Below are 43,976 nucleotides of genomic sequence, written 5' to 3' on the forward strand. Positions count from 1 at the left end.
GCCGGCGCCGAGGTCTTCGACTACGGCAACTCGATCCGCGCCGAGGCGAGGCTGGGCGGGTACGACGACGCGTTCGCGTTCCCCGGGTTCGTGCCCGCCTACATCCGCTCCCTGTTCTGCGAGGGCAAGGGCCCGTTCCGCTGGGCGGCGCTGTCGGGCGACCCCGAGGACATCCGCCGCACCGACGAGGCGATCCTCGAGCTCTTCCCGGAGGATGCGCACCTGGCGCGCTGGATCCGCATGGCGCAGGAGCGCGTGCAGTTCCAGGGCCTGCCGGCGCGCATCTGCTGGCTGGGCGCGGGCGAGCGGCACCGCGCGGGGCTGCGCTTCAACGAGATGGTGGCCGACGGCACCCTCAGCGCCCCGATCGTGATCGGCCGCGACCACCTCGACTCGGGCTCGGTCGCGAGCCCCTACCGCGAGACCGAGGCCATGAAGGACGGCTCCGACGCCATCGCCGACTGGCCGCTGCTCAACGCGCTCGTCAACACCGCCTCGGGCGCCACCTGGGTGTCGATCCACCACGGCGGCGGCGTCGGCATCGGCCGCTCGATCCACGCCGGCCAGGTGTCGGTCGCCGACGGCACGGCGATGGCCGCCGAGAAGCTCGCGCGGGTGCTCTCGAACGACCCCGAGATGGGCGTGATCCGCCACGTCGACGCCGGCTACGACGAGGCCATCGCGTTCGCCGAGGCGCAGGGCGTGCCGATCCCGATGCGGCGCGGTGCCTGATGTCGACGCTCATCACCGGCATCGGCGAGCTCACCACCAACGATGACGAGCGGGGGCGGATGCGTGACGCCGCCCTCGTCGTCGAGGGCGGGCTGGTCGCGTGGCTGGGCGAGGCGGCGGCGGCGCCCGCCTGCGACGAGCGCATCGACGTCGCCGGCCGCGCCGTGCTGCCCGGCTGGGTCGACAGCCACACCCACCTGGTGTTCGCCGGCGACCGCACCGCCGAGTTCGAGGCGCGGATGGCCGGGCAGGACTACGCGGCCGGCGGCATCGGCGTGACCGTCGCGGCGACCCGCGCGGCGAGCGACGCGGCGCTCGCGGCGAACCTCGATCGGCTGGCCGACGAGATGCTGCGCGGCGGCACGACCGCGTTCGAGACGAAGACCGGCTACGGGCTCACCGTCGACGACGAGCTGCGCAGCGCCCGCATCGCCTCGGCCCGCGCCGACTCGGTCACCTTCCTCGGCGCGCACCTGGTGCCGGCGGGCAGTGACCCCGACGCCTACGTCGACCTGGTGGCCGGCGCGATGCTCGACGCCGTCGCCCCGCACGTCGACGCCGTCGACGTCTTCTGCGAGCGCGGCGCCTTCGACGAGGCGCAGTCGCGCCGGGTGCTCGAAGCCGCGCGGGCGAAGGGGCTCGCGCTGCGGGTGCACGGCAACCAGCTGGGCCCGGGCCCTGGTGTGCGGCTCGCGGTCGAACTGGGCGCGGCGAGCGTCGACCACGTCGCGTTCCTCGACGACGACGAGGTGCGGATGCTCGCCGACGGCTGGCAGCGCGGCGCGCGCGGCACGGTCGCCACGGTGCTGCCCGCCTGCGACCTGTCGACCCGCATGCCGCTCGCGCCCGCACGGCGGCTGCTCGACGCGGGCGCAGTGCTCGCGATCGCCACCAACTGCAACCCCGGCACGAGCTACACGACGTCGATGGCCTTCTGCGTCGCCACCGCCGTGCTGCAGATGGGGCTCACGATCGAGGAGGCGGTGCGCGCGGCGACCCTCGGCGGCGCGATCGCGCTAGGGCTCGATGAAGGAGGTCTCGATGGAGAAGGCCTCGATGGAGAAGGCCTCGATGGAGGAGGCCTCGATGAGGAAGGCCGCGATGACGAGGGCTCCGCTGCCGCGACCACCCACCGGGCCGCACGCGCGCGCGGCCCCCTCGGACGCATCCGCCCCGGTGCCCGCGCCGACCTGCAGGTGCTCGACGCCCCCTCGATCACCCACCTCGCCTACCGGCCGGGCGTGCCGCTCGTGCACGCGGTCTGGCGGGCGGGCGAGCGCGTCGTCGCACCGGCGGCCCTGCGAACCTCGTGACCGGGGCTCCTAGCGTCCGCACGGGCGCGACCCCTACGCTCCGACCATGACAGTGCGACTTCGAGGCCTGTCGACGGCAGTGCCGCCGACCCAGCTCGTGCAGACCGAGGTGGCCGAGGTGTTCGGTGCGCAGCCGGGCCTCACCCGGCTCGCGCAGCGCATCGTCTCGACCTCGTTCGGGCTCTCGGGCATCGACACCCGCTACACGGTGCTCGACGAGCTCACCACCGGCGGGCCCGCGCTCGAGGATGCCGCCTTCTACGACCGGGCAGCGGGGCGGATCCTCGACCCGGGCACGCGCCTGCGCAATGACCGCTATGCGGAGCACGCGTCGCGGCTCTACGTCGAGGCCGGGCGGGCGGCGCTCGCGGCGGTGCCGGCGATCGCCGCCGACGACGTCACCCACGTCATCACGGTCTCGTGCACCGGCTTCTATGCGCCTGGCCCCGACTTCGTGCTGGCCCGCGATCTGGGGCTGCCCGCGGGCGTGCAGCGCTACCACCTGGGCTTCATGGGCTGCTACGCGTCGCTGCCGGCGCTGCGGCTCGCGGCGCAGCTGTGCGAGGCCGATGCGGATGCGGTGGTGCTGGTCGTGAGCGTCGAGCTCTGCACGCTCCACCTGCGCACGTCGAACGACCCCGACACGATCGTCGCCACCTCGCTGTTCGGCGACGGCGCCGGCGCTGGCCTCGTCACCGCGCGGCCGCTCGAGCAGGGGGAGCGCGCGCTCGAGCTCGACGGCTTCGCGACTCGCACGACTCCGCAGGGCGAGGGCGACATGGCGTGGCGCATCGGCGACCACGGCTTCGAGATGGTGCTCTCGAACGCGGTGCCCTCGCTCATCGGCGAGCACATCACCGGCGCCATCGCGCCGCTGCTGGCCGCCGAGGAGCCGCTCGCGGCGGCGCTGCGCGACGGCGCGGTGGCGGGCGCGATCGAGCACTGGGCGGTGCATCCGGGCGGTCGCAGCATCGTCGACCACGTCGAGAAGGCGCTCGCGCTCGACGAGGCGCAGCTCGTGCCCGCCCGGGAGACGCTGCGCGACTACGGCAACATGTCGAGCGCCACGGTGCTGTTCGTGCTCGAGCGCATCCTGCGCGACCCGGCGGCGGCAGACGGCGAGCGGGTCGCGGCGATGGCCTTCGGGCCGGGCCTCACGGTCGAGTCGGCGCTGCTCACCGTGCGGGGCTGACCGGGCCGCCGTGCTGCTGCCCTGGCTGCGCGAGCGCGACCCGGGCGCGCTCGAGCTGATGGACGACCCCGACGCCGACCCCGTCGCGCTGGCGCGCACGTTCGCGCGCTTCGCGCCGGTGAACGCGGTCGTGTCGGGACGCGGCGCCGTGTACCGGCGGTGGATCCGGCCGCGGCTGCGGGCCAGGGCGCGCGGGAGCGCCCCGCTGCGGGTGCTCGACGTCGGCACCGGCGGCGGCGACCTGCCGCGCAGCCTCCTGCGGCTGGCCGCCCGCGACGGGTTCGCGCTCGCGGTGCTGGCGATCGACCCCGACCCGCGCGCGATCGCCGCGGCCCGGGCCCGGGCGCCGATGGCGGGCCTCGAGCTGGCGCAGACGACGACCGGTGCGCTCGCCGAGGCGGGGGAGCGCTTCGACGTCGTGCTCTCCAACCACGTGCTGCACCACCTGGCGCCGCGCGAGCTGGGTGCGATCCTGGCCGAGTCCGAGCGGCTGCTCGCCCCCGGCGGCGTGGTCGTGCACGGCGACATCGAGCGGTCCCCGCTCGCCTACGCGGCCTTCGCGCTCGGCACGCTGCCGTTCGAGCCCACGCTGCTGCGCAACACGTTCATCCGCGCCGACGGGCTGGCGTCGATCCGCCGCAGCCACACCGCCGCCGAGCTCGCGGCGGCCGCACCGCCGGGGTGGGGCGTGCGGCGGGCGATCCCGTGGCGGCTCGAGCTGGTGCGGCGCGCGCCATGAGCGACGCCGCCGAGCAGCACGACGTCGCGATCGTCGGGGCCGGCGCCGTGGGGCTGCTGCTTGCCTGCCTGCTGGCGCAGCGCGGCGTCGACACGGTGGTGCTCGAGCGCCGGTCCGCGCCGGGCGCTGCGGCCCGGGCCTTCGGCATCCATCCGCCGGGTCTCGCGGCCCTCGACGCCGCGGGCGTGGGCGCGGCCGTGCGCGGCGAGGCGACGGTCATCAGGGCCGGGGCCGCGCTCAGCGGCGGGCGGCGGCTCGTGCAGCTCGACCTGGGCCGCCGGCCTATCCTGGCGCTGCCGCAGCAGCGCACCGAGGCGATCCTGCGCGAGCGGCTCGCCGCGCTCGCGCCGGGGGCCGTGCGCTGGGGTGCAGAGGTGGTCGGGCTCGCGCAGGATCGCCGCGGTGTCGCGCTGACGCTCGTCGATGGCGGATGCGTCCGCGCGCGCCGCGTCGTCGGCGCCGACGGGGTGCACGGCCGGGTGCGGTCGCTGCTCGGCATCGGCCTGCAGCAGCGGCGCGGCACCGCGGGCTACGCGATGGCCGACGTCGACGAGGGGGCAGCGGCGAGCCGCGGGACGACCGCCGGCGACGCGGCGCTGCTGCACCTGGAGCCCGGCGGCATCGTGGAGTCCTTCCCGCTGCCGGGCGGGCGGCGGCGCTGGGTGGTGCGCCTCGCGGAGCCCGCCGCCACGATCGGCCGCGAGCGGTTCGCGCGGCTGCTCGACGAGCGGCTGACGCCGGCGCCGCGGCTGCCCGCCGATGCTGCGCCCAGCGCGTTCCTGGCGCGGCAGCGGCTGGCGGTGCGCTTCGCGGCGGGCAGCGTCGCGCTCGCGGGCGATGCCGCGCACGAGGTGAGCCCGATCGGCGGGCAGGGCATGAGCCTCGGCTGGCTCGACGCGCTCGCGCTCGAGCGGGCGATCGTGCGCCCGTCGCCGGGGCGGGAGCCGTTCGCCGCCTACGACCGGGAGCGGCGCCCCGCGGCAGCGCGCGCGATGCGCCGCGCCGCCTTCAACATGGCGATGGGCGCCCCCGCCAGCCGCCCGGTGCTGGCGCTGCGGCTCGCGCTCGCGCGGGCCCTGGCGCTGCCGCCGGCGCGCGACGCACTGCTGGCCGCCTTCACGATGCGGGGCCTCGGGCCGCGCGCCCGGCGAGGGCGCTGAGTGCCTCGAGCACGCCCAGCGCGACCAGCCGCACGGTGCGGCCGTCCGCGGCGTCGGCGGCGGCGTCGACCTCGGTGAAGTCGACCGACGCGACGCGCGGGTCGGCGACGACGGCGCGCACGAGCGCGCGCAGCTGCCAGGCGCTCAGCCCGCCCGGCGTCGCGGCCGGGCAGCCGGGCGCGACCGACCGGTCGCACGCGTCGACGTCGACGTCGAGGTGGATCGGTCCGCCGGCGGCGCCCGCGATCTCGAGCGCCTCGGCGGCGACCGCCTGCACGCCGCGCAGCTCGACCGCGTCGCGGTGCACGACCCGGATCCCCGCCGCCGCCGCCCGCTCGGCGTAGGCGCGCGAGTTCGCGAAGTCCTGGATCCCGACCTGCACCACCCGGCTGCCGTCGAGCCCCGCCTCGAGCAGCCGTCGCACCGGTGAGCCGTTCGACCGGCCATCGCGCAGGTCGTGGTGCGCGTCGATGGTGATGAGCCCGGCGCTGCCGATCCGGTCGCCCCAGGTGCCCAGCGCCGCGGGCACGGTGGCCGCGTTGTCGCCGCCCAGCGCGATGACCAGCCGTGCGCGGCCGGCCGCGCGCGCGACGAGCGCGATGGCGCCCTCCTCGTCGGCATCGGGGGCGGATGCGTCGCCCGCGTCGCCGACGCGCAGTGCGTCGAGCGCGCCCCCGCTCCCCGTGGCGGCGCGGCCACCCCCGGCAGCGCCGTCAGCCGGATACGCGTACGGCGAGTACCGCCGCAGCGCCTCGCGCACCGCGGACGGCGTCGTGTGGGCGCTCGTGGGGCTCAGGCTGGTCGCGTGCGTGCCGAGCCCGACCAGCACCGCGTCGAGGTCGCCCTCGCTCCCGTCGAGCGCGGGCCAGTCCCCGGCGCGCGGCCAGCTGCGGTCGTGGGGGAGCGAGGTGGACGAGGAGGCCATGCCGCGACCGTAGCAACGCAGCGCCAGCGCCGCACGGCGCTCGACGGTGGTGCTCCCAGGCGTCGTGTGCCACCGTGTTGCGCATCGGCCGCGACCAGCGCGGCGGCAAGGAAGGAGCACCGCATGGGCTTCGAGGATCTCGTCAACCAGGGCAAGGAAGCGCTGCACAGCGAGCAGGGCGAGCAGAAGAGCGATCAGGCCATCACGGGCGCGGGCGACGCGTTCGACAAGCTCACCGGCGGCAGGTTCGCCGAGCACACCGACGGCCTGCAGGAGCGCGCCGACGGCTTCATCGGCCGCGACGACCAGCAGGCGCAGCAGGAGCAGGCGCAAGAGGAGGAGGAGCAGCAGCAGCAGTAGGAGCAGGCACGCGCATCAGGGGGACGGGCGGAAGCCGGTCCCCCTGATGCGTGCCCGGCCCTGGCATGTCGCCCGCGCACCCGCATACGGTGAGGTGCCCGCACGGGCGACCGGAGGCATCCGCAACCCCGTGCTCACGGGGGAGTCGGCGCGACACGCCCGGGTTGCACGAACATCCGCATCCGTGCGAGAATCGACAGGTTGCAAACGCGGCGCTCTCGCCGCTCACTGTCCAGCAGTGCACAGGACGATCACGATCCTGGGCCGCGGTCAGCCCAACAGAAACTTCGCCGAAGCAGAGCACGGTCCTCCGTGCTGTGCGGCGGCGCGCGCCCCTCGGGGCATTGACAGAAGAACAGCGGTGCACTGACAGGTGCGTTGCGAGCTGCCCTCCGGGGCCGCGTCGACAGGAAGAGAGTCAGCAATGGCGGGACAGAAGATCCGCATCCGACTGAAGTCGTACGACCACGAGGTCATCGACTCGTCGGCGCGCAAGATCGTCGACACCGTGACCCGTGCGGGCGCGACGGTGGTGGGCCCTGTGCCGCTGCCGACCGAGAAGAACGTGGTCGTGGTGATCCGATCGCCTCACAAGTACAAGGACAGCCGCGAGCACTTCGAGAAGCGCACGCACAAGCGACTCATCGACATCATCGACCCGACGCCGAAGGCTGTCGACTCGCTCATGCGCCTCGACCTGCCCGCTGACGTCAACATCGAGATCAAGCTCTAAGGAACGCCATGTCGAAGATCATGACGACTCGCGGCCTGCTCGGCAAGAAGCTCGGGATGACCCAGGTGTGGGATGAGCAGAACAAGCTCGTCCCCGTCACGGTGCTCGAGATCACGCCGAACGTGGTCACGCAGATCCGCACGCCCGAGAAGGACGGCTACGCAGCCATCCAGATCGCCGCCGGCCAGATCGACCCGCGCAAGGTCAACCAGCCCGCAGCGGGCCACTTCGACGCCGCCGGCGTCACGCCCCGCCGCCACCTCACCGAGGTCCGCACCGACAACGCAGGCTCCTACGAGCTCGGCCAGGAGCTGGCGGTCGACCTGTTCGCCGCCGGTCAGAAGGTCGACGTCGTCGGCACCTCCAAGGGCAAGGGCTTCGCCGGTGTCATGAAGCGCCACAACTTCGCTGGCGTCTCCGCATCGCACGGTGCGCACCGCAACCACCGCAAGCCGGGCTCCATCGGTGCCTCGTCCACGCCCAGCCGCGTCTTCCGCGGCATGCGCATGGCCGGCCGCATGGGTGGCGAGCGCGTCTCGGTGCTGAACCTCACGGTCCACTCGATCGACGTCGAGCAGGGCCTCATGCTCGTCAAGGGCGCCGTCCCCGGTGCCCGCGGTCGACTCGTGTTCGTCCGCAACGCTGTGAAGGGAGCCTGAGCATGACTGCACAGGTCGCCATCGTCGACGCCAAGGGCAAGCAGGCGGGCTCGGTCGAGCTCCCCGCGAGCATCTTCGACGTCCAGACGAACGTTCCGCTGATCCACCAGGTCGTCGTCGCGCAGCTCGCTGCCGCACGCCAGGGCACGCACTCGACCAAGGGTCGCGGCGAGGTCTCCGGCGCCGGCCGCAAGCCGTTCAAGCAGAAGGGCACCGGCCGCGCACGCCAGGGCTCGATCCGCGCACCCCAGATGACCGGTGGTGGCATCGTCCACGGGCCGACGCCGCGCGACTACTCGCAGCGCACCCCCAAGAAGATGATCGCCGCCGCGCTCCTCGGCTCGCTGTCGGACCGCGCTCGCGGTGGCCGACTGCACATCGTCGAGTCCATCGGTGCCGCTGACGCTCCCAGGACCCGCTTCGTCGTCGAGATGCTCGCGACGCTGGGCCTCACGAAGAACGTGCTCATCGTGCTCGAGCGCTCCGAGGAGAACGCGTTCCTGTCGGTGCGCAACCTCCCCGAGGTGCACGTGCTCACGTGGGACCAGCTCAACGCCTACGACGTGCTCGTCAGCGACGACATCGTCTTCTCGAAGACCGCCTACGAGGCGTTCGTCGCCGCGAAGTCGAAGGGCGAGGCCGTCGTGACGGTCGCTCCCGTCGACGAGCCGACGGCTCCCGAGGCCGAGAAGCCCGCCAAGGCGACGAAGGTCGCTGAGACGGTCGAGGCCACCGAGGCTGCCGATGGCGGCTTCGGCGCAGACTCCGCCGCACCCACCGCCGACGGCTCCGCTCCCGAGGGCTTCCCCATCAAGGGCAACAAGAACTCGATGAAGTTCCACGCGCCCGAGGGCCGCTGGTACGAGCAGACCGAGGCCGAGGTGTGGTTCCGTGACGCCGCGGCCGCTGAGGCCGCCGGCTTCGTCGAGGCCGGCAAGGCTTCGAAGGCAGACAAGGACGAGAACTGATGAGCGGCTACAACAAGGACCCTCGCGACATCATCATCCGGCCGATCGTGTCGGAGAAGAGCTACGCGCTCATCGACATGGGCAGCTACACCTTCGAGGTCGACCCGCGCGCCTCCAAGACCGAGATCAAGCTCGCGATCGAGAAGATCTTCAGCGTCAAGGTGGAGCGCGTCAACACCCTCAACCGCGTCGGCAAGACGCGCCGCACCCGCTTCGGCACCGGCAAGCGCAAGGACACCAAGCGCGCCATCGTGAAGCTCAAGTCCGGCTCGATCGACATCTTCACGGCTGTCGGCTGAGAGCGGAAGGAACACAACCATGGCAATTCGCAAGTACAAGCCGACGACCCCCGGTCGTCGCGGCTCATCCGTCGCCGACTTCGCTGAGATCACCCGGTCGACGCCCGAGAAGTCGCTGCTGCGCCCGCTGCCCAAGACGGGTGGCCGCAACAACGCCGGTCGCATCACGACGCGTCACATCGGTGGCGGTCACAAGCGCCAGTACCGCGTCATCGACTTCCGTCGCAACGACAAGGACGGCGTCAACGCCCGCGTCGCGCACATCGAGTACGACCCCAACCGCACGGCGCGCATCGCGCTGCTGCACTTCGAGGACGGCACGAAGCGCTACATCATCGCGCCGAGCAAGCTGAACCAGGGCGACATCGTCGAGTCGGGTGCCGGCGCTGACATCAAGCCCGGCAACAACCTGCCGCTCCGCAACATCCCCACGGGTACGGTCATCCACGCGATCGAGCTCCGTCCGGGCGGCGGCGCCAAGCTGGCCCGCTCGGCCGGCGCCTCGGTGCGCCTCGTCGCCAAGGACGGCCCCTACGCGCAGCTCCGCCTGCCGTCGGGCGAGATCCGCAACGTCGACGCACGCTGCCGCGCCACCATCGGCGAGGTCGGCAACGCCGAGCAGTCCAACATCAACTGGGGCAAGGCCGGCCGCAAGCGCTGGCTCGGTGTCCGTCCCACGGTCCGTGGTGTCGCGATGAACCCGGTCGACCACCCGCACGGTGGTGGCGAGGGCAAGACGAGCGGTGGCCGCCACCCCGTCAGCCCCTGGGGTCAGTCGGAGGGCCGCACCCGTCGGCCCAACAAGCCGAGTGACAAGCTCATCGTCCGTCGCCGTTCGACCGGCAAGAAGAAGCGCTAGTAGGAGAGTCCGATGCCCCGCAGCCTCAAGAAGGGTCCGTTCGTCGACGACCACCTCCTCACCAAGGTGGTTCGCCAGAACGAGGCCGGCAGCAAGAACGTCATCAAGACCTGGTCACGTCGCTCGATGATCGTCCCGGCCATGCTCGGCCACACGATCGCCGTGCACGACGGCCGCAAGCACATCCCGGTCTTCGTCACCGAGACGATGGTCGGTCACAAGCTGGGCGAGTTCGCCCCCACCCGCACCTTCCGTGGTCACGTGAAGGACGACAAGAAGGGCCGTCGCCGCTAAGCGCGGCGACGGAAGAAGGAGAAGGCAATGGTTGAGTCGATCGCTCGCGTTCGTCACATCCGCGTGACCCCTCAGAAGGCCCGCCGTGTCGTCGACATGATCCGCGGCAAGCAGGCCGAAGAGGCCCTCGCGATCCTGAAGTTCGCCCCGCAGGGCGCCTCGGAGCCGGTGTTCAAGCTCGTCGCAGCGGCGATGGCGAACGCCCGCGTCAAGGCCGATGCGTCGAACGAGTTCCTCGACGAGCAGGACCTGTACGTGGCCCGCGCATTCGTCGACGAGGGCACCACGCTCAAGCGGTTCCGCCCGCGTGCACAGGGTCGCGCGTTCCGCATCAACAAGCGGACGAGCCACATCACCGTCGTGCTCGCGACGCCGACCACGGAGGACGAGAAGTAATGGGACAGAAGGTCAACCCGTACGGCTTCCGCCTCGGCATCACCACCGACCACGTGTCGCGCTGGTTCGCCGAGTCGACGAAGCCGGGACAGCGCTACGCCGACTACGTGGCTGAGGACATCCGCATCCGCAAGATGCTGTCCACCAGCCTCGACCGCGCCGGCGTGGCACGCATCGAGATCGAGCGCACCCGTGACCGGGTCCGCGTCGACATCCACACCGCCCGCCCGGGCATCGTGATCGGCCGCCGCGGCGCCGAGGCCGAGCGCATCCGCGCCGACCTCGAGAAGCTCACCGGCAAGCAGATCCAGCTGAACATCCTCGAGGTCAAGAACCCCGAGGCCTCGGCGCAGCTCGTCGCACAGGGCATCGCGGAGCAGCTCAGCGCTCGCGTCGCGTTCCGTCGTGCGATGCGCAAGGGCCTGCAGTCGGCGCAGCGCGCCGGCGCCAAGGGCGTGAAGATCAAGGTCTCCGGCCGCCTCGGCGGCGCCGAGATGAGCCGCAGCGAGCAGTACCGCGAGGGCCGCGTGCCCCTGCACACGCTCCGGTCGAACATCGACTACGGCTTCTACGAGGCACGCACCACCTTCGGCCGCATCGGCGTGAAGGTCTGGATCTACAACGGTGAGCTGACGAACCGCGAGCTCGCTCGCGAGCAGGCGAACCAGAAGCCGCAGCGCGAGCGTCGGGGACCCCGTCGCGAGCAGGCAGCAGGAGTTGAGGCGTAACCATGCTCATTCCCCGTCGAGTCAAGCACCGCAAGCAGCACCACCCGCGGCGCACCGGTCAGGCGACCGGTGGCACCAAGGTCAGCTTCGGCGAGTTCGGCATCCAGGCGCTCACGCCTGCCTATGTCACGAACCGTCAGATCGAGGCCGCACGTATCGCCATGACGCGCCACATCAAGCGCGGTGGCAAGGTGTGGATCAACATCTACCCCGACCGTCCGCTCACCAAGAAGCCCGCTGAGACCCGCATGGGCTCCGGCAAGGGCTCGCCCGAGTGGTGGATCGCGAACGTCAAGCCAGGCCGCGTCCTCTTCGAGGTCGCCGGCGTCGAGGAGGAGCTCGCCCGCGAGGCGATGATGCGAGCCATCCACAAGCTGCCGCTCAAGGCACGCATCATCAAGCGCGAGGAGGCTGACGCATAATGGCGATCGGTTCCAAGGAGCTCCTGCCCGCCGAGCTCGCAAGCATGGATGACGAGCGTCTCGTCGTCGAGCTGAAGCGGGCCAAGGAAGAGCTGTTCAACCTGCGATTCCAGTCGGCCACCGGCCAGCTGGACTCCCACGGCCGCCTGCGCGCTGTCAAGCGCGACATCGCGCGCCTGTACACCGTGATCCGCGAGCGCGAGCTCGGCATCAGCGCCTCGCCGGCGCCGGTCGAGAAGGCTGCGGACAAGAAGAAGTCGAAGAAGGCCGACGAGGCCGAGAAGGCCCCTGAGGCCCAGGCTTCTGAGGACCAGAAGGCTGAGGACAACTGATGGCTACCACTGAGCAGCCCAAGGACGAGACCGTCCAGCGCGGCTACCGCAAGTCGCGCATCGGCTACGTCGTCTCCGACAAGATGGAGAAGACCGTCGTCGTCGAGGTCGAGGACCGCGTCAAGCACCCCCTCTACGGCAAGGTCCTGCGCAAGACCTCCAAGGTCAAGGCGCACGATGAGCAGAACGCCGCCGGCATCGGCGACCGCGTCCTGATCGCAGAGACCCGTCCGACGAGCGCGACCAAGCGCTGGCGCATCGTCGAGATCCTCGAGAAGGCCAAGTAGGCCTCGGCCTCGAAGGAGATCCAGACATGATCCAGCAGGAATCCCGCGTCAAGGTCGCCGACAACACCGGCGCCAAGCAACTCCTGACCATCCGCGTGCTCGGCGGCTCCGGCCGTCGCTACGCCGGCCTCGGTGACACCATCGTGGCCACGGTCAAGGACGCCATCCCCGGCGGAGCGGTCAAGAAGGGCGATGTGGTCAAGGCCGTCATCGTCCGCACCGTGAAGTCCACCCGCCGTCCCGACGGCTCCTACATCAAGTTCGACGAGAACGCAGCAGTCATCCTGAAGAACGACGGCGACCCGCGCGGCACGCGCATCTTCGGTCCGGTCGGTCGCGAGCTCCGCGACAAGCGCTTCATGAAGATCGTCTCGCTCGCACCGGAGGTGATCTGACCCATGGCCAGCATCAAGAAGGGCGACCTCGTCGTCGTCATCGCCGGCGCCCGTGAGGCGCGCGGCGGCGACCGCGGCAAGACCGGTCGCGTCATCGAGGTCCTCACGGAGCAGAACCGTGTGATCGTCGAGGGCGTCAACCTCGTCACCAAGCACATCAAGGTCGGCCAGACCAACCGCGGCACCCGCACGGGTGGCATCGAGACCCACGAGGCCCCGATCCACGTGTCGAACGTCGCGCTCGTCGACCCCGAGACCAAGAAGCCCACGCGCGTCCGCCGCGAGGTCAAGACCGTCGAGAAGAACGGCGTCACGACCACGACGAAGGTCCGCGTCGCGACGAAGTCGGGCAAGGAGATCAAGAGCAATGACTGACACCGCTGTGCGCCTTCCGCGGCTCAAGCAGCAGTACCGCGAGACGATCGTGCCCGCGCTCCGCGAGGAGTTCGGGTTCGGCAACGTCATGCAGGTGCCCGGGCTGACCAAGATCGTCGTCAACACCGGCGTCGGTGAGGCTGCGCGCGACTCGAAGGTGATCGAGGGTGCCATCAAGGACCTCACCGCCATCACCGGCCAGAAGCCGATGGTCACGAGCGCTCGCAAGTCGATCGCCCAGTTCAAGCTGCGCGAGGGCATGCCGATCGGCGCCCACGTCACGCTGCGCGGCGACCGCATGTGGGAGTTCCTCGACCGTCTGCTGACGCTCGCCCTCCCGCGCATCCGCGACTTCCGCGGCCTGAGCCCGAAGCAGTTCGACGGCAACGGCAACTACACGTTCGGCCTCCAGGAGCAGTCGGTGTTCCACGAGATCGATCAGGACAAGATCGACCGCGTCCGCGGCTTCGACATCACCGTCGTCACGACGGCGAAGTCGGATGACGAGGGTCGCGCGCTGCTCAAGGCGCTCGGCTTCCCCTTCCAGTCCTGACCCCCATCGGCGCCGCCGGCGCCGAGCAGCTTCAAGGTCGCTGTCCGCGGAACGGGCAGCGAAACCAGAACGGAGAACATCCATGACGATGACCGACCCGGTCGCCGACATGCTGACGCGTCTGCGCAACGCCAACACGGCGATGCACGACGAGGTCACGCTGCCGTCGTCGATCCTGAAGACACACCTCGCCGAGATCCTCGAGCGCGAGGGCTACATCACGAGCTGGAAGGTCGAGGACGCCCGCGTCGGCAAGACGCTGACGCTCGCCCTCAAGTACGGCCCGAACCGCGAGCGCGCGATCGTCGGCCTCAAGCGGGTCTCGAAGCCCGGCCTCCGCGTCTACGCACGCTCGACCGAGATCCCCGTGGTCCACGGCGGGCTCGGCGTGGCGATCCTCTCGACGAGCTCGGGCCTCCTCACTGACCGTGAGGCCGAGCAGAAGGGCGTCGGCGGGGAAGTCCTCGCCTACGTGTGGTGAGCTGACATGTCACGAATCGGACGACTTCCCATCGACATCCCCGCGGGTGTCGAGGTCACGGTGAACGACGACGTCGTCACCGTCAAGGGCCCCAAGGGCGAGCTCCAGATCACGATCGCACAGCCGATCGAGGTCGAGGTGGCCGACGGCCAGGTCCAGGTCACGCGCCCGGACGACGAGCGCGAGTCGCGCTCGCTGCACGGCCTGACCCGCACGCTGATCGCCAACGACATCGTCGGCGTCACCGAGGGCTACTCGAAGGGCCTCGAGATCGTCGGCACCGGCTACCGCGTGCAGGCGAAGGGCACGGGCCTCGAGTTCGCGCTCGGCTACTCGCACCCGATCAACGTCGAGCCGCCCGCCGGCATCACGTTCACGGTCGAGGGCAACACCAAGGTCACCGTCAGCGGCATCTCCAAGCAGGCCGTCGGCGAGGTGGCTGCGAACCTCCGCAAGCTGCGCAAGCCCGAGCCCTACAAGGGCAAGGGCGTCCGCTACGCGGGCGAGCAGATCCGCCGCAAGGCTGGAAAGGCTGGTAAGTGATGGGCATCGGTACCCGAGGCAAGAGCAAGTCGGCTGCCCGCGGTCGTCGTCACGCACGCCTCCGCAAGAAGATCGTCGGCTCCGCTCTGGTGCCGCGCCTGGTCGTCACCCGCTCGGCACGCCACGTGTTCGTGCAGGTCGTCGACGACTCGCAGGGCATCACCGTCGCATCGGCGTCGACCATGGAGGCTGACCTCCGCGGATTCGACGGCGACAAGACGGCCAAGGCCAAGCGCGTCGGCGAGCTCGTCGCAGAGCGGGCCAAGGCTGCCGGCATCGAGTCGGTCGTGTTCGACCGCGGCGGCAACCGCTACGCCGGTCGCGTCGCAGCGATCGCGGACGGCGCACGAGAGGCAGGGCTGGGACTGTGAGCGAAGAGACGAAGGACACGCAGGTGACGGACACCACGCAGCAGGCTCCTGCTGAGGCCGGCCAGACGGCCGACCACCGCGACGAGCCCCGCGAGCAGCGCCGCGGCAGCCGCGACCGCGGCACGCGCGGCGAGCGCGGTCGTCGTGACGACCGCGGCACGGAGAACCAGTTCCTCGAGCGCGTCGTGACGATCAACCGCGTCTCGAAGGTCGTCAAGGGCGGTCGCCGCTTCAGCTTCACGGCGCTGGTCGTCGTGGGCGACGGCGACGGCATGGTCGGCGTCGGCTACGGCAAGGCCCGTGAGGTCCCGACGGCCATCTCGAAGGGCGTCGAGGAGGCGAAGAAGAACTTCTTCCGCGTCCCCCGCAACGCCACGACGATCCCGCACCCGGTGCAGGGCGAGGCCGCTGCAGGCGTCGTGCTGCTCCGTCCCGCTGCCGCCGGTACCGGTGTCATCGCGGGCGGCCCCGTGCGCGCCGTCCTCGAGTGCGCCGGCATCCACGACGTCCTGAGCAAGTCGCTCGGCTCGTCGAACTCCATCAACATCGTCCACGCGACGGTCGCGGCACTGCGTCAGCTCGAAGAGCCCCGCGCAGTCGCAGCCCGGCGAGGCCTCGACGTCGACCGCGTCGTGCCTGCTCGCCTGCTCCGTGCAGAGGCAGAGCACACGAAGCACGAGGCTGAGATCGCGAAGGCGGCATCCAAGTGAGCAAGCTGAAGATCACGCAGATCAAGTCTGTGATCAGCGAGAAGCAGTACCAGCGCGAGACGCTCCGCTCGCTGGGCCTCAAGCGCATCGGCCAGTCGGTCGAGCGCGAGGACAACCAGCAGAACCGTGGCTACGTCAACACGGTGCGGCACCTCGTCAAGGTCGAGGAGATCGAGAATGACTGACAAGAACGAGTCGGCCGAGCTGCCGTCGCTCAAGGTCCACCACCTCCGTCCCGCACCCGGTGCGAAGAAGGCGCGCACGCGCGTCGGCCGCGGTGAGGCGTCCAAGGGCAAGACCGCAGGCCGCGGCACCAAGGGCACCAAGGCCCGCTACTCCGTGCGTCCCGGCTTCCAGGGCGGCCAGCTGACGAGCGTCATGCGCGCTCCGAAGCTGCGCGGCTTCAAGAACCCGTTCCGCACCGAGTACCAGGTCGTCAACGTGGGCCAGCTCTCCGAGCTGTACCCGAACGGCGGCGACGTGACGGTCTCCGACCTCGTCGCCAAGGGCGCGGTCCGCAAGAACGAGCTCGTCAAGGTGCTCGCCGGTGGCGAGCTCACGGTCGCCCTCACGGTCGCCGTCGACAAGGTGTCGGCTGCCGCTGAGCAGAAGATCGTGGCCGCTGGCGGTTCCGTCAAGTAAGTAGGCTGAGGGGCGGTCCGTTCGCGGGCCGCCCCGATCGTCTCTCCCGGAAGGCTGCACGTGTTCAGTGCCATCGCACGCATCTTCAAGACGCGCGACCTGCGTCGGAAGATCCTCTTCACGCTCGCCATCGTGGCGATCTTCCGGCTCGGGTCCTTCATCCCCGCGCCGTTCGTCGACTACGGCAACGTGCAGGAGTGCATCGCAGCCAACTCGCAGGCGACCGGCCTGTACCAGCTGGTCAACCTCTTCTCCGGCGGCGCGCTGCTGCAGCTGAGCATCTTCGCGCTGGGCATCATGCCCTACATCACCGCGTCGATCATCGTGCAGCTGCTACGCGTCGTCATCCCCCACTTCGAGACCCTCTACAAGGAGGGCCAGCAGGGCCAGGCGAAGCTGACGCAGTACACGCGCTACCTGACCATCGCGCTGGGCGTCCTGCAGTCGACCACCCTCATCACCGTCGCCCGCTCCGGCGCGCTGTTCTCCTCCACCGGCGGCCCGGCGCTGCCGCAGTGCCAGAACCTGCTGACGAACGACTCCTGGTGGTCGATCGCGCTGATGATCATCACGATGACCGCCGGCACCGGCCTCATCATGTGGCTGGGCGAGCTCATCACCGAGCGCGGCGTCGGCAACGGCATGTCGCTGCTCATCTTCACCTCGATCGCCGCGACCTTCCCGGGCGCGCTCGGCGTGATCCTCGAGACGCAGGGCGCCGGCACGTTCATCATGGTGCTGATCATGGGCGTCGTGACGATGGGCCTGGTGGTGTTCGTCGAGCAGTCGCAGCGCCGCATCCCGGTGCAGTACGCGAAGCGCATGGTCGGCAGGCGCATGTACGGCGGCCAGTCCACCTACATCCCGATCAAGGTCAACATGGCCGGCGTCGTGCCCGTCATCTTCGCCTCGTCGCTCCTCTACCTGCCCGCGCTCGTGGCGCAGTTCAACCTGCCCGCCGACGGCTCGGCTCCCGCCGACTGGGTGCTCTGGGTGCAGGCCAACTTCACGACCGGCGACCACCCGCTCTACATGCTGGTGTTCTTCCTGCTGATCGTCGGCTTCACCTACTTCTACGTCGCGATCACCTTCAACCCTGAGGACGTCGCCGACAACATGAAGAAGTACGGCGGCTTCATCCCCGGCATCCGTGCGGGCCGCCCGACTGCCGAGTACCTCGACTACGTGCTCACCCGCATCACGTTCCCCGGATCCCTCTACCTCGGCCTGGTCGCGCTCATCCCGCTGGTCGCGCTCGCCACGGTCGGCGCCAACCAGAACTTCCCGTTCGGCGGCGCATCCATCCTGATCATCGTCGGCGTCGGCCTCGAGACCGTCCGCCAGATCGACGCGCAGCTGCAGCAGCGGCACTACGAAGGGCTCATCCGCTAGATGGCGAACCTCCTCATCGTCGGCCCTCCCGGAGCGGGCAAGGGCACCCAGGCAGCACGCATCGCCGAGGCGCTCGGCGTCCCGGCGGTCTCGACGGGCGACATCTTCCGCCAGAACATCAAGGATCAGACCGAGCTCGGCCAGCGGGTCACGGCGATCCTCGATGCGGGCGAGTACGTGCCCGACGAGCTCACGAACGAGCTGGTCGACGACCGCCTCGCGCAGGACGACGCGGCTGAGGGCTACCTGCTCGACGGCTACCCGCGCACCGCGGGCCAGGTCGAGTACCTCGACGGCGTCAACCTCCGCCGCGGCGAGCAGGTCGACGCGGTCATCCGCCTCGTGGCCGACACCGAGGAGGTCGTCCGCCGCCTGGCGTCCCGCGCCTCCGAGCAGGGCCGCAGCGACGACACCGAGGAGGTCATGCGCCACCGCCTCGACGTGTACGAGCGCGAGACCGCGCCCCTCATCGCCATCTTCGAGGAGCGCGGCCTGGTCGTCGAGATCGACGGCATCGGCGCGGTCGAGCAGGTGACCGAGCGCATCCTGGCCGGTCTGGCCGAGCGGGGCATCACCGCCTGATGCGCCGCGGTCCCTACAAGTCGCGCAGCGAGCTCGCCGCCATGCGCGAGCCCGGCCGCATCACGGCGCTCGCGCTGCAGGCCGTCGAGGCCGCGGTCGCCCCGGGCGTCACGACCCTCGAGCTCGACGCGATCGCCGAGCGGGTGATCCGCGGCGAGGGCGCGGTGCCGAACTTCCAGCTCGAGCCCGACTACGACCACACGCTCTGCGTGAACGTCAACGACGTGGTCGTGCACGGCGTCCCCGACGGCTACGCCCTGCAGCCCGGCGACCTCGTCACCATCGACTGCGGCGCGATGGTCGGCGGCTTCAACGGCGACGCGGCGATCTCGGTGGTCGTGCCCGGGGGAGACCCTGCGGTGGCGGATGCGCGGGCTCGCCTCAGCGAGGTGACGCACGACGCGCTCTGGGCCGGCATCGCGGCCCTCGCGTCGGCGAAGCAGCTGGGCGAGGTGGGCGCCGCGATCGAGGACCACATCGAGGCGCACAGCGACTACGGCATCTCCGAGGACTACATCGGCCACGGCATCGGCAAGCGCATGCACGAGGAGCCGCCGGTCTTCAACTACCGCACGCGCGTCGTCGGTCCGGCCGTGAAGCCGGGCCTGTGCGTCGCGATCGAGCCGATCATCCACGCGCGCGGCACCGAGACGACCGTCGACGACGACGGCTGGACGGTGCGCAACGCCGACGGCGCCGACGCCTGCCAGTGGGAGCACTCCGTCGCCGTGCACTCGGGCGGCATCTGGGTGCTGACGGCGCTCGACGGGGGAGCGGAGCGCCTGCGCGCGCTCGGCGTCGAGCCGACGCCGATCCCCGATCGCTGACCCTGGCGAAGATTCCTCCGAAGACCTGAACGCGGCGGGCACGCCGGTGGTAGCGTGACTGCGATCCCGGCCCCCGGCCGGCGAACGCGAAGGAGCAGCATGGCCGAGCGCACCGTCACCGTCGAGTCAGCACACGGGCTGCACGCACGCCCCGCCTCCCTGTTCGCGCAGGCCGCGGCCCGTGCGTCCGCTCCGGTCACCGTGGCCAAGGGCGAGAAGCAGGTCAACGCGGCCAGCATCCTCTCGGTCATCTCGCTCGGCGTGAGCAAGGGCGACACGGTGACCATCGCCTCCGACGACGAGGCGATCCTCGACGAGCTCGAGCAGCTGCTCGCCACCGATCACGACGCCTGATCCCCTTCACAGCACGGAGTCGACGATGACCACCACCGCACCCGCCGGGCAGAGGGGCGGTGCGCGAGTCGCCGTCCAGCGCTTCGGCACGTTCCTCTCCGGCATGATCATGCCGAACATCCCCGCGCTCATCGCCTGGGGCATCCTCACCGCCCTCTTCATCCCGGTCGGGCCGTTCCCCAACGAGAGCCTCGCGACCATCGTGGGCCCGACGATCCACTACCTGCTGCCGATCCTCATCGCCGGCACCGGTGGCCGCATGGTCTACGACACGCGCGGCGCCGTCGTCGGCGCGTTCGCCGTCATGGGCGCGATCGCCGGCTCCGACTGGCTCATCGACCAGTTCAACGCCGCGCAGCCCGAGGGCAGCGGCGACCTCGGCGACGTGCACATGTTCATCGGCGCGATGATCCTCGGACCGCTCTCGGCCTGGGTCATGAAGCAGCTCGACAAGCTGTGGGACGGCAAGGTCAAGGCCGGCTTCGAGATGCTCGTCAACATGTTCTCGGCGGGGATCGTCGCCTTCCTCATGGGCCTGGTCGGCTTCTACATCGTCGCCCCGGTCGTCAACTGGATCATGTCGGTCGTCGGAGGCGCGGTCGGCTGGCTGGTCGAGACGGGCCTGCTGCCGCTCGCCTCCGTGCTCATCGAGCCCGCGAAGGTCTTCTTCCTCAACAACGCCATCAACCACGGCGTGCTGACGCCGCTCGGCACCAGCGAGGTGGCCACCGAGGGCAGCTCGATCCTGTTCCTGCTCGAGGCGAACCCAGGTCCTGGCCTCGGCCTGCTGCTGGCCTTCTCGGTCTTCGGCGTCGGCGCCGCGCGCGCCACGGCACCCGGGGCCGCGATCATCCAGTTCCTGGGCGGCATCCACGAGGTCTACTTCCCCTACGCGCTGATGAAGCCCGCCCTCATCCTCGCGCTCGTGCTCGGCGGCGCCTCGGGCGTCGCCACCAACATGCTCCTCGGCACGGGCCTCGCGGGGCCCGCGGCGCCCGGCAGCATCTTCGCCGTCGGCGCGCAGGCCCTGCTCGTCGGCGGCGGCAACCTCGCCGGCGTGATGCTCTCGGTCGTGATCGCCACCGCGGTGACGTTCGCGGTCGCCGCCGTGATCCTGCGGGCCAGCCGCAAGCGCGACCTCGCCCGCGCGGCTGACGGCGACGACGCGCTCGGCGCCGCCGTCGCGCAGACGCAGGCCAACAAGGGCAAGTCGTCCGAGGCGCTGTCGGGCCTCGCGGCCGCCGGCGCGGCGAGCGCGACCGCCACCGCGACCGACCGCGACATGCCCGCGAGCGCGAGCGCGCCCATCCACCGCATCGTCTTCGCCTGCGACGCCGGCATGGGCTCGAGCGCGATGGGTGCGAGCGTGCTGCGCAGCAAGTTCAAGAAGGCCGGCCTCGAGGGCGTCGACGTCAAGAACGTGGCGATCGCCAACCTCGACGGCGGCGAGGACCTCGTCATCACCCACCAGGACCTCACCGCCCGCGCCCGGCAGCGCAACCCCGACGCGACGCACGTGTCGGTCGAGAACTTCATGAACAGCCCCAAGTACGACGACGTCGTCAAGCTCGTCGGCGACGCGAACGCGAACGCGAACGAATAGGAGCACCATGGCCGTCCTCTCCCTCGAGCAGATCACCACGAGCCCGCGCGCGACGACGAAGGAGGAGGCGATCAAGGAGGCCGCCGACATGCTCGTCGCCGCCGGTGCGGTGACGCCCGACTACGCCGACGCCATGCGGGAGCGCGAGGCGAGCGTCTCGACGTACATGGGCAACCTGCTGGCGATCCCGCACGGCACCAACGAGTCGAAGGAGTCGATCCTCGACTCCGGGCTGTCGGTCGCCCGCTACGAGACGCCGCTCGACTGGGACGGCAACCCCGTGAAGTTCGTCATCGGCATCGCCGGCAAGGACGGCGGCCACCTCGAGATGCTGTCGAAGATCGCCGTCGTGTTCGCCGACGAGGACGAGGTTGCGAAGCTCGAGGCAGCGCCCGACGCGGCGGCGATCCTGCAGCTGCTCGGCGACGTCAACGAGTGATGCGGGCCGTCCACTTCGGCGCCGGCAACATCGGCCGCGGCTTCGTCGGGCTGATCCTGCACCGCGCGGGCTACGAGGTGACGTTCGTCGACGTGAACCCCGAGCTGATCGGCATGCTGCGGACGGCGGATGCGTACCAGGTGCGGGAGGTGGGCCCGGAGGCCCGGATCCACACGGTGACGGGCTTCACCGGCATCGACTCGAGCGCCGACCCCGAGGCCGCGGCACGCGCCGTGGCGGAGGCCGACGTCGTGACCTGCGCGGTCGGGCCGACGGTGCTGCGCTTCATCGCGCCCGTGATCCGGGCAGGGCTGGCGCTGCGCGAGGGCGCTCCGGTGACCGTGATGGCGTGCGAGAACGCGATCGGCGCGAGCGACACCCTGCGCGCGCACGTGCTCGAGGGCGCCGAGCAGCTCGCCGGCCGGGCGGTGTTCGCCAACACCGCCGTCGACCGCATCATCCCGCCGCAGGATCCGCACGGGCTCGACGTGGTGGTGGAGGACTTCTTCGAGTGGTCGATCGACCGCACCCCCTTCGGCGGCGACGAGCCGCCCATCGCCGACGCGCTCTTCGTCGACGACCTCGAGCCGTCGATCGAGCGCAAGCTGTTCACGGTCAACACCGGTCACGCGACGACCGCCTATGCCGGCTGGGCGGCCGGCATCGGCACCATCGCCGAGGCGCTCGAGCAGCCCGAGATCCGCGCGGCGGTCGAGGCGGTGCTCGCCGACACCTCGGCGCTGCTGGTCGAGAAGCACGGCTTCGACCCCGGCGCGCACGCCGCCTACGTGGCCCGTGCGATCGCCCGGTTCGAGAACCCCGCGCTGCCCGACACCTGCGAGCGCATCGGGCGCCAGCCGCTGCGCAAGCTGTCGCGCCACGAGCGCTTCGTCGAGCCGGCGGCGCAGCTGGTCGAGCAGGGGAAGCCGGCGGATGCGCTGGTCGCGGCCTTCGGGACGGCGCTCGGCTTCGACGCGCCGGACGACGAGCAGGCGGTCGAGCTGCAGCGGCTGCTCGGATCGCTCGACGCCGAGGCCTTCGTCGCCCAGGTGACCGAGCTGCCGGCCGGGCACCCGCTGGTGCCGCAGCTGGTCGACGAGGTGCGGGCGGCGCAGCGGCGCTGAGCACTCTCGGCGGAGTGCGTCAGAATGCATGCGTGACGAGCGAGCAGAGGCCATGCTGACGCGCGGATCGCGCGAGCGGGGCCGCTCGAGCGCCAACCCGCGCCAGCGGCTGCTGCACGGCTGGGACTGGGCAGACCCCCGCATCGAGCTCGACGAGCTGGCGCCCGCCAGTCGCGTGCTGGTCTCGGCCGGCGCGGGAGAGATGGTGGCGGCGCTGGCCGCTGCGGGGCACACGGTCACGGCGATCGCCTCGAACCGGCAGCAGCTCGACTACGCCCGGCGCCGGCTCGCGGGCGGCGCGTTCGAGCCGGGCGCGGCCGAGCGGCTGTTCGACCTCGGCCGGGGCATGATCCGGGCGGCGAGCCCGGCGTGGAGCCGCCGCCGCATGCGCCAGTTCCTCCAGGAGGGCGATCCGCTCAGGGCCGCCGAGCAGTGGAAGGCGCGGCTCGACAACCGCTCGCTCGCCTCGATGCTCAAGACGATGCTCGGTCCGGCCGGCATGCTGTCGGCGCTCATCCTCCGCGACTTCGCGACGCCGATCCCGCCGCACTTCGACGAGGCGATCCGCGGCCGCATCGCGCGGGCGCTGCGCAAGCACCCGCCGCGCGACAACCCCTTCGCCTGGCGCCTGCTGTTGGGGGAGGAGCTGCCCGGGCACCGCCTGCCCGCGGTGGAGCCGGCCGCGGTCGCGTGGGTCGACGTGCCGCTGCTCGAGCACCTGGAGCGCGTCGACCCGGGCACGTACGACGCGATCTCGATGTCGAACGTCACCGACGGCGCGGAGGAGCGGTGGGTGCGCGACCTGCGCAAGGCGGCCGGTCGCGCCGTCGTGCCGGGCGGCCCGGTCATCGCCCGCTCCTTCGCCACCACGATGGACGACGACGCGGCGAAGCGCGCCCGCCGCGACCGGTCGATGCTGTGGGGCTCGATCGTCGTCCGACGCTGAACCGAGCGCTCCCGACACGCCCGGCTTGCACTTCACGCCGGAGTCCGCGTAGAGTTGACCGTTGGTGTCGTGCGCGCTCTGCGCACGTCACTCGCATGACCGGCAACCAGATTTGTAGAAGAGGATATGGCCAAGAAGGACGGCGTCATCGAGATCGAAGGCTCGGTGATCGAGGCGCTTCCCAACGCGATGTTCCGCGTGGAGCTCTCGAACGGGCACATCGTGCTCGCACACATCTCAGGCAAGATGCGACAGAACTACATCCGCATCCTGCAGGAGGACCGGGTCATCGTGGAGCTCAGCCCCTACGACCTCAGCCGCGGCCGCATCGTCTACCGCTACAAGTAACCACTGGCTGCTGGACAAGGAACGGCCGCGCATTCGCGCGTGCACGAGGCCAGCGAGGAAGAAGAACATGAAGGTCAACCCCAGCGTCAAGAGGATCTGCGACAAGTGCAAGGTGATCCGCCGGCACGGTCGCGTCATGGTCATCTGCGAGAACCCGCGTCACAAGCAGCGCCAGGGCTGAACGCCCTGGCGGCTCTCTGAGCGGCAAGCACAACTGAAGACAACCCTGCAGCGGTAAGAGCTCTCTCACGAGGGCGACACCTTGGGGAGAGGCCCAGGCACCTCCGCTGCTCCATACCTCTCAACACTCCTGAAGGAGACACACGATGGCACGCATCGCAGGTGTCGACATCCCGCGCGAGAAGCGCGTGGAGATCGCACTGACGTACATCTTCGGCGTCGGCCGCACCCGGTCGATCGCAACGCTCGAGGCCACTGGCATCGACCGCAACGTCCGCGTCAAGGACCTCACCGACGAGCAGCTGGTCGCGCTCCGCGATCACATCGAGGGCGAGTTCAAGGTGGAGGGCGACCTCCGCCGCGAGGTGGCCGCAGACATCCGCCGCAAGGTCGAGATCGGCTCGTACGAGGGCATCCGCCACCGCCGCGGCCTCCCCGTCCGCGGCCAGCGCACCAAGACGAACGCGCGCACCCGCAAGGGCAAGAAGCAGACCGTCGCCGGCAAGAAGAAGGCCGGCCGCTAGGCCGTGTGGAGGTAGAGGAACATGGCAGCTCCCAAGTCCGCGGTTCGCAAGCCGCGCAAGAAGGACAAGAAGAACATCGCAGTGGGCCAGGCCCACATCAAGTCGACGTTCAACAACACGATCGTCTCGATCACCGACATCACCGGCGCCGTCATCACGCAGGCCTCCGGCGGCGCGGTGGGCATGAAGGGCTCGCGCAAGTCGACGCCCTACGCCGCGCAGCTCGCTGCCGAGTCGGCCGCGCGCCAGGCGCAGGACCACGGCATGAAGAAGGTCGACGTCTTCGTCAAGGGCGCAGGCTCCGGTCGTGAGACGGCGATCCGCTCGCTCCAGGCCGCCGGCCTGGAGATCGGTGCGATCCACGACGTGACGCCGCAGGCGCACAACGGCGTTCGTCCGCCGAAGCCCCGCCGCAACTAGTCGCTCCTGCCGGGCAGGCGGTCCACGCCTGCCCGGCATTCCGCCGTCACTGAACACGCGAGTCATATAGCGGACTCGCGACCGAAAGGAACCGACACGTGCTGATCGCCCAGCGCCCCACTGTCACCGAGGAGACCATCGCCGAGCACCGCTCGCGGTTCACCATCGAGCCGCTCGAGCCGGGCTTCGGCTACACCCTCGGCAACTCCCTCCGCCGCACCCTCCTGTCGTCGATCCCCGGCGCCGCTGTCACGAGCATCCGTCTCGACGGCGTGCTGCACGAGTTCTCGACGATCTCGGGTGTCAAGGAGGACGTCACCGAGATGATCCTCAACATCAAGCGACTCGTGGTCTCCTCCGAGCACGACGAGCCCGTCGTCGCCTACCTCTCGCGCCAGGGCGCGGGCACGGTGACGGCTGCCGACATCACGGCGCCCGCCGGTGTCGAGATCCACAACCCCGAGCTCGTGCTCGCGACGCTGAACGACTCGGCGAAGCTGCAGCTCGAGCTGACGATCGAGCGTGGCCGCGGCTACGTCTCGGCCGCGCAGAACCGCGACGAGTTCGCCGAGGCCGGGGTCATCCCGATCGACTCGATCTACTCGCCCGTGCTCAAGGTCACCTACCGCGTCGAGGCGACGCGTGCCGGTGAGCGCACCGACTTCGACTCGCTCGTCGTCGACGTGGAGTCGAAGCCGGCGATCACGCCGCGCGACGCGATCGCGTCGGCCGGCCGCACGCTGGTCGAGCTGTTCGGCCTGACGCGCGACCTGAACGCCGAGGCCGAGGGCATCGAGATCGGCCAGGCTCCCGCCGAGGCCATCGGCTCGGGCGAGCTCGCCACGCCGATCGAGGAGCTCGACCTGTCGGTCCGCTCGTACAACTGCCTCAAGCGCGAGGGCATCAACACGGTGTCCGAGCTCGTGGCGCTCAGCGAGACGCAGCTGATGAACATCCGCAACTTCGGCCAGAAGTCGGTCGACGAGGTGAAGGACAAGCTCGTCGAGCTCGGCCTCTCGCTCAAGGACGCGGTGCCCGGCTTCGACGGTGCGCACTTCTACAACGGTTACGACGAGGACGCTCGCTGAACGCGGGCCGACTGAAGATCTAGAGGGATACGAATCATGCCCCAGCCCACCAAGGGTCCCCGCCTCGGAGGCGGTCCTGCGCACGAGCGCCTGCTGCTCGCGAACCTCGCGGCCGCGCTGTTCACGCACAAGTCGATCAAGACGACCGAGACGAAGGCCAAGCGCCTCCGTCCGATCGCCGAGCGCCTCATCACGTTCGCGAAGCGCGGCGACCTGCACGCGCGCCGTCGCGTGCTCGCCGTGATCGGTGACAAGGGCGTCGTGCACGAGCTCTTCACCGAGATCGCTCCGCTGGTCGCCGAGCGCGAGGGCGGCTACACCCGCATCACGAAGCTCGGCTACCGCAAGGGCGACAACGCGCCCATGGCGCAGATCGAGCTCGTGCTCGAGCCCGTGCAGAAGAAGCCGTCGAAGTCGAAGGCCGCCGCTGCCGCATCGTCGGCTGCCGCCGACCAGGAGGCCGCTGAGGCGAAGGCCGAGGAGGCCAAGGCTGACGAGGCCGAGGCAGCCGAGACGCAGGTCGAGTCGACCGAGGCCGAGCAGGCCGAGGTCGCCGCTGACGAGGCGTCGGCCGAGGCCGCGAACGCCGAGGCCGTCGAGGCACAGGACGTGGCGCAGGACGCCGCGACCGGCGCCGCCTCGAAGGAGAACACGCAGCGCGACGGCAAGTAGTCGAGCAGGCGAGAAGAGGGGCACCGCAGCGCGCGGTGCCCCTCTTCTGCATGGGTGCCGCGCTGCGGCGACGTCGCGCCTACTCGTGCGCCGCGCTGTCGTCGCGCGGCGCCACGGCAGGATCCGGCTCGCCCCGCTCGGGCAGCGCCGGGTCGGCCTGTGCCAGCTCCGCGCGCCGCTGCTCGGCATCCGCGGCATCCGCAGTCGCAGGGCCCGCCTGCTCGCGCTGCGCCCTGGCGATCTCGGTCGCCGCGAGCACGAGCCCCAGGTGCGAGAAGGCCTGCGGGAAGTTGCCCCAGTGGTGCCCGGTGGCGGGGTCGACCTCCTCGGCGAGCAGCCCGAGGTCGTTCCGCAGCGCGACGAGGCGATCCATCAGCGCCGTCGCGTCCTCGACGCGGCCTGACTGCGCGTAGGCGATCACGAGCCAGAACCCGCACAGCACGAACGGATGCTCGTCGCCCGAGAGGCCGTCGAGGCCCGTCGTGCGGTACCGCAGCGGGATGCCGTCGACGAGCAGCTCCTGCTCGATGCGCGCGATCGTGCCGAGGAAGCGCGGATCGGTCGCGTCGATGATGCCGATCGTCGGCAGCTGCAGCAGCGAGGCGTCGACCTCGCTGGTGCCGTAGTGCTGCCGGAACGAGCCGGTCGAGTCGTCGAAGCCGCGCGTGAGCACCTCGTCGCGCAGCGCATCCCGCAGGGCGATCCAGCGCGCCGGGTCGCCGTCGCAGCCGCCCTCGATCGCCTGCACGCCGCAGTCGAACGCGGCCCACATCATGGCCCGCGAGTGCGTGAACCACTGCGGTTCGCCGCGCATCTCCCACAATCCCTGGTCGGGCTCCTGCCAGTGCGTCGCCAGCTCGTCGAGCAGCGCCCGCTGCATGTGCCACGAGTCATGGGTATCGTCGAGCCCGATCGCCCGCAGCCGCTGGAGCGTGAGCATGACCTGCCCCAGCACGTCGTGCTGCCGCTGATCCGCGGCGCCGTTGCCGATCCGCACGGGGCTCGCACCGCCGTAGCCCGGCAGATGCTCGAGCTCCGACTCGGCCAGGTCGCGGCCGCCGTCGCGTCGATACATGATGCGCATGTCCTGCGGGTCGCCGGCGATCGCGCGCAGCAGCCAGTTGCGCCAGAGCCCCACCTTCTCGGAGAGCCGCACGGCGAGCATCGCGTCGACGGTGAGGGATGCGTCGCGCAGCCAGGTGAAGCGGTAGTCCCAGTTGCGCTCGCCCCCGGGATCCTCGGGCAGCGAGGTCGTGGGCGCGGCGAGGATGCCACCGGTCGCCTCGTCGGTGAGGGCGCGCAGCACCAGCACGCTCGTCTGCACGGCCTCGAGGTAGGGGCCCTCGTAGTCGAGCTCGGCGAGCCACTCCGACGACTCCGTCGTCGTGGTCGCGACGATCTCTGCCTCACCCACCGGCTCGGCGATCGGCAGCCAGGAATGCTGCCAGCAGAGGTCGAGCGTCTGGCGCTCGCCGGCCCGCACGGTGAACGTCGATCGGTGGCGATGGCGGTCGGCGCGAGGCAGCGGGCCGCCGCGCAGCACCAGGCGGTCGGGGCCGGCGACCGCGACCAGCACCTCCTCGCCGTGCTCGCGGGTGCGCCGGAACCAGGGCGGCACCTTGCCGTAGCCGAAGCGCACGACCAGCTCCTGCTCGATCTCGACCACACCCGCGACGCCCTCGATGATGCGCACGACGTCGGCACGGTCGTCTCCCGTGGGCATCGCATCCGTCACCGTGACGGTGCCGGTGCTCGTCACGTGCGTGGTCTCGAGCACCAGGCTGCCGGGGAGGTAGCGCCGGGTCGTCTCGGCCTCGGCCACCGGGCCGATGCGCCAGTGCCCGTGCTCGCGGTCGCCCAGCAGGGCCGCGAAGCAGGCGGGGGAGTCGAAGTGCGGCAGGCACAGCCAGTCGATCGAGCCGTCGCGGCCCACGAGCGCGGCGGTGCTGCGGTCGCCGATGAGCGCGTAGTCCTCGATGGGTTGGGGAAGGCGCATGGGGCGAGCGTAGCCGCGGCGCCTGGGTCGAGCTGCGCCGACCGAGCTGCCCCGGCCGAGCTGCCTGGGCCGGGACGCCTGGCCGAACTAGGGTGGCGTGGTGCCCCGCATCCGCCTCGACCTCGCCTACGACGGCGGCGGCTTCTCGGGCTGGGCGGCGCAGCCGGGGCTGCGCACCTGCCAGGGCGAGCTCGAACGAGCGCTCACGACGATCGCGCGCGAGCCCGTGCGGGTGACGGTCGCCGGGCGCACCGACGCGGGGGTGCACGCGAGCGGGCAGGTCGCGCATGCCGACGTGCCCGACAGCGTCGCGGTCGTGCCGCAGCTGGCCTCGCGGCTCTCGCGGCTCGCGGCGCGCGAGGGCGACCTGGTCGTGCGGTCGATCGCGCTCGCGCCGCCCGGCTTCGACGCCCGCTTCTCGGCGGTGTCGCGCTCCTATCGCTATCGGATCGTGGCGGGCCAGGCGCCCGACCCGCTCGAGCGCCGCACCGCCGCGCACGTCGCGCGGCCGATCGACGTCGACGCGATGCGACGCACCGCCGACGCGCTCGTGGGGCTGCGCGACTTCGCCGCGTTCTGCAAGCCGCGCGAGGGCGCGACGACCATCCGCGAGCTGCGCGCGTTCACGTGGGCGCAGGAGGGCGAGCTGCTCACCGCATCACTGACGGCGGATGCGTTCTGCCACTCCATGGTGCGCGCGCTCGTCGCCGCGTGCGTGCGGGTGGGGGAGGGTCGGCTCGGGCTCGCGCAGGCTGCGGCGCTGCTCGACGAGCGCCGGCGCTCGCCGCTCACGGGCCTGATGCCCGCGCACGGGCTCACCCTCGTGGCCGTCGGCTACCCGCCCGACGACCTGCTCGCCCAGCAGGCCGAGCGCGCACGGGCGCGACGGAGCGCATCCGACCTCGACGCCTGAGCATTCGCCGCCAGCGCGGGCGCCGTCGGGCCAGAGCCGCAGGCGCTCGTCAGGCCAGAGCCGCAGGCGCTCGTCAGACCGGAGCCGCAGGCGCCCGTCAGGCGGAGAGCAGCGCGGCGAGCTCGTCGACGGAGTCGACGACGCGGGTGGCGCCCGCGGCCTCGAGCTCGGCGCGGCCGCCGTAGCCGTAGGCGACGCCGATCGACGGCATGCCCAGCTCGTGCGCCGAGGCGATGTCGTTCACCCGATCGCCGACCATCACCATGTCGGCGGCGGGCAGGCCGATCGACGCGGCGGCGCGGGCGATCACCTCGGCCTTCGAGTGCCCTGCCTCGCCGGCGACGCGGCCGTGCACCCCGCGGAACCGGTGCCGCAGGCCGTAGTGGTCGACCACCGTCTCGGCGTCGGGCTGGATCTTGTGCGTGGCGACCGCCAGCGGCAGTCCGGCGTCGTCGAGGCGCGCGATCAGCTGCTCGACCCCCGGGTAGAGCGTGGAGCCCAGCAGGCCGCCCGCGGCCTGGGCGGCGCGGAAGGCGATCATGGCGCGCTCGATCTCGTCGGGCGTGCGGCCGGCCTCGGCCAGCACCGTCACCAGCGGCGGCCCGAGCCAGCGCAGCAGCTCGGCCTCCTCCGGCATCTCCCAGCCGACCGCCTCGTGCATCTGCCGGAGGCTCGACAGGAGCCCCTCCTTGGAGTCGGTGAGGGTGCCGTCGAGGTCGAAGATGATGCCGCTGGGATTCATGTCCCTCCACCATCGCAGACCCAGGCGGCCACCCGCGAGGCGGTTCGCCAGCGGCTTAGGATGGACGCTGGCCGACAGCAGCTCGGCGCGCGAGGCGAGGAGTGGTCAATGACGGAGCAGTCGGCGTTCGATCAGGTGTTCCGCGGGTACGACCGCGAGCAGGTCGACAGCACGGTGGCGCAGCTGCGCACCGAGCTCGACGAGCTGCGGCGCTCCGCAGAGGCGAGGGCGCTCGACGCTGAGGCTCGCGCGCAGCACCTCAGCGAAGACCTCGACGCCGCCGTCTCGCGAGCCGACCAGGCCGAGGCGCGCATGCTGCGGCTCGCCCAGCAGGTGCAGACGCTCGACGAGGACGACGCCGTCGACGAGGCCGACGACGACGCCGGCGAGGGCCGTCAGACGCGCGTGCGCTTCGCCGAGATCCTGCGCGTCGCCGAGGACCAGGCGTCGTCGCTCGTCGACAGCGCCTCCGCCGCCGCGCAGCGGATCCTCGACGACGCGAGCACCGAGCGCGACCGGATCCGCAAGGAGGCGCAGGAGGAGGCCGCGCGCGCGCTGCAGGAGGCGCAGCACGAGGCCGAGCTCACGCGCCGCCGCAGCGAGACCGAGCAGACCGCGCACCGCGCGCGCGTCGAGTCGGAGCTCGGCTCGCTCGGCGAGAAGGTGGCGCAGGCCGACCGCGAGGCGCAGGTGCTGCTGGGCGAGGCAGAGCGCGCCGCCGCCGCCCTGCGCGCCCAGGCGACGCGCGAGACCGACGACCTGAAGCTCGACGCCGACCGCATCGTGCGCGAGGCGAAGGCCCGCCGCGTCGAGCTCGACGCCGCCCTCACCCGCCGCCAGGACGACGCCCAGCAGGAGTTCCTCCGCCTCCACAACCAGGCCGTCGCGCACGCCGAGCGCATCACCGGCGACGCGAACGAGAAGGTCGCGTCGGCACTCGCGCACGCCAAGCACGTCGCCGAGCAGTCCGAGGCCTACGAGCAGCTCTCGAAGGCGCAGGCGGCGCAGATCGAGGCGAGCGCCAAGGCCCGCGCGTCGTCGATGCTCGACGAGGCTCGCCAGCGCTCCCAGGCGATCGTCGACACCGTCACGAAGCACACCAAGGACGTGCTGCGCGACGCCGAGGACCGCGCCCGCGGCCTGCGCTACCAGCAGACCCAGCTCACCGGCTTCATGGCGGAGGTGCAGTCGCTCATGCACGTCGCCGACGCCGCAGACCCCCGCACCTGGGGCGCCGCCGGCGCAGAGGCCGCCCGCGGCGGTTCGAGCACGGCGGATGCGTCGGCCGCAGTGCCCGCGCTGGCGGCGGAGGACCGCGAGGTCGTGCCCGACGCCTTCACCGCATCCGCCCAGGTCGTCGACCCGCTCGACGACCTGACCCTCGAGGTGGAGGCGGTCGAGGGCGAGCCGATCGAGGCCTCCGAGACGCGCGAGGAGGTCGTCGACGTCGTCTGGCACGAGGACGAAGAGGAGTACGACCCCGCGATCGACCGGTGATGCGCGGCGCGGCGCGCCGCACCGGTTGACGGGAGCTCCGCCTCACAGCTAGGATCGATCCTTGGTGCGCGCAGCCTGCGCTCGCCCGAATGAGCCCTCCACCGGATCGTTCTGCAGCATCGCTCGCAGAACACCTCGGAGCGGGATTCACGACCATCCATTCGATCAGTGAGGCTACTCATGACTCGTACGTATTCGCCCAAGGCGGCGGAGGTCCAGCACGACTGGATCGTCATCGACGCCACCGACGTGGTGCTCGGCCGCCTGGCCAGCCACGCGGCGGCCATGCTCCGCGGCAAGCACAAGCCGACGTTCGCCCCCCACATGGACATGGGCGACTTCGTCATCATCGTCAACGCCGAGAAGGTGGCCCTCACCGGCCAGAAGCTCCAGAAGAAGATCGCCTACCGGCACTCGGGCTACCCGGGCGGCCTCAAGGCGACCAACTACGTCGAGATGCTCGAGCGCTGGCCCGTCCGCACGGTCGAGAAGGCGATCCGCGGCATGCTGCCGAAGAACTCGCTCGGCCGCGCCCAGATCAAGAAGCTCAAGGTCTACGCAGGCCCCGAGCACCCGCACGCGGCGCAGCAGCCGACCCCCTACACGTTCGACCAGGTCGCCCAGTAGGGGCGCGAGGAGACAGCAGACATGGCGAAGATCGCAGACTCCATCGAGGCTCCCGAGAGCTTCTCGACCGAGACGCCCGCGGCTGAGGCTCCCAAGGCCCCCCGCGTCGTCAACATCGGCGGCCAGGCCGTCGGCCGTCGCAAGCAGGCCATCGCCCGCGTGCGGCTGACCCCCGGCTCCGGCTCGTTCACGGTGAACGGCCGCACGCTCGAGGACTACTTCCCGAACAAGCTGCACCAGCAGCTCATCAACGACCCGTTCACGCTCCTCGAGCTGAGCGGCTCGTACGACGTGATCGCCCGCATCTCGGGCGGCGGCCCCTCGGGCCAGGCCGGCGCGCTCCGCCTCGGCATCGCTCGCGCGCTGAACGAGATCGACGTCGAGAACAACCGCCCGGAGCTCAAGAAGGCCGGCTTCCTCTCGCGCGACGCTCGCGTCATCGAGCGCAAGAAGGCCGGTCTCAAGAAGGCCCGCAAGGCGCCGCAGTACTCGAAGCGCTGATCTTGTCGCGCCTCTTCGGCACGGATGGCGTCCGCGGGCTCGCGGGCCTCGACATCACGGCAGAATCGGCGTTGGCGCTTGCACAGGGCGCCGCACTCGTGCTCGGGCGATCAGCCCGGCAGGAGGCGCGGCGCCCTGTTGCCGTCGTCGCCCGGGATCCCCGGATCTCCGGTGAGTTCATCACCGCCGCCGTCTCCGCCGGGCTCGCCTCGAGCGGCGTCGACGTGCTCGACGCCGGCGTCATCCCGACGCCGGCTGCCGCCTACCTGGTGCAGGACATCGGCGCCGACTTCGGCGTCATGATCTCGGCGTCGCACAATCCGGCGCCCGACAACGGCATCAAGTTCTTCGCCAAGGGCGGCCGCAAGCTGCCCGACGCCGTCGAGGACGAGATCGAGGCTGGGCTGGCAGCGGCTCCGCTGCGGCCGATCGGCGCCGAGGTCGGCACGGTCAACCGCTTCGCCGACGCCGAGGACCGCTACCTCGTGCATCTGCTCGGCACGCTCGACGTCAGCCTCGCCGGCCTGCACGTGGCACTCGACTGCGCGCACGGCGCAGCCGCGGGCGTCAGCCCGCAGGCGTTCGCGGACGCGGGCGCGAAGGTCACCGTGATGGGCAACGACCCCGACGGGCTCAACATCAACCGCGAGGTCGGCTCCACGCACCTCGAGCAGCTGCGCGACCTGGTGCTCTCGTCGGGCGCCGACCTGGGCATCGCCCACGACGGCGACGCCGACCGCTGCCTCGCGATCGACGCCGACGGCAATGTCGTCAACGGCGACCAGATCATGGCGCTGCTGGCGGTGTCGGGCAAGCGTCGCGGCCGGCTCACCGACGACACCCTCGTCGCGACCGTCATGTCGAACCTGGGGCTGCGCGTCGCCATGGAGCAGCACGGCATCGAGCTCGTGCAGACCGCGGTCGGCGACCGCTACGTGCTCGAGGCGCTCGGCGAGTACGGGCTGGCGCTCGGCGGCGAGCAGTCGGGTCACGTGATCTTCTCGCGCTACGCCACCACCGGCGACGGCGTGCTCACGGGCCTCCAGATCGCGGCCGAGATGGTGCGCACCGGCAAGACGCTCGCCGAGCTCGCCTCGGTGATGGAGGTCTTCCCGCAGGTGCTGGTCAACGTCTCGGGCGTCGATCGACTGGGGCTGCGCGGCAACCAGCCGATCGCCGACGCCGTGGCGAAGGCCGAGGCCGAGCTCGGCGCCAACGGCCGCGTGCTGCTGCGGCCCTCGGGCACCGAGAAGATGGTGCGCGTGATGGTCGAGGCGCATGAGCGCCATGTCGCGCAGTCGATCGCCGACGAGCTCGCGGCGCTGGTGCGGCAGCAGCTCACGGTGGGCGCCGAGGCGTAGCCGGCTGCCGGGGGTCGTCGCGGCCCCCGGCAGCCGGCGCCGGTGCACCAGCAGGTCGCGCCGCGCGTCGCGCCGCCGTCAGCCGTGCCGACGGCGGAACGCGGCGACGTTCGTGCGCGACTGGCAGGTGGTCGAGCAGAAGCGCCGCGAGCGGTTGCGCGACAGGTCGACGAACATGCGCTCGCAGCGGTCGTCGGCGCACCGGCTGCACCGCGCGAGGTCGTCGACCCGCACGAGGTCGGCGAGCGCCATCGCGGCGTCGACCGCGATCGCGTCGGCGAGCGGTGCGGTCGGCGGCAGACCGTGCAGGTGCCAGTCGAGCCCGTCGTGCTGCACGAGCCGGGGTCGTGCCGCCGTCCGGTCGAAGATGCCGTTCACCGCGACCGCGACGGTGTCGCGATCGGCGTCCCACATCGTCTCGACGGCCGGCAGATGGGCCCACGTGGCCGCCGCGTCAGCCTCGGTCGCGGCGTCGGCTCCGGGGAACCTCCACTCGCCGCACACTGCGCGCAGGTCGGCGGCGGTCTGCAGCGCGCCGGCGCGCCGCCGGTTGCAGACGTCGGCGATGAACTCCAGCGAGCGGATGAGCTCCGTGGGGTAGGGCAGCGGCACTGGTGCACCTCGACTACGATCGCGACTGTCATGGCCATCGGCGGTGACACCCGTGCCGCCTCGGTGAGCACGATCGTAGCCCTCAGCGAAGCAGTGAGCCGACCATGCAGTCTCGCCGTCCTCTCGGGTTCGCCTTCGCCCTCGCGAGCGCCGGCTCCTTCGGGCTCTCCGGCATCTTCGCGTCGGCACTGCTCGACGGCGGGTGGAGCGCCGGCGCGGTCACCACGGTGCGCATCGCCGGCGGCGCGCTCGTGCTGCTGCTGCCCACGCTCCGGCTGCTCAGGGGGCGGTGGGATGCGGTGCTCCGGTCGTGGCGCGAGGTGCTGGTGCTGGGCCTCCTGGCCGTCGCGCTCTGCCAGCTGGCGTTCTTCAGCGCGGTGGTGTTCATCGAGCCCTCGCTCGCGCTGCTGATCGAGTTCCTCGGCCCGGTGCTGCTCGTGCTGCTCGGCTGGGCGGTCACGCGCAGGGCCCCGGCCCGGCTCACGCTCGCGGGCGCCGGGGTCGCGCTGGTCGGGCTCGCGCTCATCTCGGGCATCGGCGGCGACGCGCTGCACCCGGTCGGCGTGCTGCTCGCCCTGCTGGCCGCCGTCGGCAACGCCGGCTACTGGGTGGCCGCGTCGAAGGCCGACTCCGAGCTGCACCCGATCGCGCTCGCAGGGCTCGGGCTCGTCGTCGGCGCGATCGTGCTCGGTGCGGCGTCGGCGACGGGCCTGCTGCCGTTCGTCGTGAGCGCGGCGCCCGTGCAGCTCGCCGGTGCGACCGTGCAGGCGTGGCTCGTCGTGCTGCTGCTCGTGGTGATCGCGACCGCCACCGCCTACGTGATCGGCATCCTCGGCGCGCGCCGCCTGGGTGCCACGCTCGCGAGCTTCGTCGGCTACTCGGAGCCCATGTTCGGCATCCTCTGGACGGCCGTGCTGCTGCTCGTGCTGCCCTCGCCCATGCAGTGGCTCGGCGCGATCGCGATCGTGGTGGGCGTCGTGCTCGTGAAGCTGGGGCAGGTCGATCGTCCGCGGGCGTCGAGGTCGCCGGCGATCGTCGAGGGGATCCCCAGCCCGTGAGGCGCCTCACACCTTCCTGAGCAGCACGCTCCTGATCGAGTGGTCGTCGGCCTTCCGCAGCACCAGGTCGGCGCGCGAGCGGGTCGGCAGGATGTGCGAGACCAGGTTCGGCCCGTTGATGGTGTCCCACATCTCGGAGGAGTAGGCGCGCGCCTGCGCGTCGGACATCGAGGCGAAGCGGTGGAAGTACGACTGCGGATCCTGGAACGCGGTCGCCTTCAGCGCGAAGAAGCGCTCGACGTACCACTCGCGGATCGCGCTCGTGCGCGCATCCACGTAGACCGAGAAGTCGAAGAGGTCGGAGACCGCCAGGTGCGCTCCCGAGGGCGGCGGCTGCAGCACGTTGAGGCCCTCGACGACGAGGATGTCGGGCCGGCGCACGACGATCTCCTCGCCCGGCACGATGTCGTAGGTCAGGTGCGAGTAGACGGGCGCCCGCACCTCGGCGGCCCCCGACTTCACGCGCGTCACGAACTGCAGCAGCGCACGCCGGTCGTACGACTCGGGGAAGCCCTTGCGGTGCATGATGCCGCGCTGCTCGAGCACCCGGTTCGGGTGCAGGAAGCCGTCGGTGGTCATCAGGTCGACCTTGGGCGAGCCCTCCCAGCGCTTCAGCAGCTCCTGCAGCAGCCGCGCCGTGGTCGACTTGCCGACGGCGACCGACCCGGCGACACCGATCACGAACGGGGTGGGATGCGTCGGGGCACCCAGGAAGCCGGTGGTCTCGCGGTGGAGGCGGGCCGCCGACTCCTGATACAGGCTGATCAGGCGGGAGAGCGGCAGGTACACCTCGGCGACCTCGCGCAGCTCGAGGCGGTCGCCGGTGCCGCGGAGCCGCCGCACCTCGGCCTCGGCGAGCGGGTCGGGCATGCGGGGAGCGAGCCGTGCCCAGTCGGCTCGGTCGATCTCGACGAACGGCGACTGGATCGGGTGCGACATCGCTCGCGAGCCTATCGCCGGTAGGATCGGTGGCATGTGTGGAATCGTGGGGTACACCGGTGAGCGCGGCACTGTCGAAGTGCTGCTCGAAGGCCTGAGCAGGCTGGAGTACCGCGGCTACGACAGCGCGGGCATCTCGGTGCTCGACGGCGACCGGATCGCGCTGCGCAAGAAGAGCGGCAAGCTCGCGATGCTGCGCGGCAGCCTCGACGACGCGCCGCTGCCGGCGTCGGCGACCGGCATCGGCCACACGCGCTGGGCGACGCACGGCGGCCCGACCGACGAGAACGCGCACCCGCACCTCGGCGACGACGGCCGTCTCTCGCTCATCCACAACGGCATCATCGAGAACTTCGCCGAGCTCCGCCGCGAGCTCGAGGCCGACGGTGAGGTCTTCGCCAGCGAGACCGACACCGAGGCGGCCGCGAAGCTGCTCGGCCGTGCGTTCCGCGAGACGGGCGACCTCACCACCGCGATGCAGCGGGTGGTGCGCCGCCTCGAGGGCCAGTTCACGCTGCTGGCCGTGCACGTCGACCAGCCGGGCGTGGTCGTCGGTGCCTCGCACAACTCGCCGCTGCTCGTCGGCTACGGCGAGGGCGAGCACTTCCTCGGCAGCGACGTGAGCGCCTTCGTGAAGTTCACGCCGCACGCGGCCGCGCTCGGCAACGACCAGATCGTCACGATCACCAACGACGCGGCTGTCGTCATCGACTTCGACGGCAACCCCGCGGAGCCGAAGCGCTTCGACGTCGACTGGGACGCATCCGCCGCCGAGAAGGGCGGCTGGCCGTCGTTCATGGCGAAGGAGGTCTCGGAGGGACCCGAGGCCGTCGAGAACACCATGCGCGGCCGCCTCTCGGAGCACGGCGTCGACCTCGACCTGGGCGTGCTCGACGACGAGACGCTGCGCGGCATCAATCGCATCGTGATCGTCGCCTGCGGCACCGCCGCCTACTCGGCGCTCGTGGGCAAGTACGCGATCGAGACCTGGGCGCGCGTGCCGGTCGAGGTCGACCTGGCCCACGAGTTCCGCTACCGCGACCCGTTCCTCGACGAGCAGACGCTGGTCATCTCGATCTCGCAGTCGGGTGAGACGATGGACACGAAGATGGCCGTGCAGCACGCCGCGTCGAAGGGCGCGCGCACGCTCGCGATCTGCAACACGCAGGGCGCCACGATCCCGCGCGAGTCCGAGGCGGTGCTCTACACGCACGCCGGGCCCGAGGTCGCGGTCGCGTCGACGAAGGCGTTCCTGGCGCAGGTCATCGGCCAGCTGCTGTTCGGCCTGCACCTGGCGAAGGTGCGTGGCACGATGACCGACGAGGCCATCGCCGAGGTCGTCGACGAGATGCGCGAGCTGCCCGAGGAGCTGCGCGAGGTGCTCGCCCAGCAGGAGTCGGTGCACGAGCTGGCGCACTGGATGAGCGACACCCGCTCGGTGCTGTTCCTCGGCCGCCACGTGGGCTACCCGGTGGCGCTCGAGGGTGCGCTGAAGCTCAAGGAGATCAGCTACATCCACGCCGAGGGCTTCGCCGGCGGCGAGCTGAAGCACGGCCCCATCGCGCTCATCGAGCCCGGCCAGGTCGTCTTCGTCGTGGTGCCGAGCCCGCGCAACGAGCCGCTGCTGCACTCGAAGATCGTCAGCAACATCCAGGAGATCCGCGCTCGCGGCGCCCGCGTCATCGTCGTCGCCGAGGCGGGCGACGCCGCGGTGCTGCCGTACGCCGACGTCGTGCTGCGCGTGCCGCTGACGCTGCCGATGCTCGAGCCGGTGCTGCAGGTCGTGCCGCTGCACATCTTCGCGCTCGAGCTGGCCACCGCCAAGGGCCTCGACGTCGACCAGCCGCGCAACCTGGCGAAGTCGGTCACGGTCGAGTGACGCTGCCGTTCTGCGGATGAGCGGGGCCGGGTCGTGATCGTCGGGCTCGGTGTCGACGTCGTCGACCTCGCCCGCTTCGAGCGCGCGGTCACCCGCACGCCGGCGCTGAAGCCGCGGCTGTTCGCGCCGGAGGAGCTCGAGGTCGACGGCGCCGAGCGGCCCGTGCACTCGCTGGCCGCGCGGTTCGCCGCGAAGGAGGCCGCGTTCAAGGCGCTCGGCGCGCACTCCGGGATGCGCTGGGTCGACCTGGTGGTCGTGCAGGGCGACGACGGCGCCCCGGCCCTCGATCTGCGCGGCACGGCGGCGGCGCAGGCCGCGTCGATCGGCGCCGCGCGCATCCACCTGTCGATGAGCCACGACGCCGGCATCGCGACCGCGACGGTCATCGCGGAGTCCTGATGCGGGTCGAGATCGATGCGGCGGCGATCGCCGCGAACGTCGCGCTGCTCGGTGAGCGCGCCGGAGTGCCGGTGTGCGGTGTCGTGAAGGGCGACGGCTACGGGCACGGCGCGGTCGTCGCGGCGCGCGCGATGCTCGACGGGGGAGCGACCATGCTCGGCGTCGTCGACCTCGCCGAGGCCCTGGCGCTCCGTGCGGCCGGCATCGACGCGCCGCTGCTCGCCTGGCTGCACGGGGCACGCACCGACTTCTCGCTCGCGGCCCGCCACGGCATCGAGGTCGCCGTCTCGTCGATCGAGCAGCTCGACGCCGCCGCGGCCGCCGGCGCCGTCATCCACCTCAAGGTCGACACCGGGCTCGGCCGCAACGGCATCGCCCGCGGCGACCGGGCAGCCGCGATCGCTCGAGCGATCGCGCTGGCCGACGACGGCGCTCGCATCCGCGGCGTCATGTCGCACCTCGCCGGCACGAGCCGCGACGCCGACCTCGCCCAGGCCGCCGACTTCGCGGCGGCCTGCGCCGCCGCCGAGCCGCTCGGCATCGAGGTGCGGCACCTCGCCGGCTCGGCGGCCGCGATCGCGCTGCCCGAGGCGCGCTTCGACATGGTGCGCATCGGCATGGCCGCCTACGGGGTCGACCCGACCGGCCCCGGCGCCGGCGACGGGCGCGAGGCCGCGGCGCTCGGCCTGCGCCCGGCGATGCGGGTGACCGCCGACTTCGTCGAAGGGATCGCCGACGGCGGGCTCGACGCCGGCCTGCTGCCGGCGCTCGGCGCTCCCGTGCTGGTCGGCGGCCAGCTCGCGCACGCGGTCGAGATCGGCCCGCGACGCCTGCGCATCGCCCCCGCGCTGAGCGGCGAGGGCGTGCTGTGGGGCGACCCGGCCGGTGCCCGCGGCGACGCGTCGGGCGTCGGGGAGCCCAGCGCGGACGCCTGGGCCGCAGCGGCCGGCACCATCACCTACGAGGTCGTGACGCGGATGGGCGCCGCCCGGCTCGGCGCCGGGGTCGTCGCGCAGACCCCCGAGACCGCACCGCGCCGAGTGCTCGAGCTCGGGCTCGACGGCGAGCCGCGCCACCTGATCGGCGAGCTGGTCGGCGTCAAGCGCGTCGAGGCAGGGCTCGGCGTCTCCTACGGAGGCACGTACGTCACCCCCGCGCCCACGACGCTCGCGCTCGTCGGCCTCGGCTACGCCGACGGCATCGCCCGCAGCGCGTCCGGCCGGCCGGTGCAGCTCGACGGCGTGGCCTTCCCCATCCGGGGCCGCGTGGCGATGGACCAGGTCGTGCTCGACGTGGGCGACCACCCCGTGACGGTCGGCGAGCCCGTGACGCTCGCCCACGCATCCGCCCCCGAGCTGAGCGCGATGGTCGGCCCCCGCGTCGCGGTCGAGGTGGCCGGCACGGTGCCCGACGGCGACGCGATGGAGCTGCTGGGGGAGCGCATCGGCCGGGTGCTGCGCGCGGGCGACGCGGTGCTGCTGATCGGTCCGCTCGGCGCCGGCAAGACCACCCTCACGCGCGGCATCGGCCGGGCGCTGGGCGCGCGCGGCACCGTGCAGAGCCCCACCTTCGTCATCGCCCGCACGCACCGCACCGCGGCCGGCCCCGACCTGCAGCACGTCGACGCCTACCGGCTCGGCGACGAGGCCGAGCTCGACGACCTCGACCTCGACCTCGACGGCGCCATCACGGTCGCCGAGTGGGGCGCGCCGCTCGAGCACGCGCTCGACTCGTGGCTGAGGGTCGAGATCGCGCGCCCCGAGCTCGCCGGCGGCACCGCGCTCGCCGGTGGCACCGCGCTCGCCGGTGGCACCGAGCTCGCCGGTGGCCTCGCAGGCCTGGGCGATGCCGCGCTCGCCGGTGGTCAACAGCCCTCCGATGGCACCGCGGCGACCGACGACGCCGACGCGCTCGACGCCGCGCCACGGCGGGTGCGGCTGCGCGGGCACGGCCCGGCGTGGGACGCCGCGCGCGTGCGCTCGCTCGTCGCGACCGGGGGTGCCGACCCCTTCCACCATCTCCGACCCGGTGCACCGGGTCGGAATCGGTGGAACGGGTCCGCGATCGACACGCAGGGAGGCGCATGATGGTCGAGCAGGTCGAGCAGGGGGCCGCGCAGGCCGAGCACGGGGAAGCGGCAGAGCAGCGGACGGCGGCTCGGCCGCTGCGGCCCGGGCGGCTGATCCTCGCGATCGACACCTCGCTGGGCACGTCCGTGGCGGTGACCGACGGCGATGCCGTGGTCTTCCGCGAGCACGCCGACGACCGCCGCGGCCACGCCGAGCACCTCGGCGGCATGCTCGAGCGCGCGCTCGAGGGGCGTCGCGGCTCGATCGGGCTCGTGGTCGCCGGCATGGGGCCGGGGGCGTTCACGGGCCTCCGCGTCGGCATCGCCGCCGCGCGGGCGGTCGCGCTCGGCCTCGGCGTGCCCTGCCGCGGCATCGCCAGCCACCAGGGCGTCACCGACGGCAGCGCGCAGGTGACGACGGATGTGCGGCGCCGGGAGCGCGCGTGGAGCGTCGTCGTCGACGGGGTCGTCGCCGACGGGCCGCACCTGGCGCCGGCGGATGCGGTGCCTGCCCCCAGCGGAGCGCACGCCGGGCTGCCGCGGCTCGATGCCGAGGCGATCGACGCGGCGCTGCTCGCGGGCGCCGTCGCGCGGGGCGCCAGCGACATCGCGCAGGCGCTCTACCTGCGCGACGCCGACGCCGTGCCGTCGGCCGGCCCGAAGCGGGTGTCGCAGTGAGCGCGGCACCGCAGGTCGCCGACGCCGGCGGTGTGCGCATCCGCACCGCCGACGTCGCCGACCTCGACGCGATCATGGCCATCGAGCGCGCGTCGTTCGCCGCCAGCGCGTGGGAGCGCGACACCATGCGCGCCGAGCTCGGCAGCGAGTGGGGCCGCTACATCATCGCCGTCGACAACGAGGGGCGCTCGCTCGGCTACGCGGGCCTGCGCGCGGTGGGCGTCGAGGGCGACGTGCAGACGATCGCCGTCGACGCAGAGGCGCGCGGCCGCGGCATCGGCCGCGCGCTGCTGGCCGAGCTGCTCGCCGAGGCGGGCCGCCGCGGCGTGCGCGAGCTGTTCCTCGAGGTGCGCGCCGACAACCCCGTCGCCCGCGCGCTGTACGAGTCGGTGGGCTTCCGCGAGATCGGCGTGCGGCCCCGCTACTACCAGCCGGAGGACGTCGACGCCGTGGTCATGAAGCGAGAGGCATCCTGATGCGGGCAGCGACGACGGCACCGGTGGTGCTCGGCATCGAGACGAGCTGCGACGAGACGGGCGTGGGTATCGTGCGCGGCACCGAGCTGCTCGCCAACCGCATCGCCTCGTCGATGGAGCTGCACGCCCGCTTCGGCGGCGTCGTGCCCGAGATCGCCGCCCGAGCGCACCTCGAGCAGATGCAGCCGACCATCGAGGGGGCGCTCGCCGACGCCGGGCTGACGCTCGACGACATCGACGCGATCGCGGTCACCGCCGGCCCCGGCCTCGCCGGAGCGCTGATGGTGGGCATCGGCGCCGCCAAGGGCCTCGCCGCCGCCCGTGAGCTGCCGCTCTACGGCGTCAACCACCTGGTGGGGCACGTGGCTGCCGACGTGCTGTCCGGCGCGCCGCTCGAGCTGCCCACCATCGCCCTGCTCGTCTCCGGCGGCCACACCTCGCTGCTGCTCGTGCGCGACCTCGCGGGCGACGTCGAGCTGCTGGGAGAGACCATCGACGACGCGGCCGGCGAGGCCTTCGACAAGACGGCGCGGCTGCTCGGCCTCTCCTACCCGGGCGGCCCGTCGATCGACGCCGCCGCCATCGGCGGCGACCCGGCCGCCATCGCCTTCCCGCGCGGGCTCACGGCGCCCAAGGATCGCGATCGGCACCGCTGGAACTTCTCGTTCTCGGGCCTCAAGACCGCCGTGGCGCGCCACGTCGAGCGCGCCGAGGCGGCGGCGGAGGCCCTGCCGGTCGCCGACGTCGCCGCCAGCTTCCGCGAGGCGGTCGTCGACGTGCTGGTCGCCAAGGCGCTCGACGCCTGCGCCGCGCACGGCATCCCGCGCCTGCTGCTCGGCGGCGGCGTGGTCGCCAACCGTCGGCTGCGCGAGGTCGCGACCGAGCGCGCCGAGGCGGCCGGCGTCACCCTGCGCATCCCGCCGCTCGAGCTCTGCACCGACAACGGCGCGATGATCGCCGCGGTCGGCGCCATGCTCGTCGCGCGCGGCGATGCGCCGAGCCCCGCAGGCTTCGCGGCCGAGTCGACCCTCGAGGCCGACGTCGTGCAGGTCGTCGACGATGCGTCGACACGGTGAGGCGGATGCACAGGGCGGCCTGGCAGGATCGGACGGAGCACGCAGGGGGAGGCAGGGCATGAGCTCGACGACATGGCAGCCGCAGGGCTCGGAGGAGCCGCAGCAGCCGCCGCAGGCCGTTCAGCAGCCGGCGGCGCCGCCCGCGCAGGGCCAATACGCGCAGGGCCAGTACGCACCTGCTGGCCAG

Annotated in this window: 57 protein-coding genes (1 of these 57 cut by a window edge); 52 read left to right on the forward strand and 5 right to left on the reverse strand. The window is 71.9% G+C overall.

Features of this window, described 5'->3' with window-relative positions; genetic code table 11:
- The 5 genes in view from hutU to Q9250_RS02585 are tightly spaced (at most 46 nt apart) and all read left to right on the forward strand, a layout consistent with a single transcriptional unit that may run on beyond the window.
- A protein-coding gene (gene hutU, locus Q9250_RS02565; RefSeq protein WP_306233010.1) for a urocanate hydratase crosses the window boundary here: on the forward strand, positions 1-732 show its final stretch. The gene continues 927 nt to the left of window position 1, outside the view; the window shows 732 of its 1,659 coding nt (coding positions 928-1,659); its start codon lies beyond the left edge, outside the window; its stop codon occupies positions 730-732.
- A complete protein-coding gene (hutI, locus tag Q9250_RS02570; protein ID WP_306233011.1) occupies positions 732-2,045 on the forward strand; it encodes an imidazolonepropionase in 1,314 nt (437 codons plus the stop codon). The genes hutU and hutI overlap by 1 nt, the downstream gene beginning before the upstream one ends.
- A 46-nt stretch (positions 2,046-2,091) precedes the next feature.
- Positions 2,092-3,237 carry a type III polyketide synthase gene (locus Q9250_RS02575; RefSeq protein ID WP_306233012.1) on the forward strand — a complete coding sequence of 382 codons (1,146 nt, stop codon included), beginning with the start codon at positions 2,092-2,094 and terminating at the stop codon, positions 3,235-3,237.
- Between the two features lie 10 nt (positions 3,238-3,247).
- The gene (locus tag Q9250_RS02580) at positions 3,248-3,976 is read left to right on the forward strand and encodes a methyltransferase domain-containing protein (RefSeq protein WP_306233013.1); all 729 of its coding nucleotides are present in this window, start codon (positions 3,248-3,250) and stop codon (positions 3,974-3,976) included.
- Positions 3,973-5,136 (forward strand): FAD-dependent oxidoreductase, encoded by a 1,164-nt coding sequence (locus Q9250_RS02585; RefSeq protein ID WP_306233014.1) that lies wholly within the window; start codon positions 3,973-3,975, stop codon positions 5,134-5,136. Before Q9250_RS02580 ends, Q9250_RS02585 begins: the two co-directional genes overlap by 4 nt.
- On the opposite strand, the gene Q9250_RS02590 is transcribed toward Q9250_RS02585, so the two are convergent.
- Positions 5,093-6,061: an arginase family protein gene (locus Q9250_RS02590; protein ID WP_306233015.1), complete on the reverse strand. Its 969-nt coding sequence runs from the start codon at positions 6,059-6,061 to the stop codon at positions 5,093-5,095. The genes Q9250_RS02585 and Q9250_RS02590 overlap by 44 nt on opposite strands.
- A gap of 123 nt (positions 6,062-6,184) precedes the next feature.
- Here Q9250_RS02590 and Q9250_RS02595 point away from each other — a divergent pair, with 123 nt between their 5' ends.
- From Q9250_RS02595 to rplQ, 35 genes are all read left to right on the forward strand, one after another.
- Positions 6,185-6,421 (forward strand): antitoxin, encoded by a 237-nt coding sequence (locus tag Q9250_RS02595; RefSeq protein WP_306233016.1) that lies wholly within the window; start codon positions 6,185-6,187, stop codon positions 6,419-6,421.
- A 424-nt stretch (positions 6,422-6,845) separates the two neighbouring features.
- A complete protein-coding gene (rpsJ, locus tag Q9250_RS02600; RefSeq protein WP_021010896.1) occupies positions 6,846-7,154 on the forward strand; it encodes a 30S ribosomal protein S10 in 309 nt (102 codons plus the stop codon).
- Between the two features lie 8 nt (positions 7,155-7,162).
- Complete coding sequence (gene rplC / locus Q9250_RS02605; RefSeq protein WP_306233017.1) at positions 7,163-7,813, forward strand: 50S ribosomal protein L3; 651 nt, start codon at positions 7,163-7,165, stop codon at positions 7,811-7,813.
- Positions 7,810-8,781, forward strand: coding sequence for a 50S ribosomal protein L4, sunset domain variant (gene rplD / locus Q9250_RS02610; protein WP_479688792.1), 972 nt, complete (start codon positions 7,810-7,812; stop codon positions 8,779-8,781). The genes rplC and rplD overlap by 4 nt, the downstream gene beginning before the upstream one ends.
- Positions 8,781-9,080, forward strand: a complete 300-nt coding sequence (rplW, locus tag Q9250_RS02615) for a 50S ribosomal protein L23 (protein ID WP_306233019.1) — start codon at positions 8,781-8,783, stop codon at positions 9,078-9,080. Before rplD ends, rplW begins: the two co-directional genes overlap by 1 nt.
- Positions 9,081-9,099: 19 nt before the next feature.
- Positions 9,100-9,939 carry a 50S ribosomal protein L2 gene (rplB, locus tag Q9250_RS02620; RefSeq protein WP_306233020.1) on the forward strand — a complete coding sequence of 280 codons (840 nt, stop codon included), beginning with the start codon at positions 9,100-9,102 and terminating at the stop codon, positions 9,937-9,939.
- Between the two features lie 12 nt (positions 9,940-9,951).
- Positions 9,952-10,233, forward strand: a complete 282-nt coding sequence (gene rpsS, locus Q9250_RS02625) for a 30S ribosomal protein S19 (protein WP_021010891.1) — start codon at positions 9,952-9,954, stop codon at positions 10,231-10,233.
- Positions 10,234-10,260: 27 nt separating this feature from the next.
- Entirely contained in the window at positions 10,261-10,629 is a 369-nt protein-coding gene (gene rplV, locus Q9250_RS02630; RefSeq protein ID WP_306233021.1) for a 50S ribosomal protein L22, read from the forward strand.
- Entirely contained in the window at positions 10,629-11,357 is a 729-nt protein-coding gene (gene rpsC / locus Q9250_RS02635) for a 30S ribosomal protein S3 (RefSeq protein ID WP_306233022.1), read from the forward strand. Before rplV ends, rpsC begins: the two co-directional genes overlap by 1 nt.
- 2 nt (positions 11,358-11,359) lie before the next feature.
- Positions 11,360-11,779, forward strand: coding sequence for a 50S ribosomal protein L16 (gene rplP, locus Q9250_RS02640; RefSeq protein WP_306233023.1), 420 nt, complete (start codon positions 11,360-11,362; stop codon positions 11,777-11,779).
- Positions 11,779-12,111 (forward strand): 50S ribosomal protein L29, encoded by a 333-nt coding sequence (rpmC, locus tag Q9250_RS02645; protein ID WP_306233024.1) that lies wholly within the window; start codon positions 11,779-11,781, stop codon positions 12,109-12,111. The genes rplP and rpmC overlap by 1 nt, the downstream gene beginning before the upstream one ends.
- Positions 12,111-12,398 carry a 30S ribosomal protein S17 gene (rpsQ, locus tag Q9250_RS02650; protein WP_306233025.1) on the forward strand — a complete coding sequence of 96 codons (288 nt, stop codon included), beginning with the start codon at positions 12,111-12,113 and terminating at the stop codon, positions 12,396-12,398. Before rpmC ends, rpsQ begins: the two co-directional genes overlap by 1 nt.
- 26 nt (positions 12,399-12,424) lie before the next feature.
- Positions 12,425-12,793 (forward strand): 50S ribosomal protein L14, encoded by a 369-nt coding sequence (gene rplN / locus Q9250_RS02655; protein ID WP_123697054.1) that lies wholly within the window; start codon positions 12,425-12,427, stop codon positions 12,791-12,793.
- A 3-nt stretch (positions 12,794-12,796) separates the two neighbouring features.
- Complete coding sequence (rplX, locus tag Q9250_RS02660; protein ID WP_306233026.1) at positions 12,797-13,168, forward strand: 50S ribosomal protein L24; 372 nt, start codon at positions 12,797-12,799, stop codon at positions 13,166-13,168.
- Positions 13,161-13,721 carry a 50S ribosomal protein L5 gene (gene rplE / locus Q9250_RS02665; protein ID WP_306233027.1) on the forward strand — a complete coding sequence of 187 codons (561 nt, stop codon included), beginning with the start codon at positions 13,161-13,163 and terminating at the stop codon, positions 13,719-13,721. The genes rplX and rplE overlap by 8 nt, the downstream gene beginning before the upstream one ends.
- 82 nt (positions 13,722-13,803) lie before the next feature.
- Complete coding sequence (gene rpsH / locus Q9250_RS02670) at positions 13,804-14,202, forward strand: 30S ribosomal protein S8 (protein ID WP_306233028.1); 399 nt, start codon at positions 13,804-13,806, stop codon at positions 14,200-14,202.
- Between the two features lie 6 nt (positions 14,203-14,208).
- Positions 14,209-14,745: a 50S ribosomal protein L6 gene (gene rplF / locus Q9250_RS02675; RefSeq protein WP_306233029.1), complete on the forward strand. Its 537-nt coding sequence runs from the start codon at positions 14,209-14,211 to the stop codon at positions 14,743-14,745.
- On the forward strand, positions 14,745-15,116 hold the full coding sequence (gene rplR, locus Q9250_RS02680; protein WP_306233030.1) for a 50S ribosomal protein L18: 372 nt from the start codon (positions 14,745-14,747) through the stop codon (positions 15,114-15,116). The genes rplF and rplR overlap by 1 nt, the downstream gene beginning before the upstream one ends.
- On the forward strand, positions 15,113-15,826 hold the full coding sequence (gene rpsE / locus Q9250_RS02685; protein WP_422665065.1) for a 30S ribosomal protein S5: 714 nt from the start codon (positions 15,113-15,115) through the stop codon (positions 15,824-15,826). The genes rplR and rpsE overlap by 4 nt, the downstream gene beginning before the upstream one ends.
- Positions 15,823-16,011, forward strand: coding sequence for a 50S ribosomal protein L30 (rpmD, locus tag Q9250_RS02690; protein WP_306233032.1), 189 nt, complete (start codon positions 15,823-15,825; stop codon positions 16,009-16,011). The genes rpsE and rpmD overlap by 4 nt, the downstream gene beginning before the upstream one ends.
- A complete protein-coding gene (gene rplO, locus Q9250_RS02695) occupies positions 16,004-16,468 on the forward strand; it encodes a 50S ribosomal protein L15 (RefSeq protein WP_422665066.1) in 465 nt (154 codons plus the stop codon). Before rpmD ends, rplO begins: the two co-directional genes overlap by 8 nt.
- A 60-nt stretch (positions 16,469-16,528) precedes the next feature.
- Positions 16,529-17,860 carry a preprotein translocase subunit SecY gene (gene secY, locus Q9250_RS02700; protein WP_306233034.1) on the forward strand — a complete coding sequence of 444 codons (1,332 nt, stop codon included), beginning with the start codon at positions 16,529-16,531 and terminating at the stop codon, positions 17,858-17,860.
- Positions 17,861-18,442 (forward strand): adenylate kinase, encoded by a 582-nt coding sequence (locus Q9250_RS02705; RefSeq protein ID WP_306233035.1) that lies wholly within the window; start codon positions 17,861-17,863, stop codon positions 18,440-18,442. It begins immediately after the preceding gene.
- Positions 18,442-19,269, forward strand: coding sequence for a type I methionyl aminopeptidase (gene map, locus Q9250_RS02710; RefSeq protein ID WP_306233036.1), 828 nt, complete (start codon positions 18,442-18,444; stop codon positions 19,267-19,269). The genes Q9250_RS02705 and map overlap by 1 nt, the downstream gene beginning before the upstream one ends.
- A gap of 99 nt (positions 19,270-19,368) precedes the next feature.
- Positions 19,369-19,623, forward strand: coding sequence for an HPr family phosphocarrier protein (locus Q9250_RS02715; protein ID WP_306233037.1), 255 nt, complete (start codon positions 19,369-19,371; stop codon positions 19,621-19,623).
- Positions 19,624-19,648: 25 nt separating this feature from the next.
- Positions 19,649-21,226, forward strand: a complete 1,578-nt coding sequence (locus Q9250_RS02720; RefSeq protein WP_306233038.1) for a PTS mannitol transporter subunit IIBC — start codon at positions 19,649-19,651, stop codon at positions 21,224-21,226.
- A gap of 7 nt (positions 21,227-21,233) precedes the next feature.
- Positions 21,234-21,665 carry a PTS mannitol transporter subunit IIA gene (locus tag Q9250_RS02725; RefSeq protein ID WP_306233039.1) on the forward strand — a complete coding sequence of 144 codons (432 nt, stop codon included), beginning with the start codon at positions 21,234-21,236 and terminating at the stop codon, positions 21,663-21,665.
- The gene (locus tag Q9250_RS02730) at positions 21,665-22,789 is read left to right on the forward strand and encodes a mannitol-1-phosphate 5-dehydrogenase (protein WP_306233040.1); all 1,125 of its coding nucleotides are present in this window, start codon (positions 21,665-21,667) and stop codon (positions 22,787-22,789) included. Before Q9250_RS02725 ends, Q9250_RS02730 begins: the two co-directional genes overlap by 1 nt.
- A gap of 28 nt (positions 22,790-22,817) precedes the next feature.
- Complete coding sequence (locus Q9250_RS02735; protein WP_306233041.1) at positions 22,818-23,735, forward strand: BtaA family protein; 918 nt, start codon at positions 22,818-22,820, stop codon at positions 23,733-23,735.
- Positions 23,736-23,861: 126 nt separating this feature from the next.
- Positions 23,862-24,083 carry a translation initiation factor IF-1 gene (infA, locus tag Q9250_RS02740; protein ID WP_306233042.1) on the forward strand — a complete coding sequence of 74 codons (222 nt, stop codon included), beginning with the start codon at positions 23,862-23,864 and terminating at the stop codon, positions 24,081-24,083.
- Between the two features lie 67 nt (positions 24,084-24,150).
- Positions 24,151-24,264, forward strand: coding sequence for a 50S ribosomal protein L36 (gene rpmJ, locus Q9250_RS02745; protein ID WP_056734976.1), 114 nt, complete (start codon positions 24,151-24,153; stop codon positions 24,262-24,264).
- 145 nt (positions 24,265-24,409) lie between these two features.
- Positions 24,410-24,787 carry a 30S ribosomal protein S13 gene (gene rpsM / locus Q9250_RS02750; RefSeq protein WP_306233043.1) on the forward strand — a complete coding sequence of 126 codons (378 nt, stop codon included), beginning with the start codon at positions 24,410-24,412 and terminating at the stop codon, positions 24,785-24,787.
- 21 nt (positions 24,788-24,808) lie between these two features.
- Positions 24,809-25,207, forward strand: coding sequence for a 30S ribosomal protein S11 (rpsK, locus tag Q9250_RS02755; protein WP_306233044.1), 399 nt, complete (start codon positions 24,809-24,811; stop codon positions 25,205-25,207).
- 98 nt (positions 25,208-25,305) lie between these two features.
- On the forward strand, positions 25,306-26,295 hold the full coding sequence (locus tag Q9250_RS02760; RefSeq protein WP_306233045.1) for a DNA-directed RNA polymerase subunit alpha: 990 nt from the start codon (positions 25,306-25,308) through the stop codon (positions 26,293-26,295).
- A 36-nt stretch (positions 26,296-26,331) separates the two neighbouring features.
- Positions 26,332-26,967, forward strand: coding sequence for a 50S ribosomal protein L17 (rplQ, locus tag Q9250_RS02765; protein ID WP_306233046.1), 636 nt, complete (start codon positions 26,332-26,334; stop codon positions 26,965-26,967).
- 79 nt (positions 26,968-27,046) lie between these two features.
- Here the strand turns inward: rplQ and Q9250_RS02770 are convergent, their stop codons facing one another.
- Complete coding sequence (locus tag Q9250_RS02770; protein WP_306233047.1) at positions 27,047-28,963, reverse strand: glycoside hydrolase family 15 protein; 1,917 nt, start codon at positions 28,961-28,963, stop codon at positions 27,047-27,049.
- 100 nt (positions 28,964-29,063) lie between these two features.
- Between Q9250_RS02770 and truA the strand changes: the two genes are divergently transcribed.
- Entirely contained in the window at positions 29,064-29,876 is an 813-nt protein-coding gene (gene truA, locus Q9250_RS02775) for a tRNA pseudouridine(38-40) synthase TruA (protein ID WP_306233048.1), read from the forward strand.
- A 97-nt stretch (positions 29,877-29,973) separates the two neighbouring features.
- Here truA and Q9250_RS02780 read toward each other — a convergent pair whose 3' ends face one another.
- Positions 29,974-30,618 carry an HAD hydrolase-like protein gene (locus Q9250_RS02780; RefSeq protein WP_306233049.1) on the reverse strand — a complete coding sequence of 215 codons (645 nt, stop codon included), beginning with the start codon at positions 30,616-30,618 and terminating at the stop codon, positions 29,974-29,976.
- Between the two features lie 108 nt (positions 30,619-30,726).
- Between Q9250_RS02780 and Q9250_RS02785 the strand changes: the two genes are divergently transcribed.
- From Q9250_RS02785 to glmM, 4 genes are all read left to right on the forward strand, one after another.
- Positions 30,727-32,115, forward strand: a complete 1,389-nt coding sequence (locus tag Q9250_RS02785; protein ID WP_306233050.1) for a coiled-coil domain-containing protein — start codon at positions 30,727-30,729, stop codon at positions 32,113-32,115.
- 180 nt (positions 32,116-32,295) lie between these two features.
- Positions 32,296-32,742 carry a 50S ribosomal protein L13 gene (rplM, locus tag Q9250_RS02790; protein WP_306233051.1) on the forward strand — a complete coding sequence of 149 codons (447 nt, stop codon included), beginning with the start codon at positions 32,296-32,298 and terminating at the stop codon, positions 32,740-32,742.
- A 21-nt stretch (positions 32,743-32,763) separates the two neighbouring features.
- Positions 32,764-33,243 (forward strand): 30S ribosomal protein S9, encoded by a 480-nt coding sequence (gene rpsI, locus Q9250_RS02795; RefSeq protein WP_306233052.1) that lies wholly within the window; start codon positions 32,764-32,766, stop codon positions 33,241-33,243.
- 2 nt (positions 33,244-33,245) lie between these two features.
- The gene (gene glmM / locus Q9250_RS02800; protein WP_306233053.1) at positions 33,246-34,604 is read left to right on the forward strand and encodes a phosphoglucosamine mutase; all 1,359 of its coding nucleotides are present in this window, start codon (positions 33,246-33,248) and stop codon (positions 34,602-34,604) included.
- 78 nt (positions 34,605-34,682) lie between these two features.
- On the opposite strand, the gene Q9250_RS02805 is transcribed toward glmM, so the two are convergent.
- Complete coding sequence (locus Q9250_RS02805) at positions 34,683-35,216, reverse strand: CGNR zinc finger domain-containing protein (protein ID WP_306233054.1); 534 nt, start codon at positions 35,214-35,216, stop codon at positions 34,683-34,685.
- A 104-nt stretch (positions 35,217-35,320) separates the two neighbouring features.
- Between Q9250_RS02805 and Q9250_RS02810 the strand changes: the two genes are divergently transcribed.
- On the forward strand, positions 35,321-36,274 hold the full coding sequence (locus Q9250_RS02810; RefSeq protein ID WP_306233055.1) for an EamA family transporter: 954 nt from the start codon (positions 35,321-35,323) through the stop codon (positions 36,272-36,274).
- 6 nt (positions 36,275-36,280) lie between these two features.
- Here Q9250_RS02810 and coaA read toward each other — a convergent pair whose 3' ends face one another.
- The gene (gene coaA, locus Q9250_RS02815; RefSeq protein WP_306233056.1) at positions 36,281-37,213 is read right to left on the reverse strand and encodes a type I pantothenate kinase; all 933 of its coding nucleotides are present in this window, start codon (positions 37,211-37,213) and stop codon (positions 36,281-36,283) included.
- 34 nt (positions 37,214-37,247) lie between these two features.
- On the opposite strand from coaA, the gene glmS reads away from it, so the two are divergent.
- Genes glmS through tsaD form a run of 6 tightly spaced genes read left to right on the forward strand, consistent with a single transcriptional unit; the run spans position 37,248 to position 43,789 of the window.
- Positions 37,248-39,092: a glutamine--fructose-6-phosphate transaminase (isomerizing) gene (gene glmS, locus Q9250_RS02820; RefSeq protein ID WP_306233057.1), complete on the forward strand. Its 1,845-nt coding sequence runs from the start codon at positions 37,248-37,250 to the stop codon at positions 39,090-39,092.
- Between the two features lie 33 nt (positions 39,093-39,125).
- Positions 39,126-39,491 carry a holo-ACP synthase gene (locus Q9250_RS02825; RefSeq protein WP_306233058.1) on the forward strand — a complete coding sequence of 122 codons (366 nt, stop codon included), beginning with the start codon at positions 39,126-39,128 and terminating at the stop codon, positions 39,489-39,491.
- The gene (gene tsaE / locus Q9250_RS02830) at positions 39,491-41,578 is read left to right on the forward strand and encodes a tRNA (adenosine(37)-N6)-threonylcarbamoyltransferase complex ATPase subunit type 1 TsaE (RefSeq protein ID WP_306233059.1); all 2,088 of its coding nucleotides are present in this window, start codon (positions 39,491-39,493) and stop codon (positions 41,576-41,578) included. The genes Q9250_RS02825 and tsaE overlap by 1 nt, the downstream gene beginning before the upstream one ends.
- Positions 41,575-42,237, forward strand: coding sequence for a tRNA (adenosine(37)-N6)-threonylcarbamoyltransferase complex dimerization subunit type 1 TsaB (gene tsaB / locus Q9250_RS02835; RefSeq protein ID WP_306233060.1), 663 nt, complete (start codon positions 41,575-41,577; stop codon positions 42,235-42,237). The genes tsaE and tsaB overlap by 4 nt, the downstream gene beginning before the upstream one ends.
- Entirely contained in the window at positions 42,234-42,713 is a 480-nt protein-coding gene (rimI, locus tag Q9250_RS02840) for a ribosomal protein S18-alanine N-acetyltransferase (RefSeq protein ID WP_306233061.1), read from the forward strand. The genes tsaB and rimI overlap by 4 nt, the downstream gene beginning before the upstream one ends.
- The gene (gene tsaD / locus Q9250_RS02845; protein WP_306233062.1) at positions 42,713-43,789 is read left to right on the forward strand and encodes a tRNA (adenosine(37)-N6)-threonylcarbamoyltransferase complex transferase subunit TsaD; all 1,077 of its coding nucleotides are present in this window, start codon (positions 42,713-42,715) and stop codon (positions 43,787-43,789) included. Before rimI ends, tsaD begins: the two co-directional genes overlap by 1 nt.
- Positions 43,790-43,976: the final 187 nt, after the last annotated feature.

The sequence above is a fragment of the Agrococcus beijingensis genome, assembly GCF_030758955.1.
Classification (GTDB): Bacteria; Actinomycetota; Actinomycetes; order Actinomycetales; family Microbacteriaceae; genus Agrococcus; species Agrococcus beijingensis.

Coding starts and splice junctions, on each gene's coding strand:
- hutI (WP_306233011.1), top strand. CDS start 732: ATGTCGACGCTCATCACCGGCATCGGCGAGCTCACCACCAACGATGAC.
- Q9250_RS02575 (WP_306233012.1), top strand. CDS start 2,092: ATGACAGTGCGACTTCGAGGCCTGTCGACGGCAGTGCCGCCGACCCAG.
- Q9250_RS02585 (WP_306233014.1), top strand. CDS start 3,973: ATGAGCGACGCCGCCGAGCAGCACGACGTCGCGATCGTCGGGGCCGGC.
- Q9250_RS02590 (WP_306233015.1), bottom strand. CDS start 6,061: ATGGCCTCCTCGTCCACCTCGCTCCCCCACGACCGCAGCTGGCCGCGC.
- Q9250_RS02595 (WP_306233016.1), top strand. CDS start 6,185: ATGGGCTTCGAGGATCTCGTCAACCAGGGCAAGGAAGCGCTGCACAGC.
- rpsJ (WP_021010896.1), top strand. CDS start 6,846: ATGGCGGGACAGAAGATCCGCATCCGACTGAAGTCGTACGACCACGAG.
- rplC (WP_306233017.1), top strand. CDS start 7,163: ATGTCGAAGATCATGACGACTCGCGGCCTGCTCGGCAAGAAGCTCGGG.
- rplW (WP_306233019.1), top strand. CDS start 8,781: ATGAGCGGCTACAACAAGGACCCTCGCGACATCATCATCCGGCCGATC.
- rplB (WP_306233020.1), top strand. CDS start 9,100: ATGGCAATTCGCAAGTACAAGCCGACGACCCCCGGTCGTCGCGGCTCA.
- rpsS (WP_021010891.1), top strand. CDS start 9,952: ATGCCCCGCAGCCTCAAGAAGGGTCCGTTCGTCGACGACCACCTCCTC.
- rplV (WP_306233021.1), top strand. CDS start 10,261: ATGGTTGAGTCGATCGCTCGCGTTCGTCACATCCGCGTGACCCCTCAG.
- rpsC (WP_306233022.1), top strand. CDS start 10,629: ATGGGACAGAAGGTCAACCCGTACGGCTTCCGCCTCGGCATCACCACC.
- rplP (WP_306233023.1), top strand. CDS start 11,360: ATGCTCATTCCCCGTCGAGTCAAGCACCGCAAGCAGCACCACCCGCGG.
- rpmC (WP_306233024.1), top strand. CDS start 11,779: ATGGCGATCGGTTCCAAGGAGCTCCTGCCCGCCGAGCTCGCAAGCATG.
- rpsQ (WP_306233025.1), top strand. CDS start 12,111: ATGGCTACCACTGAGCAGCCCAAGGACGAGACCGTCCAGCGCGGCTAC.
- rplN (WP_123697054.1), top strand. CDS start 12,425: ATGATCCAGCAGGAATCCCGCGTCAAGGTCGCCGACAACACCGGCGCC.
- rplX (WP_306233026.1), top strand. CDS start 12,797: ATGGCCAGCATCAAGAAGGGCGACCTCGTCGTCGTCATCGCCGGCGCC.
- rplE (WP_306233027.1), top strand. CDS start 13,161: ATGACTGACACCGCTGTGCGCCTTCCGCGGCTCAAGCAGCAGTACCGC.
- rpsH (WP_306233028.1), top strand. CDS start 13,804: ATGACGATGACCGACCCGGTCGCCGACATGCTGACGCGTCTGCGCAAC.
- rplF (WP_306233029.1), top strand. CDS start 14,209: ATGTCACGAATCGGACGACTTCCCATCGACATCCCCGCGGGTGTCGAG.
- rplR (WP_306233030.1), top strand. CDS start 14,745: ATGGGCATCGGTACCCGAGGCAAGAGCAAGTCGGCTGCCCGCGGTCGT.
- rplO (WP_422665066.1), top strand. CDS start 16,004: ATGACTGACAAGAACGAGTCGGCCGAGCTGCCGTCGCTCAAGGTCCAC.
- Q9250_RS02705 (WP_306233035.1), top strand. CDS start 17,861: ATGGCGAACCTCCTCATCGTCGGCCCTCCCGGAGCGGGCAAGGGCACC.
- map (WP_306233036.1), top strand. CDS start 18,442: ATGCGCCGCGGTCCCTACAAGTCGCGCAGCGAGCTCGCCGCCATGCGC.
- Q9250_RS02715 (WP_306233037.1), top strand. CDS start 19,369: ATGGCCGAGCGCACCGTCACCGTCGAGTCAGCACACGGGCTGCACGCA.
- Q9250_RS02720 (WP_306233038.1), top strand. CDS start 19,649: ATGACCACCACCGCACCCGCCGGGCAGAGGGGCGGTGCGCGAGTCGCC.
- Q9250_RS02725 (WP_306233039.1), top strand. CDS start 21,234: ATGGCCGTCCTCTCCCTCGAGCAGATCACCACGAGCCCGCGCGCGACG.
- Q9250_RS02730 (WP_306233040.1), top strand. CDS start 21,665: ATGCGGGCCGTCCACTTCGGCGCCGGCAACATCGGCCGCGGCTTCGTC.
- Q9250_RS02735 (WP_306233041.1), top strand. CDS start 22,818: ATGCGTGACGAGCGAGCAGAGGCCATGCTGACGCGCGGATCGCGCGAG.
- infA (WP_306233042.1), top strand. CDS start 23,862: ATGGCCAAGAAGGACGGCGTCATCGAGATCGAAGGCTCGGTGATCGAG.
- rpmJ (WP_056734976.1), top strand. CDS start 24,151: ATGAAGGTCAACCCCAGCGTCAAGAGGATCTGCGACAAGTGCAAGGTG.
- rpsM (WP_306233043.1), top strand. CDS start 24,410: ATGGCACGCATCGCAGGTGTCGACATCCCGCGCGAGAAGCGCGTGGAG.
- rpsK (WP_306233044.1), top strand. CDS start 24,809: ATGGCAGCTCCCAAGTCCGCGGTTCGCAAGCCGCGCAAGAAGGACAAG.
- rplQ (WP_306233046.1), top strand. CDS start 26,332: ATGCCCCAGCCCACCAAGGGTCCCCGCCTCGGAGGCGGTCCTGCGCAC.
- Q9250_RS02770 (WP_306233047.1), bottom strand. CDS start 28,963: ATGCGCCTTCCCCAACCCATCGAGGACTACGCGCTCATCGGCGACCGC.
- Q9250_RS02780 (WP_306233049.1), bottom strand. CDS start 30,618: ATGAATCCCAGCGGCATCATCTTCGACCTCGACGGCACCCTCACCGAC.
- Q9250_RS02785 (WP_306233050.1), top strand. CDS start 30,727: ATGACGGAGCAGTCGGCGTTCGATCAGGTGTTCCGCGGGTACGACCGC.
- rplM (WP_306233051.1), top strand. CDS start 32,296: ATGACTCGTACGTATTCGCCCAAGGCGGCGGAGGTCCAGCACGACTGG.
- rpsI (WP_306233052.1), top strand. CDS start 32,764: ATGGCGAAGATCGCAGACTCCATCGAGGCTCCCGAGAGCTTCTCGACC.
- Q9250_RS02810 (WP_306233055.1), top strand. CDS start 35,321: ATGCAGTCTCGCCGTCCTCTCGGGTTCGCCTTCGCCCTCGCGAGCGCC.
- coaA (WP_306233056.1), bottom strand. CDS start 37,213: ATGTCGCACCCGATCCAGTCGCCGTTCGTCGAGATCGACCGAGCCGAC.
- glmS (WP_306233057.1), top strand. CDS start 37,248: ATGTGTGGAATCGTGGGGTACACCGGTGAGCGCGGCACTGTCGAAGTG.
- tsaE (WP_306233059.1), top strand. CDS start 39,491: ATGCGGGTCGAGATCGATGCGGCGGCGATCGCCGCGAACGTCGCGCTG.
- tsaB (WP_306233060.1), top strand. CDS start 41,575: ATGATGGTCGAGCAGGTCGAGCAGGGGGCCGCGCAGGCCGAGCACGGG.
- tsaD (WP_306233062.1), top strand. CDS start 42,713: ATGCGGGCAGCGACGACGGCACCGGTGGTGCTCGGCATCGAGACGAGC.